This is a genomic window from Porcincola sp. LCP21S3_C12 (assembly GCF_052118625.1).
Lineage (GTDB): Bacteria > Bacillota > Clostridia > Lachnospirales > Lachnospiraceae > Porcincola.
In genome coordinates this window covers 1-57671 of sequence record NZ_JBQKGW010000006.1, presented here as the reverse complement: position 1 = coordinate 57671, position 57671 = coordinate 1, and the positions used below count along the sequence as shown (strand labels likewise).

The 57671-nt window shown below is 53.5% G+C and carries 48 protein-coding genes and 2 tRNA genes (1 of these 50 running past the window's edge); 41 read left to right on the top strand and 9 right to left on the bottom strand.

Annotated elements, in window-relative coordinates; all coding sequences use genetic code 11:
• The 5 genes from ACTQ1N_RS04790 to ACTQ1N_RS04770 form a co-directional block, all read left to right on the top strand.
• Nucleotides 1-2694, top strand: partial view of an MSCRAMM family protein gene (locus tag ACTQ1N_RS04790; RefSeq protein WP_441955147.1) — the 3' portion only. It extends 2523 nt beyond the left edge of the window; 2694 of the gene's 5217 nt are visible here — the last part of the coding sequence; the start codon falls outside the window, past its left edge; it ends in the stop codon at nt 2692-2694.
• Nucleotides 2694-3260 carry a signal peptidase I gene (lepB, locus tag ACTQ1N_RS04785; RefSeq protein WP_441955145.1) on the top strand — a complete coding sequence of 189 codons (567 nt, stop codon included), beginning with the start codon at nt 2694-2696 and terminating at the stop codon, nt 3258-3260. Before ACTQ1N_RS04790 ends, lepB begins: the two co-directional genes overlap by 1 nt.
• 66 nt (nt 3261-3326) lie before the next feature.
• On the top strand, nt 3327-4535 hold the full coding sequence (locus ACTQ1N_RS04780; RefSeq protein WP_441955143.1) for a DUF7601 domain-containing protein: 1209 nt from the start codon (nt 3327-3329) through the stop codon (nt 4533-4535).
• The gene (srtB, locus tag ACTQ1N_RS04775) at nt 4532-5311 is read left to right on the top strand and encodes a class B sortase (RefSeq protein WP_441955141.1); all 780 of its coding nucleotides are present in this window, start codon (nt 4532-4534) and stop codon (nt 5309-5311) included. The genes ACTQ1N_RS04780 and srtB overlap by 4 nt, the downstream gene beginning before the upstream one ends.
• Nucleotides 5312-5404: 93 nt before the next feature.
• Nucleotides 5405-6199, top strand: coding sequence for a hypothetical protein (locus ACTQ1N_RS04770; RefSeq protein ID WP_441955139.1), 795 nt, complete (start codon nt 5405-5407; stop codon nt 6197-6199).
• A gap of 77 nt (nt 6200-6276) precedes the next feature.
• Here ACTQ1N_RS04770 and ACTQ1N_RS04765 read toward each other — a convergent pair whose 3' ends face one another.
• Nucleotides 6277-7878 (bottom strand): response regulator transcription factor, encoded by a 1602-nt coding sequence (locus ACTQ1N_RS04765; RefSeq protein ID WP_441955137.1) that lies wholly within the window; start codon nt 7876-7878, stop codon nt 6277-6279.
• A complete protein-coding gene (locus tag ACTQ1N_RS04760; protein ID WP_441955135.1) occupies nt 7875-9689 on the bottom strand; it encodes a sensor histidine kinase in 1815 nt (604 codons plus the stop codon). Before ACTQ1N_RS04760 ends, ACTQ1N_RS04765 begins: the two co-directional genes overlap by 4 nt.
• Before the next feature lie 203 nt (nt 9690-9892).
• Between ACTQ1N_RS04760 and ACTQ1N_RS04755 the strand changes: the two genes are divergently transcribed.
• The 8 genes from ACTQ1N_RS04755 (at nt 9893) to ACTQ1N_RS04720 (ending at nt 18975) form a co-directional block, all read left to right on the top strand.
• A complete protein-coding gene (locus ACTQ1N_RS04755; RefSeq protein ID WP_441955133.1) occupies nt 9893-11146 on the top strand; it encodes an ABC transporter substrate-binding protein in 1254 nt (417 codons plus the stop codon).
• Nucleotides 11147-11214: 68 nt separating this feature from the next.
• The gene (locus tag ACTQ1N_RS04750; protein ID WP_154526974.1) at nt 11215-12102 is read left to right on the top strand and encodes a carbohydrate ABC transporter permease; all 888 of its coding nucleotides are present in this window, start codon (nt 11215-11217) and stop codon (nt 12100-12102) included.
• A gap of 11 nt (nt 12103-12113) precedes the next feature.
• The gene (locus ACTQ1N_RS04745; protein WP_320808766.1) at nt 12114-12977 is read left to right on the top strand and encodes a carbohydrate ABC transporter permease; all 864 of its coding nucleotides are present in this window, start codon (nt 12114-12116) and stop codon (nt 12975-12977) included.
• Nucleotides 12974-14074, top strand: a complete 1101-nt coding sequence (locus ACTQ1N_RS04740) for a glycoside hydrolase family 172 protein (RefSeq protein WP_320808765.1) — start codon at nt 12974-12976, stop codon at nt 14072-14074. Before ACTQ1N_RS04745 ends, ACTQ1N_RS04740 begins: the two co-directional genes overlap by 4 nt.
• Before the next feature lie 61 nt (nt 14075-14135).
• Entirely contained in the window at nt 14136-15407 is a 1272-nt protein-coding gene (locus ACTQ1N_RS04735; protein WP_441955130.1) for an ABC transporter substrate-binding protein, read from the top strand.
• A gap of 223 nt (nt 15408-15630) precedes the next feature.
• On the top strand, nt 15631-17808 hold the full coding sequence (locus ACTQ1N_RS04730) for a sodium-translocating pyrophosphatase (RefSeq protein ID WP_441955128.1): 2178 nt from the start codon (nt 15631-15633) through the stop codon (nt 17806-17808).
• Nucleotides 17809-17922: 114 nt separating this feature from the next.
• On the top strand, nt 17923-18393 hold the full coding sequence (locus tag ACTQ1N_RS04725) for a Fur family transcriptional regulator (RefSeq protein WP_441955126.1): 471 nt from the start codon (nt 17923-17925) through the stop codon (nt 18391-18393).
• A 39-nt stretch (nt 18394-18432) separates the two neighbouring features.
• Nucleotides 18433-18975 carry an NADH peroxidase gene (locus tag ACTQ1N_RS04720; RefSeq protein ID WP_441955124.1) on the top strand — a complete coding sequence of 181 codons (543 nt, stop codon included), beginning with the start codon at nt 18433-18435 and terminating at the stop codon, nt 18973-18975.
• A 93-nt stretch (nt 18976-19068) separates the two neighbouring features.
• Here the strand turns inward: ACTQ1N_RS04720 and fliB are convergent, their stop codons facing one another.
• The gene (fliB, locus tag ACTQ1N_RS04715; protein ID WP_441955122.1) at nt 19069-20196 is read right to left on the bottom strand and encodes a flagellin lysine-N-methylase; all 1128 of its coding nucleotides are present in this window, start codon (nt 20194-20196) and stop codon (nt 19069-19071) included.
• A 221-nt stretch (nt 20197-20417) separates the two neighbouring features.
• Here fliB and ACTQ1N_RS04710 point away from each other — a divergent pair, with 221 nt between their 5' ends.
• From ACTQ1N_RS04710 to ACTQ1N_RS04620, 19 genes are all read left to right on the top strand, one after another.
• Complete coding sequence (locus ACTQ1N_RS04710; protein WP_441955120.1) at nt 20418-21779, top strand: sodium-dependent transporter; 1362 nt, start codon at nt 20418-20420, stop codon at nt 21777-21779.
• Between the two features lie 14 nt (nt 21780-21793).
• On the top strand, nt 21794-22621 hold the full coding sequence (locus tag ACTQ1N_RS04705) for an alpha/beta hydrolase family protein (protein WP_441955118.1): 828 nt from the start codon (nt 21794-21796) through the stop codon (nt 22619-22621).
• A gap of 145 nt (nt 22622-22766) precedes the next feature.
• A complete protein-coding gene (locus ACTQ1N_RS04700) occupies nt 22767-23492 on the top strand; it encodes a hypothetical protein (protein WP_441955116.1) in 726 nt (241 codons plus the stop codon).
• Nucleotides 23493-23642: 150 nt separating this feature from the next.
• Complete coding sequence (locus ACTQ1N_RS04695; RefSeq protein WP_441955114.1) at nt 23643-24500, top strand: MurR/RpiR family transcriptional regulator; 858 nt, start codon at nt 23643-23645, stop codon at nt 24498-24500.
• 236 nt (nt 24501-24736) lie between these two features.
• The gene (locus tag ACTQ1N_RS04690) at nt 24737-25450 is read left to right on the top strand and encodes an N-acetylmannosamine-6-phosphate 2-epimerase (RefSeq protein ID WP_441955112.1); all 714 of its coding nucleotides are present in this window, start codon (nt 24737-24739) and stop codon (nt 25448-25450) included.
• Nucleotides 25451-25566: 116 nt separating this feature from the next.
• Entirely contained in the window at nt 25567-26829 is a 1263-nt protein-coding gene (locus tag ACTQ1N_RS04685; RefSeq protein WP_441955315.1) for an extracellular solute-binding protein, read from the top strand.
• Nucleotides 26830-27013: 184 nt separating this feature from the next.
• Nucleotides 27014-27925: a carbohydrate ABC transporter permease gene (locus ACTQ1N_RS04680; protein WP_441955110.1), complete on the top strand. Its 912-nt coding sequence runs from the start codon at nt 27014-27016 to the stop codon at nt 27923-27925.
• Nucleotides 27926-27934: 9 nt separating this feature from the next.
• Entirely contained in the window at nt 27935-28816 is an 882-nt protein-coding gene (locus ACTQ1N_RS04675; protein WP_441955108.1) for a carbohydrate ABC transporter permease, read from the top strand.
• Between the two features lie 92 nt (nt 28817-28908).
• Complete coding sequence (locus ACTQ1N_RS04670) at nt 28909-29826, top strand: dihydrodipicolinate synthase family protein (RefSeq protein ID WP_441955106.1); 918 nt, start codon at nt 28909-28911, stop codon at nt 29824-29826.
• A 106-nt stretch (nt 29827-29932) separates the two neighbouring features.
• Nucleotides 29933-30874, top strand: a complete 942-nt coding sequence (locus ACTQ1N_RS04665) for an ROK family protein (RefSeq protein ID WP_441955104.1) — start codon at nt 29933-29935, stop codon at nt 30872-30874.
• 147 nt (nt 30875-31021) lie between these two features.
• On the top strand, nt 31022-31759 hold the full coding sequence (gene nagB / locus ACTQ1N_RS04660; RefSeq protein ID WP_441955102.1) for a glucosamine-6-phosphate deaminase: 738 nt from the start codon (nt 31022-31024) through the stop codon (nt 31757-31759).
• On the top strand, nt 31756-32928 hold the full coding sequence (gene nagA, locus ACTQ1N_RS04655) for an N-acetylglucosamine-6-phosphate deacetylase (RefSeq protein WP_441955100.1): 1173 nt from the start codon (nt 31756-31758) through the stop codon (nt 32926-32928). Before nagB ends, nagA begins: the two co-directional genes overlap by 4 nt.
• A gap of 252 nt (nt 32929-33180) precedes the next feature.
• The gene (locus ACTQ1N_RS04650; RefSeq protein ID WP_441955098.1) at nt 33181-34179 is read left to right on the top strand and encodes a LacI family DNA-binding transcriptional regulator; all 999 of its coding nucleotides are present in this window, start codon (nt 33181-33183) and stop codon (nt 34177-34179) included.
• A 257-nt stretch (nt 34180-34436) separates the two neighbouring features.
• On the top strand, nt 34437-35492 hold the full coding sequence (locus ACTQ1N_RS04645) for a substrate-binding domain-containing protein (RefSeq protein WP_441955096.1): 1056 nt from the start codon (nt 34437-34439) through the stop codon (nt 35490-35492).
• A 111-nt stretch (nt 35493-35603) separates the two neighbouring features.
• Entirely contained in the window at nt 35604-37076 is a 1473-nt protein-coding gene (locus tag ACTQ1N_RS04640; RefSeq protein ID WP_441955094.1) for a sugar ABC transporter ATP-binding protein, read from the top strand.
• 21 nt (nt 37077-37097) lie between these two features.
• Nucleotides 37098-38105, top strand: a complete 1008-nt coding sequence (locus tag ACTQ1N_RS04635; protein ID WP_441955092.1) for an ABC transporter permease — start codon at nt 37098-37100, stop codon at nt 38103-38105.
• Nucleotides 38106-38118: 13 nt separating this feature from the next.
• Nucleotides 38119-39087 (top strand): ABC transporter permease, encoded by a 969-nt coding sequence (locus ACTQ1N_RS04630; RefSeq protein WP_441955090.1) that lies wholly within the window; start codon nt 38119-38121, stop codon nt 39085-39087.
• Between the two features lie 80 nt (nt 39088-39167).
• Nucleotides 39168-40163, top strand: a complete 996-nt coding sequence (locus ACTQ1N_RS04625) for a dihydroxyacetone kinase subunit DhaK (protein ID WP_441955088.1) — start codon at nt 39168-39170, stop codon at nt 40161-40163.
• A 137-nt stretch (nt 40164-40300) separates the two neighbouring features.
• On the top strand, nt 40301-40936 hold the full coding sequence (locus ACTQ1N_RS04620; RefSeq protein ID WP_441955086.1) for a dihydroxyacetone kinase subunit L: 636 nt from the start codon (nt 40301-40303) through the stop codon (nt 40934-40936).
• Nucleotides 40937-41261: 325 nt separating this feature from the next.
• Here ACTQ1N_RS04620 and ACTQ1N_RS04615 read toward each other — a convergent pair whose 3' ends face one another.
• On the bottom strand, nt 41262-43013 hold the full coding sequence (locus ACTQ1N_RS04615; RefSeq protein WP_441955084.1) for an ammonium transporter: 1752 nt from the start codon (nt 43011-43013) through the stop codon (nt 41262-41264).
• 421 nt (nt 43014-43434) lie between these two features.
• Here ACTQ1N_RS04615 and ACTQ1N_RS04610 point away from each other — a divergent pair, with 421 nt between their 5' ends.
• Nucleotides 43435-44814: a M18 family aminopeptidase gene (locus ACTQ1N_RS04610; RefSeq protein ID WP_441955313.1), complete on the top strand. Its 1380-nt coding sequence runs from the start codon at nt 43435-43437 to the stop codon at nt 44812-44814.
• 359 nt (nt 44815-45173) lie between these two features.
• Entirely contained in the window at nt 45174-46403 is a 1230-nt protein-coding gene (locus ACTQ1N_RS04605) for a phosphatidylserine decarboxylase (protein WP_441955082.1), read from the top strand.
• A 155-nt stretch (nt 46404-46558) separates the two neighbouring features.
• Here ACTQ1N_RS04605 and ACTQ1N_RS04600 read toward each other — a convergent pair whose 3' ends face one another.
• On the bottom strand, nt 46559-47512 hold the full coding sequence (locus ACTQ1N_RS04600; RefSeq protein WP_441955080.1) for a 3'-5' exoribonuclease YhaM family protein: 954 nt from the start codon (nt 47510-47512) through the stop codon (nt 46559-46561).
• A 172-nt stretch (nt 47513-47684) separates the two neighbouring features.
• Between ACTQ1N_RS04600 and ACTQ1N_RS04595 the strand changes: the two genes are divergently transcribed.
• From ACTQ1N_RS04595 to ACTQ1N_RS04585, 3 genes are all read left to right on the top strand, one after another.
• Complete coding sequence (locus tag ACTQ1N_RS04595) at nt 47685-50234, top strand: endonuclease MutS2 (protein WP_441955078.1); 2550 nt, start codon at nt 47685-47687, stop codon at nt 50232-50234.
• 233 nt (nt 50235-50467) lie between these two features.
• A complete protein-coding gene (locus ACTQ1N_RS04590; protein ID WP_441955076.1) occupies nt 50468-51505 on the top strand; it encodes a substrate-binding domain-containing protein in 1038 nt (345 codons plus the stop codon).
• A 76-nt stretch (nt 51506-51581) separates the two neighbouring features.
• Nucleotides 51582-51654 (top strand) — tRNA-Val (locus ACTQ1N_RS04585).
• 64 nt (nt 51655-51718) lie between these two features.
• On the opposite strand, the gene ACTQ1N_RS04580 is transcribed toward ACTQ1N_RS04585, so the two are convergent.
• Entirely contained in the window at nt 51719-52261 is a 543-nt protein-coding gene (locus ACTQ1N_RS04580; protein WP_441955074.1) for a glutathione peroxidase, read from the bottom strand.
• Nucleotides 52262-52511: 250 nt separating this feature from the next.
• On the opposite strand from ACTQ1N_RS04580, the gene ACTQ1N_RS04575 reads away from it, so the two are divergent.
• Nucleotides 52512-52582 (top strand) — tRNA-Trp (locus ACTQ1N_RS04575).
• A gap of 60 nt (nt 52583-52642) precedes the next feature.
• On the opposite strand, the gene trxB is transcribed toward ACTQ1N_RS04575, so the two are convergent.
• Both trxB and trxA read right to left on the bottom strand, forming a co-directional pair.
• Nucleotides 52643-53575, bottom strand: coding sequence for a thioredoxin-disulfide reductase (gene trxB, locus ACTQ1N_RS04570; protein WP_441955072.1), 933 nt, complete (start codon nt 53573-53575; stop codon nt 52643-52645).
• A gap of 15 nt (nt 53576-53590) precedes the next feature.
• A complete protein-coding gene (gene trxA, locus ACTQ1N_RS04565; protein WP_441955070.1) occupies nt 53591-53917 on the bottom strand; it encodes a thioredoxin in 327 nt (108 codons plus the stop codon).
• Between the two features lie 238 nt (nt 53918-54155).
• Between trxA and ACTQ1N_RS04560 the strand changes: the two genes are divergently transcribed.
• The 3 genes from ACTQ1N_RS04560 (at nt 54156) to ACTQ1N_RS04550 (ending at nt 57031) form a co-directional block, all read left to right on the top strand.
• A complete protein-coding gene (locus ACTQ1N_RS04560) occupies nt 54156-54623 on the top strand; it encodes an RNA polymerase sigma factor (RefSeq protein WP_441955068.1) in 468 nt (155 codons plus the stop codon).
• Between the two features lie 81 nt (nt 54624-54704).
• Nucleotides 54705-55721, top strand: a complete 1017-nt coding sequence (locus ACTQ1N_RS04555; protein WP_441955066.1) for a hypothetical protein — start codon at nt 54705-54707, stop codon at nt 55719-55721.
• A gap of 170 nt (nt 55722-55891) precedes the next feature.
• Nucleotides 55892-57031, top strand: a complete 1140-nt coding sequence (locus ACTQ1N_RS04550; RefSeq protein WP_441955064.1) for a phosphorylase family protein — start codon at nt 55892-55894, stop codon at nt 57029-57031.
• On the opposite strand, the gene ACTQ1N_RS04545 is transcribed toward ACTQ1N_RS04550, so the two are convergent.
• Nucleotides 57024-57314 (bottom strand): GIY-YIG nuclease family protein, encoded by a 291-nt coding sequence (locus ACTQ1N_RS04545; RefSeq protein ID WP_441955062.1) that lies wholly within the window; start codon nt 57312-57314, stop codon nt 57024-57026. The genes ACTQ1N_RS04550 and ACTQ1N_RS04545 overlap by 8 nt on opposite strands.
• Nucleotides 57315-57671 lie beyond the last annotated feature (357 nt).

Here is a 57671-nt window from a genome sequence, read left to right as displayed (position 1 = left end):
GGAAGCATCGTAGGAACCGGGGGAGTAACCTATTCCCTTCCTTCCATGAACGTGAAAACAAGCACGACGGTCTCCGGCTCGCTGGATTACTCTGTAAAGAAGGAAGGCTGGTACTACGATTCCAAGGATACGTCCAGCCTGTATAAGAATGGAAAGCTGTACTGGGTGTTCACTGTCAGCGGATCGAAGATTCCGGCAGGTGTCCAGCTTCGGGATAAGCCGTTGAGCCAGCCGCATCATACAACCGCTGACTCCATCGCCGGAATCTATCTGGGGGCGGCTGCCGGAAGCGGGACATCCCTCACAGACCAGTATGCTTACTTTTCACAGATTGAAGGGAATGACGACTTCTCAAAGCTGGAATCGGCAGCCTATAGCTGGTCATCGGATTCTACCAGCGGAGAGGGTGTCCTGACCTTCCAGGAAGATGTAGAGATACCGGAAGGAAAGCAGCTGTATGTCATTCTGACAACTGCGCCGAACAATTCATGGGGCGCTCGGGAAATTACAAGTTTTCAAAATACACTGTATGAGAGGAGCAGCTCCTCTCAGGACTGGATGCTTGCCAATACCGACACACTCTCCGTGCTGGGCGAAGGGACGAACTTCAAGGAACTAGGGTCATACGGAGCATATGACAACACCACAGGCACGTGGTCTTATGTTCCGAAGACCATGATAACCAGTGGAAATAGCCCAAAGGATAAAATACTGACAAGCTATCAGTCCGGAGGAAGTACCGCATCACTGTCGTCAGGTACCTACGCGGAATATCGCCTTGTTGTGAATTACGGAGGAGATGAACAGGGTTCCTTCCGGGTTGAGGATGTCGTTCCGGACGGGATGGAGCCGGTCTACATCCGCTGTTTCTGGATTCCGAACAACACGATGAGAACGGATCCGACACAAACGCCGACAATGCCGGAAATCACGGATCTTGGGGGAGACTGGACAGACATCGGTCAGAAAAACACAAAGATTGACGGAAGGATCGACTACAGATTTGATGCCTATGCTTACTACAGCGCGGAAAACCATAAGATCCTGTTTGATGTAGGAAATCTGCATAAAGGAACAAAGGATTCGGCGGATATCCAGGTTCAGGTTGTGATGAGAGTCACAGATCCGGAAGCTCTGATGGGGAAGAGCGAGACATTCGTGAATAAGATGAATGTCTACCGGCCGGATGGAAGCCTGGTTTCCACAAGCAGCGTGAGCACAGCGATCCAGATCCCTTCTATTGAGAAAAGCGCTGCCGCTGTATCGGAGGGCGCGGTGCCCTTCACCATCACGGTGAATCCGAGGGGAGAGGATCTGCTGCCAGGCTCCGACACGCTGACACTTGTCGATGAGATGACCGGGAGCTTTACCATCGATCCGGGGAGTGTCACCGTCAAGGATTCGAGTGGTGCGGTGCTTGACAGCAGTCAGTGGAACATCAGCCTTCAGAAAGGAAAAAACAGCAGCAATCAGCCTGTCACGACGATGACACTGGCGCTTCCGGACAGTCAGAAACTGACGGTGACGTACAAGGCGGAGATTGATGCCGCGCCTGATACGGACGTGACGTACTCGAACAAAGCCTACTGGCAGGGATATCAGGAACAATCTGCCACAACCGTTTCAAAGACTGTCAGATACAGCATTGATGGAAAACTCAGTCTGAAAAATTATCCGGAGATCAGGCTGGTCAAGATCGATCAGAGTAATGCGTCGAAGGAACTTTCAGGCGCAAAGTTCTCGCTCTATCTGGCTGCGTATGATCAGGGCACAGGCAAGTGGAGCAAAACAGGAAAGCCGGTCGACATCCAGACGACAGCTTCAAGCGGAACGCACAGTGGCATTCTGACGTTCGGCGAAAGCAAAAATCTTCTTTACAATACCGTCTACTGTATTGTGGAAGACAGGGCGCCAGATGGATATGTGAAGTCGACCGACCCGGTCTTTATTGTGATGGCCCGGAAAGACAGCAGCGGAGGATACCCGGACAAGTCGACAGCGTGGGGTAGTACAGACACGAGCGGCGCGACCGTACATACCGCTGACGAGCTGAAAACATGGGCGTCCCAAGGTGTGATTGTCAACTACCGTGGGAGTGTCTATACCTACACAGCAGCAAATCAGAAGGCGTCTCTGAAGATCGACAAGGCTTTTCTGAACAGTGATGGAACAAAAGCTGCAGTGCCTCCGGACGGAACCTTCTCCTTCGGTCTGTATAACAGTCTGGACAGAAAGATTGGAACACTTACGATCAGATATCAGAATGGGACACCGGCCTATACGCTGACGCAGAATGGCATCAGCCAGAGCGTGACCGAGCCGGTTTTCCAGTCTCTGAACGTCGGCGACTCGTACAAGGTTTATGAGCTGGACGGAGATGGCGATCCGATCACGGATGGACGACTCCTTTACAACAAAGAAGGGAACGGTTACATCGTCCGCTATCAGGGTGTCTCCGGGAGCAGCGACAGTGATACGGCCGCCGGTACCGGCGGGGATGTCAACACGGTGACAGCGCCGGATTCCACTGAGCCGGCAGTGTTCGGCGTTACGAATCAGGAATTCAAGATTCCTGCTAACGGCGTGGAGACAGATTCGACGAGACCCTACAGAGTCGCTGTATGGCTTCTTGCCTTCGCGGCAGCGGCCTTTGTGATTCTGGCCTGGCGTCGGTGTATTCGGAGGAAATGGTGATGCGCGGGCGCAGCAAAGCGGCCGGGGCGGTAGATGCAAAGGATCAGGTGAACTACATCAAACCGCCCCCGGATCCCCAGCCGCTTTGGAAAGGATATCTGAGCCTGGCGGTCAGGATGGCTATCTTCGTGGTCATTCTGATCCTCATCTTCACGAAGGTGCTGTTCCTGAAGCGGGTCGGCGGATCAGACATGTTCCCGTCCCTGAAGGACGGCGACCTGACGCTGGGCTACCGGCTGCAGACGCAGTACCGGTCAGGTGATGTTGTCCTGTACCGGGCAGGCGGGGAACTGCATTTTGGCCGGATTCTCACAATGGGAGGGAACACCGTCAATATCAGCGGGGACGGGGCTGTCGAGGTGAACGGTGCCACGGAGAGCGGCGAGATCCTCTTCCCGACAGATGACCCGGGAAAGCTGACATATCCCTATGAGGTGCCGGACGGCAGTGTCTTCATTCTGGGAGATTACCGCACCAGCGCGAAGGACAGCCGGAGCTACGGCGCCATCCCGCTGAAGGAAATAGAAGGAAAAGTACTCACGATTCTGAGAAGAAGAGGACTGTGACACCTTTTCTCTGCAGGCATAACAGCAGAAACCATGAATCTCTTGAGACAGAAAGGAAAAGACCCCATGAAAAACAGCAAGAGGAAAGGATTCGGCATCAACCTGATTGCAGGCGCGCTTACGCTGGCAGCAGTCGCCATCGGGAGCGCAGCAGGAGCGATGGCAGCGGAGGATACAACCACAACACAGCTGTCATTTGATAAGGTATTTGAAGCGCAGATTCCAGCTGGAGCGGCAGTTAATGACTATCCAAGCCCGGCTGAAGAGTTTGGGTTTCACAGTGGAGAAGCGACTGGGAGCACCAGTGAAACAGCGGACAACCTCGCGTCCCTGGCAGCAATCAAGGGAACACAGTGGAATGACAGCAACCAGATCGATCAGGTCAAGGAATTAGATGATACCACAAAAGCGACAGTCGGAGCAAAAGTTCCGGCAACGATCACACTTGCCAGTGCATCGTATAGCACTGGCGAAGCCGGGTCGACAACAAAAACAAAGGCGGTGAATGTAACCCTGACGCCAAGTAAGTTTACAAGCCCCGGCGTTTATTATTATGACTTTCACGAGGTGGTGGGAGAGACTGCCGGTGTTGTTTACGATAGTCAGACATACAGAATTGCAGTGACCGTCAAGAATGATGCTGCCACGAATACGCCGGGTGTAAGTGGTATCACCCTTGTCAATAAAACGTCAAAGGCCAAGGATAGCAAGATTGAGAATAAATATAATGCAGGCAAGCTTACATTTACAAAGAAGGTTGCCGGAAGCCTTGGAGCGAAGGATAAAGAGTTCAAGGTGAATGTGATGCTATGGACACCGCAGAGTCCGGAAAAGAGGGTAAGTTCAATCATTACGGTCGCGGGGGCATCCAGTGATAGCGAGAATAGCGCTATTCAGCCTACTGACTGGACGACACAGACCGATACAGAGAAACCAAACGTTACAAGAACCTTCACTGTAACAGATGGAACTTCAATCACTCTCACAAATATCCCCGCCGGTGTAAAGTGGCTGGTGAAGGAGGATAACTACAGCGCAGATGGCTATACCACAACCTATACGCTGGACGGAAAAGAATACTCGGCGGATACTGCAACACCGAATGCCGCAAGCACGATGATGGCTCAGGCATATAATGTTGTCATCACAAACACCAACGATACGACGATCGACACGGGTGTCTTTACCACCAACATGCCGTATTTCCTCATCCTGCTTGCCGCGATTGGCGGAGCGGTGGCCTTTATCGTCATTGCCAGAAAGCGCCGCGCATGATGAATGCGCCGGATGCACATCGCCGCGGCAGAGGGCTTCTGAGGGTTTTAAACTGGATCCTGGATGTTGTCGTAATTCTGACGATTCTGCTGGCGATGGCATACAGTATTTATTCGATCTGGGACAATAACAGCATCTACCAGGCGGCGATGGACTTGTCCGTGCGGATCCGCAAGGAGAAGCCGGAGGGCGAAAAGCCTTCCTTTGAAGATCTTCAGAAGATCAACAAGGATGTCTGCGCCTGGATCACGCTGGAGGGAACTCAGATCGACAACCCGGTTGTGCAGGGAAGCGACAATGAGGAGTACCTGAACAAGGACGTCTATGGAGATTACTCCCTGGCAGGAACGCTGTTTCTGGACACCAGGTGCAATCGGGATTTTACGGATTTCAATGAGCTGGTTTACGGGCACCATATGGACCGGCACCAGATGTTCGGCGATCTTGACCTGTACCTGGAGAAGCGCTTTTTCGACAAGCACACGGACGGAACGCTCCTGATCCCGGGCCAGAAGATACCGGTCACGGTTTTCTCCGTGATGGTAGTTTCTTCAAGGGACAGATGGATTTTCGATCCGGTCGCGGCTGATGAGGAGCCTGCTGCTTACCTGGACTATGTGAGCTCTGAGAGCAAACATGTCCGGACAGATCTGCTTGACAAGATCAAAGCGGAGCCGGAGCGCTATCATGTGCTGACATTGTCCACCTGCTCGACCTATCTGGACGAGAACCGGACCATCGTGCTGGCGGCTTATGAGCTTTCGGCGGAGTCGTAAGAAGCCTCAAAGACCTGTGCTTTCGGCAAGCCATCACAAACGGCAGGGCGGACAGTTTTTGTACATGAAAATATATGCAGTCATGGGGGGAATATGAGAACTGGAAGAGCACGAATCATACAATACGGGATCGGAATCCTGCTGACAGTCATTTTCTTCCTGTCTGGTTTTACACGTGGATTTGCGGAAGAGAATTCCCTCCAGATCAATGTTCCGGTCCATGTGGAGTTCAGCAGGCAGGGACTCAGCCCGGAGAAAACATACCATCTGACGCTGACGCCGGAGGATGCAGACGCACCGATGCCGGAGGGCGCTGCGAATGGCACATATTCTCTGCGGATTTCGAAGGCGGATGGAACGGACTACGCCATCGTCATCCAATACCCGAAAGTTGGCGAGTACTGGTATGATGTCAGGATTGCAGACAGCTCGGACAAGGCGCTTGGAACCTGGGAGCTCCATGTAATGTCGATTGTTGACGAGAATGGCAGGCGCCAGGTAACGACTACCCTTCGCAACGGTGATAAGACCGGGGAGAAAACGGACAGTATCCGGGTGAGCGATCCGGATCAGTCCGAAACAGTACCGCAGACTCCTGAGACAAAGCCACAGGAGAATCCGCCGCAGGCGCCAGAGACATCTGGGATCCCTGAGGGATCAGATGGAAAAGTCAAAGGAACATCGCAGGATACTGACCAGGGCAGTGAGGCTGTCAGTGGGACAGGAGGCGGTTCCCAGCCAGGGACCACAGGGCAGAGCAACGTTCTGACCGGAGACGCAACCAGAACAGAATTCTGGATGACCATGTTGGGCGCATCCGGTGTAACCCTGGCGCTTATCGCAGTCCTGCTTCTCAAAAAACGCCGGAAGCAGGGCCGGGGTGAATAACAACAGAAGAAGATGTAATTCGGCGGCGCCGCAAGATGCGGGGCTGGTTACAGGCAGGGAGGACAGCCTTCGGCCAATCAGGCCTGGGGCTGTCCTTTTCTGTACATGGAAGGGGACTGGCCGTATTTTTTCTTGAAGCTGTTGCTGAAGTAATATTGGTTGCTGTAACCGCACCGGAGGCTGATTTCCTTCAGCGGGAGTGCTGACTGCTGAAGAAGCTGGCACGCCTTTTCAAGCCGCAGATTCGTGATGGTGTCGAAAATATTCTTTCCGTACACTTTTTTATAAAGGGCGCTGAGGTAGGCGCTGCTGATGCCGACGTGTCGGGCGATGTCAGAGAGCGAGAGGGTGTTGTCACTGTAGTTTTCGCTGATAAACTGTGATGCCTGTGAACAGATATGCTCGTGGTAGGACTCTGTCGAGGTATCGAGACAGTCCCCGACCTTCAGGCAGAAATCACTCATCCACTCGAACAGTTCATTATAGTCGTGGATCCGGTCAAAACGACGGTACAGCTTTGTTATGTCTTCCTCCATGTCGGAGATATCAATGTTGACCTCATAGCAGAAGTGGATGATGTCGCCGATCAGGATGTGAATGCGCGAGAACAGGATGTTCTTGACTGTGCATTCCTTCGCCAGCGCATCGAAGTAATCACGCAGCCAGACACGAATCTGAGCCGTATTCTTGGACGCGATCAGCTGGAACAGCTCCGAGGTGTCGCGTCCGTTTTCAGGGAAGAAGGAGAAAGAGTGCTTCTCCGTGTCATATGCATCATAGATTGTGTCATGCGGAAAGCAAAAACGGTACTTCAGGGCGCCTTCCGCGTTCTCAGCTGATTCATGAAGCATGGAGATGCGGGGAACGATGGTTCCGATTCCGATATTCAACTCCGCAGTTGCGTCTGAATTTGTGATGATGATGTCAGCAAACTTGTGAATGACGGTCAGAAAGTGTTCGGTGCTGTTTGTATTCTGGCCGATGATACAGTACACCGCGTCATACGTGTGGTAGCAGTAGAACCAGTCAAAAACAGAGCCGGATTTGCGGGCGGATTCCTCGATAGAGATGACGTCCATCTGATACCGCTGCACGCCGAAGTCTTTTTCGATGGAATCAGCATTCTCTATCCGTATTTTGAGAACACAGTAGCTGGAATAGTTGAAGTCAAGACTCAGATACCGGGAATATCTGGACAGCCGTTCCTCCGCCTCGGCGCCGGAGAAACCGATCAGGTCGGAGATCAGCTTCTCCTGAATCAAGGGCTTGCTCTGCTCTACGATGGTACGCGTCCTGTCCTCCTGATCCATGGAACGAAAGACGGAGGCAAGCTTTTCACTAAGATATGGATAGGAGATCGGCTTCTCAATATAATCGACGACTCCGATGCGGATGGCTTTTTTTGCATAGTCAAATTTGTCAAATGCACTGATCAGAATCATCCTGATATCTGGCTTGATCTGGATCAGCCTGGAGCAAAGTTCAATTCCGCTGATACCGGGCATTTCGATATCGGAGATCACAAGGTCGATGTCGTGCGACTGGGCATATTCGATTGCGGAATACCCGTCGTTGAAGGTCCCTTTTATCTCAGCGTTAAGGCTTGGCCAGTTAATCTGGGACAGGATGCCCTCTATTGCAAACTGGTTGTCATCTATGATGATTACATTCCGGCTCATTCTGAATACTCCTCTATCTGGTCAATTGTGATTGTCACAATTGTTCCTTCGCCAGGGGCTGAATCAATCTTCAGTGTACCGTTTCCATAGGAGGGACTCGAGATTCTCCAACTGACGCTCCCAATACCAAAATTCTTTGAATAATCCACACTCCTGGATTCGATGACTGCACGAAGCTGCTGCAGTTTTTCCTTAGACATTCCGGATCCGGCATCCTGGATGGTGATCTGAACCTTGTCGTCCAGATAGACTGCAGAGAGCGTGATGGATACACATTTGTCTGCCTCAGAGTACCCGTAGTGGATACAGTTTTCAAGGAAGGGCTGGAGCGTAAATTTGCAGATATAGTAATTCTCGATCCCATCCTCTAAGTGAAATTGCCATGTCAGCTGGCCATTATGACAAGCTTTCTCAAGTTCCAGGTAGAGGCGGGCGATCTCAAGCTCGTCTCTGATCCGGATCATTTCTGTAGACCTTCGAAGAGCGAGCCGGTAAAACTGGGAAAGCTCCGCAATCATCTGGTCGGCGATGCCCGGCTTCCCGGTATGAATGCAGACCTGGATGGTGCCAAGAATGTTATACAGAAAATGCGGATTAATCTGTGCCAGAAGCAGCTTGTAACGGAGACGCTCTCCGGACAGGGACAGCTCCATGATGGATGCCAGGCTGGACTGTATCGAATCATCCATACGGAGAAAGGTGTGACTCAGCTCATCGATTTCGTCAAGCATGCCGGAAGGCTTCCGGAAGCCAAGTGCTGCCTGCGTTTTCTCAGAGAGTCCGACCGCCGGGTTATATTCCCGCATGGCCTTCGAGAGCAGGCTGACTCGGGAGGTCAGAGATTGAGACAGGAATGCAGAAACCAGAAGAATCGAGGCAACCGTCAGGAACAGAATCAGACTGATGGAGAACAATGTTGCTTTCAGGTTTTCATTAACGTAGGAACTCCGGATGGTTGTTACATGAAACCATCCGTTTGAAAGCGGGGAGATTCTGGTGATTGTTCCGCTATTCATCCGGACTCTGACAGAAGAGCCGGATGTCTCCTGCAGAGAGGCAATGATAGACGAATCTGCCATCTGGCCATCGGAAGCGGAAACCGAGGAGGCAGTGATCTGACCCGCAGGCGTCATTATAAAACTTTGGATGCGGTCATCAGAGAATGAACCGGACAGGATGGAGCTCAGTTCATCCGGATTCATGTAGACCAGAAAGGCATACTGGATATCCTTGCTGACTTGATCCCTCAGAATGTATCCGGCGCCGATTGAGTGATAGTCTTTCTTGTCAATGTTCAGGACATAGGGCAGCGGAATATGCTTTTGGTAGAACCAGAAGGTGGAGGAAGTCGGCGTACTGCTGCTGATTCCAAAACGGTCCAGTTCATCCAGGGGAAGGAAATAGATTCCCTCATTGGAGATCATATTCTCAGATGGGAGAAATGCGAAGATGTGAAGCAGGTTGAAGGTAGACTGGTACAGGCTCAGGGTATTCCGTACGCTGGACACTTCTGTTTTCTCCTGCATATCTGCGGGAGTCTGTGAGATGGCATACATACTGTACTGGACAGAATCGATGACAGACTGGATCTGGCCTATGCGGTTGTCAATCTCCATGGTCAGCTGAGTATCGGACTGGTATACGGCATCCAGAATCTGCTCTTTCCCGCTCCGGATCGTGTGGATCAGAAGAAATGATGTTCCGACGAGTGGGATAAGGCCGCAGAACAGAAGTGAAAGCAGGATTTTTGAATGATAGGAAGAAAAACTTTTGCAAACAGTCCTTCTGAAAGAGGCCATTTGATCTTTCATTGTGAAGCTCCCTTCATTGTTTATCTCAGAGTACGTTTCGATCCTGCATTCATCTTATCTGTATCCACGATGATTTCAAGATGTTCACACAAAGTCTAAAACGGATTATAAAAACACATAAACAAATTGCATTTCAGCCAGGCGGGAAATCCGGTATTGTACATGCATCGGAAAAAAGTTCTTTTTGAGAAGGAGGAAACGAGATGAAAAGAAGAACAGGGAGAATGCTCAGTCTGGCATTAAGTGCAGGAATGGCGCTTGGCTGTGGAGCGGTTCCGGCAATGGCAGAGTCGACAGAAGCGTCAGGAGACTATGATCTCACACTGTATTCCATCCAGACGACAGATCCGGAATTCAAGGACTGGCTAAGTGATGTGGAGAGCGGAACAGGGCTGAAGATTAATGTCATTGCGGCACCTACAGACTCTGACACGAGACAGCAGAAGGTTACGACCATGCTGTCGACCGGAGACTCATCGGTTGATATCATCGAGATCAACGATGAGATGAGTACGACATTCAAAAATTCCGGATGGCTGGAGGGACTGAATGACACAGTGATGACGGACGACGTCCGCGACAAGTTCGCTAAAGGCTATGTCGACCAGATGATTACGAACGTGGACGGCCAGGTCATCGGTGTCCCGTCTTATACCGGTTACCTGGCATTCTGGGTCAACCAGCAGATTATGGATGAAGTCGGCATCAAGTCGATCGACACAAAGGATGATTTCATGAAGTATATGGAAGCTGTTTCCGGAAACGGTCGGTTCGGATATGGCGGATCATGGGAAAAAACATATGTATTCAATGAGATTGCACAGTTTGTCAATATGTTTGGCGGAGATTACTACGACTGGACAAATCCGCACAACAAGGAGGCGATGGAATTCCTTCATGAGCTTGTCCAGAAGGGTTATACCTCTCTTGACCAGCTTCCTGACAAGTATGAGCAGATGAATCCGAAGGCAATCGATGGAAAATACGGCTGCTGGTTTATGTGGGGAACTGGAACCGACTATGCGAATGCGGATATGCTCGGAGATGACAAGATCCATATGGCGATGGTTCCGTCCTTCGCGGAGGACGGAAGCAGATCCATCTTTACAGACTCCTGGAGCTATGTCCTGAATGCCGCATCCGAACACAAGGACGCTGCGGTCAAATTCCTTCAGTACATGACCGGGAAAGACGGGATGGAGGCAAGCTACAAGTATTTTGACCGTTATCCGGCAAGGGCGGATCTGGCGGAGAAAATTGTTCCGGATTCCAATCCTGTCAAGAAGATGTACGCGGAATACGCAAAGGAGTGCAACGTACAGGGAAGGCCGATGCTGCCGCAGACAATGGAGTTCATCAGTGCGATGGGAACGATCTTCCAGTCCTATATGAGAGATGAGATCTCGATCGATGACTTCCTCTCCCAGGCACAGGGATACGTAGAGGAGTATCAGTAAAATCTTCATACAGCCGGTGGCAGAAAATCCTGCCCCCGGCTGTCGTCTGAGGAGGAAGGAAATATCACATGTACAGAAGCAAATCGAAGGCGATGGCTCTCCTTCCATGGCTGCTGGTGCTTCCGGTTGTCATCCTGAGGGCATTTACAACGATATATCCGGTCACAAAGACAATCAGGGACAGCTTTTTTGACATACGGCTCCTTGCCGGAAAGAATGTGTTCTGCGGGTTTGAGAATTATATCCGGATGTTTCATGATCCGAAGGTACTGATCTCGATCCAGTTTACGGTTATCTTTGTCTTTGTCTCGATGTTTTTTCATATTACACTGGGTGTGCTGCTTGCGATGGCGCTGAACATGAAGTTCAAAGGGCAGAGGTTCCTCCGGACGATTGTCCTGATTCCCTGGGCAATGCCCTCTGTCGTCGCAGGTATGGCCGCAAAGTGGGCGTTCAATAACGACTATGGCCTGATCAATGATCTGATCCGAAGGATTGTCCCGAGCTTTCAGTATAACTGGCTGATCTACAGGGGGTCTGCGAGAGCAGCTGTGATTGCGGTGGATCTCTGGAAGGATCTTCCGTTCTTTGCGATTCTGGTATTGTCGAACCTGCAGTTCATATCAGGGGATCTGTATGAGGCAGCAAAGGTTGACGGCGCTTCCGCCAGACAGTGCTTTACGAAAATCACTCTGCCGCTGATCGCAAAGGGGGTGGCGACACTCTGTATTCCATTCACACTGTGGAGGCTGACTTCATTTGACCTTGTCTATTCGATGACTTCCGGAGGACCAGGGGAAGATACGGCGCTGATAGCGTACCGAATCACGACAGAGGCATTCACGAATCTGAACATCGGGTATGCATCTGCCATGGCGGTTGTATTGTTCCTGATCATGATGGCCTTCTCACTCATCAATATGAGAATTACTGGAAGTAAAAAGTTTGAGACATAAAAGGAGCAGCCATGAAAACAAAAAGGATCAGTAACGGAACATCCGGAAAGATCGGAATCTGTATCATCCGCTGGGTTGTCTTTGCGCTGATTGCATTTGTCGTTCTGATGCCGGTCTACTGGATATTCATATCCTCGATTACTCCGCCCGGGGAATTGTTCAAATCCCCCATTGAATACCTTCCGAAGCACCCGTCACTTGAGAGCTACCAGTTCCTGGTGAGCCATGTCGGCCTGCTTGAAAAGATCCGGAACACAATCATTATCATCGGAGTTACGCTGATTGTGGGAACCTTCATCTGCATCCTCGGGGCCTACGGGTTTTATCGGTTCAGGGACAGGAAGGGCGTCAATCTGGCGTTTCTGTTCATTGTTGCAACGATGCTGATTCCGGAGGTGGTCACGGCAAGGCCACTGTATGAATTCATGAGAAAAGTCGGGCTGTTTGACACCTATCCGGGACTGATCATCCTGTATATCAGCAGCATTGTTCCGTTCACGATTCTGATTCTGAGAGGGTTTGTCGGGGAGATTCCGGTTGTACTGGAGGAGGCTGCAGCGATTGACGGAGCGGGATTCTGGCAGCGCATGCGGTATATTATACTGCCGCTGATGAAGCCGGCGATCGCAACCGTCTGCATTATCAACTTTATCTCATGCCTGAATAATTTCTTTACACCTTTGTACTACTCGAACCATATTCAGGTGCTGTCGGTCGCTATCGTCCAGCTTCCTCTTCGTGATAATATGTATGGCGTACCCTGGGATCTGACATCGGCGATGGGCTGGATCATTCTGATGCCGATCATATTGTTCGTCGCAATCTTCGAGAAGCAGATCATGGATGGGATTATGGCAGGAGGCGTGAAGGCATGAGCGGATATACATCACTCGGAAACTTGTTTCTGGATCAACATATGGAAAGCCGGTCGATCAATGCAGAAAACCCAACCGGAGAGAAGGGCAGGGGCGGCATGGCGGCTAGCGGGCTTGGACCGTCCCGGAAGGGGGCACCCTGCCTGCATGATATCCCTTCCGGCGCGAGGGTGAATCTCGCGGCAATTGAAGGTCCCGGCATCATTCGGCACATCTGGATCACCGTGCCTTACAAAACGACAGATGCAGACTGTTTTGTCTTGCGGGATCTGGTGCTCCGCTTTTACTGGGATGATGAGACACTTCCGTCTGTGGAGGTACCACTTGGGGATTTCTTCTGCTGCGGGTTCGGAAGAGCCTGCATGGTCAATTCTCTGCCGATCGCGGTGGTGCCGAACCGGGGGCTGAACTGTTATTTCCAGATGCCGTTCAGGAAGAGTGCCCGGATTGAGCTGGAAAACCAGCATAAAAATCCGATCCCGGCTTTCTTCTACCAGGTAGACTACAGTCTTGTGGAAGCCCTCCCGGAGGATGCGCTCTATTTTCATGCACAGTGGCGCAGGGAGAAAATCACCCAGAAGGGTGTTGATTACACCATTCTGGACGGAGTGAAGGGAAGAGGACAGTATGTCGGAACCTATCTGGCACTGACTACGCTGGAGCGATACTGGTACGGAGAAGGAGAGGTCAAGTTCTACCTGGATGGTGACCGGGAGTACCCGACGATCTGCGGGACCGGCACAGAGGACTATTTTGGCGGTTCCTGGAGTTTCGCCAGACAGGAGAATGGAAAAACAGTCGAGCAGCAGTACTGCACACCCTATCTGGGCTATCCGTATTACTCCAGCCATGACACAGAGCACAACCTGTATCACAACGACGATACTATGCCTCAGCGGGGGTTCTACAGGTGGCACATCGAGGACCCGATTGCATTCAGCAAGGATATTCGCGTGACGATCCAGCAGATTGGCGTCGGTTACAGGGGACTGTTTGAAAGACAGGACGATGTGGCCTCTGTTGCTTACTGGTACCAGCAGCTTCCTCACAGTCCCTTCCCGGAGCTTCCCCATACGGAGGACAGATGGCCAAGATAAGTTTGCCGGAGTCATGAACAGAGGCTTCGGGCATCCTGTCGGCCGAAGAGGTGAGAAGAATATGAGAGGAAAGACAGGGCTTGCTTTTGCAATTGCCATTGCGCTGGTTTCCTGTTTCGTGGTCTTTCGGGTTTTCCGACAGCATAGGCAGGGTGAATACCGGACAGAGGATGATTCTGGCATGACTGAGGCGGAGCAGATCCTGACCATTCTGACACCTGATGCATCAGTGGATGAATTTCAGGGATTCATAGAGGAAACCGGAAAAAGGCTGGGGATGAAGATCCGGCTGGAAGCGACCTCCCAGGACGCGGAAAGCCGGGAGGCGCAGGTGTCAAATCTGCTGACATCGGGGAATCAGGATGTGGATCTGATTGCAATCAACGACGAGATGGCGTCAGAATTTATTCCCAAAGGATATCTGGAGCCGCTTGGGGAAGATGTTCTGCCGGAGGATATCAGAAGCAGTTTTCCGGAGGAATACTTTCAAAAGGTCTGTATGTATGATGGGAAGGTATACTCCGCGCCGTACATGCTGGACATCATGATGTTCTGGATAAACCAGAAGTTCCTGGAAGAGGCCGGGGTTTCTGATCTGAATACGGAAGACCGGTTCGATCATTTTCTGGAAACGGATTATGGCGAGAACCGGTATGCTTATGGCTCAGCCTGGGAGCAGTCATACGCTTATAATGATCTCTTTCAGACGGTCAACATGTTTGGCGGTGATTATCTGGACTGGGATAATGGGAACAGCCGGGCAGCGGTTCAGTATCTCAAGAATCTTGTGGAAAACGGACAGACTCCTGAAGACCAGGTGCTGGATCAGTATGAGCAGATGGAACAGAAGTTCATCGATGGAAGATACGGATGCATCTACCTGTACAGCGGGGCGATGAATATTTTTTTAAATTCCGGAGCTTATTCAGATGAGGGAATTCATGTCAGCAGTATTCCGGAGTTTTACGAAAAGAAGACAACCATTGCGACCTGGCAGTTTGCAATCAACCGCTCCTCCTCACATAAGGACGCCGCAAAAGCATTTATCCGCTATATTACAGGCGATGATGGCGCCGAGTATTACAGTAATTGCGTCCAGCGCGCCCCCGCAAGACTTGATATTCTCAGGCATGGGGGGGTGGATATTCCGGATATTGAGGTGGTCCGCTCCTATGTCAATACCTGCGAGCTATTGCCGCGGTACTTTACGGATAGTCCAATGAGCGGAATTAAGAGTATGGGGACGCTGTTTCAAAAGTACATAGCTGGGGATATTACAATGGACAGTTTCTGTGCTGGTGCGCAGGATATCGTGGATGAGCGTAAATCCTGATTATCGTTCTGATTATAAGAAAGGGCCCGGCAGACTGCATGGTGATGCAGCCTGCCGGGCTCTTTTTGCGCTCCTCTTAATTTAGCAGAATGGATAATAAATCAGACTAAATTTTGTTCAGCTTTTCGAGGGCATCGTATATTTGCGGATGTTAGAATGAAAGAAATGGTTACCGGATCGAAGAATGAAAAGCAGTATATGAAAACTGAACGGAGGTGTGCTTATGCAGCTGCTGATGATTCTCGTCCTGTTTGCGTCAGTTCTGGCTTTGTGTTTTGCGGCGTTCAATTTCTTCGGGGTGAAGAAGCTGCCGGAGGGAGACGGGCAGATGCGCGAGATTGCGTCTGCCATCCGGACGGGAGCAGCTGCGTTCATATCCTATGAGTACAAGATCCTGTTTCTGGTGATTGCCATCGTGGCGACCGTGATCGGGATCGTTACGATGTGGCAGGCTGGCGCTGCCCTGGCGATTGGGGCGGCGATGTCCAGCCTGGCGGGTTTGATCGGCATGAAGATCGCCACCTATGCCAATGTCCGCGTGTCTGAGCGTGCCAGATCGACAAAGGACATTGGCGCGACCGTGAAGGCTGCATTTCGTGGCGGCTCCGTCATGGGGCTCTGCGTCGGCGGGTTTGCCCTTCTCGGGCTGTTTTTCGTCTATCTCATCTTCGGTCTCGGCATGGGGCAGCTTCATGTCACAGAGGCTTCCTATGTCAACTTTCTGGGACTTCGGTTCATTCCATTTACCATGACACTGTCCGGCTACGCGCTGGGCTGTTCAATCGTTGCGATGTTCAACCGTGTCGGTGGCGGCATCTACACCAAGGCGGCGGACATGGGCGCCGATCTTGTCGGGAAAACGGAGGCGCATATTGCGGAGGACGACCCGCGTAATCCGGCGACGATCGCGGACAATGTTGGCGATAATGTCGGGGATGTCGCAGGGCTTGGCTCCGACCTGCTCGAGAGCTATGTCGGGGCGATCTGCTCAGGCATTATCCTGGCCTACCACATGTTTCTGCAGTCTGAGGCGCTTGGTACCGGCATGACCAGGCAGCAGCTGGACAAATGCATCCTGTTTCCGCTGATCTTCGTGTCCGTGGGGCTCATTTCCTGCTGCATCGGGATCGCAAGCCTGCTTTTCAAGAAAAAGATGTCCGCGGACCCGCACCGGGACCTGAATGGGGCGACATATGTGGCGGCAGGCGCGACCATCGTGTTCGGACTTCTGGTCTCTTTCTTTCTTTTCCATAATGAGGATATGAGTGTTCTCAGCGCCGCGTTGGGATTTTCTGCCGGGGCACTGTCGCCGTGGGTTGCCTCGGCTGCGGGAATCGCAGCAGGCGTTGTGATCGGGATGCTGGCAGAATATTATACTTCTGCGGCGTACAGGCCGACGCAGAATCTGGCGAATGCCTCGAAGGAGGGGCCGGCGCTGACCATCACATCCGGAATGGCGCTCGGGATGCGTTCCTGTATGGCACCCTGCATCGTCCTCGCGGCGGCGATCGTGATCAGCTATGCGGTCTGCGGGATGTACGGCATCGCCATGTCGGCGATGGGCATGCTTTCATTCGTCACCGCGACGGTGTCGGTTGATACATATGGACCGATCTCCGACAACGCAGGCGGCATCGCGGAAATGAGCGGCCTGGATCCGGATGTCCGCCGGATTACGGACACGCTGGACGCTGTCGGCAACACGACGGCTGCGATCGGGAAAGGGTTCGCGATCGGGTCCGGCGCGCTGGCAGCCATGGCGCTGATGATTTCCTATCTGTACTCATTCAATGACGCCGGGACAGACCTGGTTCTAAACATGATGCAGCCGATGGTGCTGGCTGGCGCTGTGGTGGGCGCTGCACTGCCGTACCTGTTTTCTGGGATGTTGATTGATGCGGTCGCGAAGGCGGCTGGAAAGATGGTCGATGAAGTCCGCCGTCAGTTCAGACAGCATCCCGGCATCCTGAACGGAACCGAGAAGCCGGACTATCGGACCTGCATCAGCATCTCCTCCAAAGGGGCGATCGGGGAGATGAAGCTGCCTTCATTTCTCGCGATTCTTGTACCGGTTGCCTGCGGCTTCCTGTTCGGACCGCAGTTTGTCGGCGGGCTGATCATCGGAGCGACGCTGAGCGCCATCATGATTGCGATCTACTGCGGGAATGCGGGCGGCGCCTGGGACAACGGCAAGAAGTACATCGAAACCGGCGGCGTCAGGGGGGCGGCGAAGAACACCCCCACACATGATGCGGCGGTTGTCGGTGATACGGTCGGAGACCCACTGAAGGATACGGTCGGACCATGTCTGGATATCTTCATCAAGATCATATCGACTGTGTCACTTGTGATTGTGCCTGTCTTTGCACAGTATAACCTGTTCGGTCATATGATCAGATAGAGATTCTCAAAAATAGGTGTTGACAAACGCTTTAGAGAGGGCTATATTAGCTTCAGTAACGATAATGATTCCTGATTATAAGGACGATCGTTACGGAAGGAAAGGATGTGACATATGGCAGGGCTGAAGCATAGTCGTCAGAGAGACGCGATCGCCGAGAATCTTCGGCACCGGAAAGATCACCCGACGGCAGACATGATCTACAAGGATATCCGGAACGTTTATCCGAATATCAGCCTCGGGACGGTTTACCGGAATCTGTCGCTGCTGGTTGAGCTTGGGGAAGCCAAGAAGATCACGACAGGAACAGGGGCGGAACACTACGACGGTGACACGCACCCGCACAATCATTTCATCTGCAGAAGCTGCGGCAATGTATTGGATATGAATGACTTTATCGACTGCGGCAAGATCAAGCTGCTGGCAGCAGACCAGTTTGACGGGCAGATTGAGGATTGCAGCATCCTGTTCTACGGGGTCTGCAGTGAGTGCCTGAAGAAAGAAGAAAAGGAAGAACTCAGCTCACCGGCGGCATCCGGCAGGAAGACAGCAATTCAGGAAACAGAGGTTGACTTCCCGGCATGAACCGGGGCAAACAGTGAATGATAAGGAGGATTTCGAATTATGGCAAAGTGGGTATGCAATGTTTGTGGTTATGTTTATGAGGGTGAGACTGCACCGGAGAAGTGCCCGGTCTGCGGCGCTCCGGCTTCCAAGTTCAGAAAGCAGGAAGAGGAGATGACATGGGCAGCTGAGCATGTTGTCGGTGTTGCTTCTGATGTACCGGATGACATCAAGGAAGATCTTCGCGCGAACTTCAATGGCGAGTGCTCTGAGGTCGGCATGTACCTTGCAATGAGCCGTGTCGCGATGCGCGAGGGCTATCCGGAGATCGGCCTGTACTATCGTCAGGCAGCGTTTGAGGAAGCTGACCATGCATCCAGATTCGCTGAGCTGCTCGGTGAGGTTGTCACGGATTCCACGAAGAAGAACCTTCAGCTGAGAGTGGATGCTGAGAACGGCGCTACCGCAGGCAAGACGGATCTGGCGAAGAGAGCAAAGGCACTGAACCTTGACGCAATCCATGACACTGTCCATGAGATGGCACGCGATGAGGCAAGACATGGCCGTGCATTCGCTGGACTGCTGAAGAGATATTTTGGCTGAGACATTCAGAGTCATCGGCTGAACAGAACAGGATGAAACGGGAAGGAGTGGCATATTGCCACTCCTTTTTTCGACCGCTCATCATCGAGTGATTCAGCAGTTTTTCAGATATTCAACATTCTCGTCGCTGTGCTCGACTTCTCTTGAATAGAGGTGGGCGAGGTCGATCATGTCCTGGATTCCGAAGTGCTTTCCGCTTTTGAGGTATCTGGAGATGCACATCAGATACAGAAAGCAGACGGATTTTGCACAAAAATGGATGGCCGGGGCAGTTATTCCGGCGCCTGTGTGCCGGGCTGGCTGGAAGCAGGAGTCGGTGATGTAGCGGAAGCAGAAATAGCAGCCGAGCTTCTCAAACCAGACCGCCAGCTTTCCGCGGGCACATTGCGACAGCTCCTGCCACAGGAGAGGCTGCCTGACGAATTCCGCAATCGTGACATCCGGAAGCGAGCCATCCGGATATTCAGAGAACTGCAGTCTCATCTCGGTGAGCAGGTCTGTCCATCGGCTGTCCAGAACTTCCAGCCGGGACATCTGCTCAAACAGTGCCGGGAGACGCGTCAGCCGGATACCGTCCGCCTGATCTCCGGCGCAGTCTGTATGATTCGGGCTGGTCTGCATGCCCGGGCTTTCATTGTGACAGGATCCCGGACCGTACAGATGCAGAACTTCGAGAAAACGATCAGCCAGTGTGCGGCTTCTGTCTTCCAGGATGGCGATGCAGTCGTCCCGGATGTCGAGGACGTGTACCAGACGGCCATTCAGCGCCGTATCCGGTATGGGATTTGCGTCTGCATCCGCGTCGGGCATTTCTTCGCGGATATATTCGATGGGGTCGGGGTCTTCAAAGAAGATCCGCCCCAGCTCCATACAGGACAGGGACAGGTCGATCTGCTCATAATCGCCCTTCTCGAGAAAATATCTCGGATATTCCATGCAGACCTGTGCAAGGCTCTCCTCTCCAAGCTGCGTGATGATGTCGCAGAGGTTCTCCCGGTTCAGAAATGGGCATCGGCCGCCTTCACACAGGGGGAAATACCGATCGGCTCCGTCCTCCTTGATGTGGGCGCGAAGTCTGTCTCCGAAGGGACCTTTCAGGGACTTGTAGTAGTTGTAGGTCTCTTCGTCGATGTCTACTTCCCAGCCAATGCAGCAGCTGTCGGGGCAGCTTCCGCCGATGCAGTGAAACTGGCTGTAGTATGAAGGGTAATCGTAGGTCATGGTATTGTCTCCTCAGCCGTCTGATTTTATATTATCATACCCTCATGGGTACGGATTTCAACCGTTTCTGATCCGTGGATTTCGTACCGTTTCATACCATGTATTTCACGGTTCGGCTGATGGTTCCGGGACAAGAATGAAAAACTGTTGTATAATTGACCAATCTGACAATTACCGGGAATCATTTCTTGTATATTATGCTTGAGGAGCGTATTGACATCATGGAGAATCAAAGAGAACATCTTGGAAGCCGGCTGGGCTTCATTCTGCTGTCGGCGGGCTGCGCCATCGGGATCGGGAATGTATGGAAGTTTCCGTGGCTGGTCGGGCAGTACGGCGGAGGTGCATTCGTCCTGATTTATCTGGTATTCCTGCTTCTGATGGGGGTGCCGGTGATGACGATGGAGTTCGCGATGGGACGGGCGGCACAGAAGAGTCCGGTGAAGATGTACAGGGTTCTGGAGCCGAAGGGCAGCAAGTGGCACATCCACGGGTATGCTGCATTTGCGGGCAATTATATTCTGATGATGTTTTATACGGTCGTCTGCGGATGGATGCTGCAGTACTTCTTCGCGACGGCGGCGGGGACGTTCGAGGGGCTCGATACCGAGGGCGTGTCGGAACAGTTTGATCAGATGATGGCAAGCCCTCTGAGGCAGTGGGGATTTATGGCGGTCTCGGTCATCATCGGATTCTTCATCCTGAGCCTCGGACTCCAGAAAGGGGTGGAGAAGATTACGAAGGGAATGATGATCGCGCTTCTGCTCATCATGGTTGTGCTGGCAGTTCATTCCATCTTTATGCGGGGAGGACAGGAAGGACTGCTGTTTTACCTGACGCCGAACATGGCGGAAATCCACCGTGCCGGTATCTGGAATGTGATCCAGAATGCGATGAATCAGGCGTTCTTCACGCTGTCGATCGGCATGGGCGGAATGGCGATCTTCGGAAGCTATATCGGGAAGGACCATGCACTTCTGGGGGAGTCCGTCAATGTCGCGGCACTGGACACTTTTGTGGCATTTACCTCCGGTCTGATCATTTTTCCGGCCTGCTTTGCGTACGGTGTACGCCCGGACTCAGGACCGGCACTGATCTTCAAGACGCTGCCGAATATCTTCAACCATATGGCGATGGGACGCCTCTGGGGAGCATTGTTCTTTGTCTTCATGACATTTGCGGCGTTCTCGACCGTGATCGGGGTATTTGAGAACATCATTGCGATGTTCATGGATCTCACGGGCTTCAGCAGGAAGAAGGCCTGCCTTCTGAACGGGGCACTGATGCTTCTGCTGGCGACGCCATGTGCCTTCGGACCGAATCTGCTTGCGGGTGTGCACCCGATGGGCGGCAGCTCGACCTTCATGGACCTGGAGGATTTCATCGTCTCGAACCTGGTGCTGCCGCTTGGCTCGCTGACGTTCTGTATCTTCTGCACAAGGAAGGCCGGCTGGGGCTGGAAGTCGTTTATGGCGGAGGCGAATACCGGGAAGGGGCTGAAGGTCCGGGGCTGGATGTGCTTCTATCTGACCTGGATTCTGCCGGTGCTGTTCGGAATTGTATTTGTGATGGGACTGGTGTGAACGGGGGGATGATCATGGACGAAAAAGAATTCTACATTGACAAGGATGGGTTCCGGATCCACGCGAAGCTGGCGATTCCGGGTGATCGGACGGTCGAAAAGATGATGCAGCCAGGAGCTGAGCGGCTTCCGCTGGTGATTGTCGTTCACGGCCTGACGGGTCACATGGAGGAACGCCATATTGCTGCGGTGGCGCAGGCTGTTCTGCAGACAGATGCCGCGGCGCTCCGGGTGGAGCTGTACGGCCACGGGAAGACGGATGGAGATTTTTTGAACCATAACCTGCTGGAGTGGGTTGGAGAGCTTTTATACATCATCGACTATGCCCGGAGCCTTCCGTTTGCCGGCAGTCTGTATCTGACCGGCCATTCGCAGGGCGGGCTTGCGGTGATGCTTGCCGCGGCGCTCAAAGAAGATCAGCTGAAGGCGATCATACCGCTTTCGCCGGCGATCATGATCCGGGATGCCTGCCGGAAGGGGGAGGTCTTTGCGGAGAAGTTCGATCCGGCGCTCATTCCGGATCGGGTGAAGATCACAGAGGGAAAGTATGTGACAGGCAATTATGTTCGAACTGGAAGAGTACTTCCGATCGAGCAGGCAATCGATGGGTTCCGGAAACCGGTGCTGATCATCCACGGGACGGAGGACGAGACAGTTCCATACGGGTATGCCGAGGATGCGGCCAGACGTTACCATCATGCCAGACTGGTGCCAGTGCCGGGCGATGATCACTGCTATGACCGTCACCTGGAGGTTGTCACAGACGCTGTGAAGGCGTTCCTCCGGGAAATGGAGGCGGATGCACAGTCGTCTGGGGAATGTGCGGCTGGGCGGGATGACTGACAGACAGTATGTATGACTTGACGGCCGGCGGGCTGCGTGGCAGGATTGAGGCTGCTTAAGAAGCATCTGCATAATAGCCGGTAAGCAGGGAAAAGGACAGGAGGCAGGAAAGCGCGGGATGAAGACGGAAGGAAACAGGTGCGTGATGAAACAGAAAAGGACATCCGGGGGCAGGCTTTCCACGCTGCGGCCGGTTCTGTGCGCCGCTGTACTGATGGCTGTCTGTCTTCTTTTTTCAGGGATTGCTGAGGCAGATTCCAAGAAACCGGCGTACAGGAGGCCGTCGGTTGACAGAAAACGAAGGGATATTATCCTGTATGTCGGAGATTCCAGGACATGGTTTTATGATCTCCACCATGTGAAGGACAAGCGGGACGGACTGATTTATCGCGACGGAGCATCAATCGGTGAACTTCGATATAACAAGAATTATAGCCGATGCGGACAGCTTGGAAAGTACCTCCGCGATGCGCTGAAAACCTATCCGAATGCAAAGATCGTTCTGAACTTTGGCTGTAATGGCTGCTCGCGGGTTTCGAGCAACGCGAAGAGAGTCGTGAAGGAGTATCAGAAATGGATGCGCGCCTATCCGGACCGCCAGTTCTATGTGGCAAGCATATTTCCGGCTGCCGATCGGAAGCCCTATTCAAGAGGAAATATGCATTATATGAACCGTGCGCTGAAGAAGAACTTTCCGGACATATACATTGACGCGGGAGAGTATCTGGAGAGAAGAGGTCTTGATCAGCCGCGCAAGGATGGAAGAGGGTTTCAGAAAAAACGGGGCGGGTATGATCTCAAGCATTACAGCAGGTATGCGTCAAAGGCGGTAAAGAAGTATATCCGCAGTGTGGTGATGGCGGCAGGCTGACAGGAAACCGCTCTGGTGCGGGCCAGCGCAAAAAGGTGCTATACTGAGAATGAAGTTTTCATCCGGCAAGGGCGCCGGAAGCTGATCCGACAGATGACGGATGAGGCAGACTGGCCGGATGAAGGAAAAGCTGCCACGAGGAAGAACCATATGCAAGGATCCAGTCTGCTGACGGAGATCAGCCTTTCATACAACCAGTACACGAAGACGGAGCGAAAGATTGCCGACTACATTCTGAAAAAGCCGGGCGGTGTCCTGTTCATGTCGATTACAGAGCTCGCGGAGGAATGCGGTGTCGCGGAGGCGAGCATCCACCGGTTCTGCCGGAAGGTCGGAGCGAAGGGATATCAGGAATTCAAGATGAAGCTGTCTCTGAGCACGATGCCGGAAGAGCCGGAGTCCGATGAAGGCGCCGCTGACGGGAGCGGCAAGGTTGCGACGGGGCAGATGTTTGCGGACATTCTGCAGACTCACATCAATGCCATCCGGGAGACGAATGCGCTGCTGCGTCCGGAGACAGTCAATGCGGCGGTAGATCTGATGATCCGGTCCCGCAGTGTCCAGTTCTTCGGGATCGGTGACAGTCTGCTTGCGGCGGAGGAGGCGCGCAACAAGTTTCTTCGGATCACACCGAAGGTGCGCACCATCACGGATCCGCACATGCAGGCCATGGCGGCATCCATGGCAGATGCAGAAGACCTGCTGTTTTTCATATCCTACTCGGGAGCGACGAAGGATAATGTCTATGTTGCGAAGATCGCAAAGGCGGCCGGGGCGAGGATCATTGTGATTACCCGTTTTCTGAAGTCTCCGCTCACGGAGTACGCGGATGTTGTACTGATCTGCGGGTCCAATGAAGGACCGCTGGAGGGCGGTTCCATGGGGGCAAAGATGAGCCAGCTCCACATCATCGATATTCTGTTTCAGGCCTATTATCAGAAGACGCGAAAGGAATCGGCCGAAAACAACCGCAGAACATCAAAGGCGGTTGTCGAAAAACTGTTCTGAAGTTCAGACTGCCGCGGATCCGGCTGACGGATCCGCGGCAGTTTTTTTGGTCGCTCATTATCCGGCCTGTCATCCGGACCCGGAGCCGGGTACAGGGAAGAGGCAGCGGCAGCCAAGCAGATTGCACAAACAGGGGGAGGCAGAATTGTCGGAAATGGAGAATATAATTTTCAATAATGAAAATATGTTGAAAATTATTTTATATATGCTATAGTGCAGTCAAGGAGGGAAAGCGAATGAATGCGAAGGTTGAGGCACTGAAGGGAAGGCTGATTGTTTCCTGCCAGGCGCTTCCGAACGAACCACTTCATTCATCCTTTATCATGGGGCGGATGGCGCTGGCGGCAAAGATGGCAGGGGCGCGCGGAATCCGGGCGAACACAAAGGAAGATATTGCGGAAATCCAGAGAATGGTCGATCTTCCGATTATCGGAATCGTCAAGAGGGATTACGAGGACAGCGGTATCTACATCACGCCGACCATGAGAGAGATCGATGAGCTGATGGAGGTGAAGCCGGAGATTATCGCGCTGGATGCGACAAACCGGCTTCGTCCGGGCGGAAAGACACTGGATGAGTTTTATGCAGAGATCCGGGAGACATACCCCGGCCTGCTGCTGATGGCGGACTGCTCGACGGTGGCAGAAGCCATTCATGCCGATGAACTCGGATTTGACTTTGTCGGCTGTACGATGGTCGGATATACGCCGGAGAGCGCTGGCGACAAGATTGCCGCAGATGATTTCAAGATACTCAGGGACATTATTGCGGGTGTCCGGCATGCCAGAGTGGTTGCCGAGGGCAACATCAATACGCCGGAGAAGGCGAGGCGGGTGATTGAGCTTGGAGCGTTTACGGTGGTGGTCGGTTCCATCATTACAAGGCCCCAGCTGATTGCGAAGCCTTTCGCGGAGGCGCTCGAGACGCTGGCGAAAGAACAGCAGGAATAACCCGATACGGGAATCAATGAAAGGCGCGAAAGCGCAGCATTTCAAGGAGGATAGCATCTATGAAAAGAAGAGCAGCGGCACTTGCGGTGGCGGCGGTCATGGCGATGAGCATGGGCATGACGGCATTCGCAGGAGAGACGGAAGGAACGGCATCGGCAGATCTTGCGGCGGATATCACACTCTGGACCTACCCGGTCGGCGGATATGGCAGCAGTGAGAATGTGGATGGCCTGATCAAGGCGTTCAATGAGAAGTATCCGAATGTCAACGTCACAGTGGAGTACCTGGACTACACGAACGGCGATGACCAGGTTAACACCGCGATCGAAGGCGGACAGGCACCGGACCTGGTGCTGGAAGGACCTGAGAGACTGGTTGCAAACTGGGGTGCAAGAGGACTGATGGTGGATCTCTCCGATCTGTTCGCAGACGATGCTTCATCCGATCTGTACGAGAATGTTTCGGCGGCCTGCAAGGGCAGCGACGGCAAGTATTACGAGTATCCGCTCTGCATGGTCGCGCACTGCATGGCGGTCAATGAGACCATCTTCAAGAACGCAGATGCCCTTCAGTATCTTGATCTTGACAACCATACCTGGTCGACAGAAAACTTCTTCAAGGCCGTCCAGGCGGTCTATGACAGCGGCCAGGAGAATGTTGCGGCTGTCTACTGCGCAGGGCAGGGCGGCGACCAGGGAACAAGAGCACTGGTGAACAACCTGTACGGCGGAACATTCACGAATGCGGAGCACACCGAGTATACCGTCGACAGCCCGGAGAATGTCAAAGCCCTCCAGGCGCTGGTCGATCAGAAGGGCATCAACTTCGATGCGTCTCTGGTCGGCGGTGATGAGATCCAGCTCTTCAGGAACGGAACGCTCGCGGTTTCCTTCTGCTGGAACGCAGCGCAGCAGAACAATACCGACAACGGCGAGGCGGGAAAGACCAACAACGGCGACAACATCATCCCGATGCAGTTCCCGACCGAGGACGGCTCCGCGGCAAAGCTCTGCGGCGGTATCTGGGGCTTCGGAATCTTTGACAACGGCGACGCGGACAAGATCGCGGCTTCCAAGGAATTCATCCGTTTTATCTGCAACGATCCGGATCAGGCAAAGGAGAGTGTCAAGGTTTCTTCCTTCTTTCCGGTACACACAAAGATGACCGGTGTCTATGACGGAACCGATATCGCGGATACCATGACCATGTTCACCGAGAAGTTCATGCCGGCGATGGGAGACTATTATCAGGTCGTCCCGGGCTGGACAGAGGCTCGTACCGCATGGTGGAATATGCTTCAGAACATCGGAAACGGCGCAGACATCCAGAGTGAGCTGACCGCATTCCAGAAGACCGCCAATGAGGCCGCAAAGGCGTAAGGCGGAAGTGAAAAACGCCCGTCGGGCTGCAGGATACGTCCGGCGGGGTGAAGCCGCCGCCGGGCAAGGCCGCAAAGGCACGGGGCGGCAGGGCAGGTGAATCTGCCGTACAATCTGTCAGTATCTTTGGCGCCCGCTTCCTTCGGAATGTGGGCGCTTCCAATGAGAAAGAGAGGAATTCGCTGTGGCTGGTACAACCAAGGCTCAGTCAAGAAGCAAGGTACTGGCAAGGAGGGAGACAAGGGTGGCATATACATTTCTGGCCCCCAGTCTCGTCTTCTTCGTCGGTTTTGTCATCCTCCCGATGGTGCTCTGCGTCTACACGAGTTTCTTCGACTCGACGATGGGCAAGGATGTGAAGGATGTCTTTATCGGATTCGGAAACTATGTGGAGCTCTGGAAGGATCCCGTGTTCCTGAAGGCACTGGTCAATACGCTGATCATCGTCGTCGTTTCAGTCCCGATTGTGTGTGTGTTTTCACTGTGGATCGCCTCGGTGATCTACCAGATGAAGGGGTGGGCGCTCTCGGCCTTCCGCTGCATCTTCTATCTTCCGGTTGTTACCGGCTCTGTCGCTGTCACGGTTGTCTGGAAATGGATTTTCAATAATTACTATGGCGTTCTGAATTATGTCGGGACGAGGACAGGGGTCCTTTCAAAGAACATCAACTGGCTGGGTGATTCAAAGTACGCACTGGGCTGCATCATTCTGATTCTGCTGACGACGTCCGTCGGACAGCCGATCGTCCTGTATGTCTCCGCCCTTGGCAATGTTGACCAGTCCCTGATTGAGGCGGCGGAGGTGGATGGCGCGACGAATCACCAGGTATTCTGGAAGATCAAGTGGCCGCAGATCAGACCGACCACGCTCTATGTGCTGGTCATCACGACCATCAACAGCTTCCAGTGCTTCGCGCTGATCCAGCTGCTGACATCCGGCGGTCCGAACCACTCCACCGACACGATCATGTACTACATTTACTACATGTGCTTCAAGCGCTACCGCTACGGATATGCAAACGCGATGGGCGTTGTGCTGGCCATCTTCATTGCGGTGCTGTCGGCGCTGCAGTTCCGGTTTGCGAGAGAAAAGTGAGGGGTGACGATGGAAAATTCCGGTATTAAAAAAATAACGCCATACAAGGTCATCTCGCTGATCATCCTGATTGTGCTGGCTATCTTCTTTATCTTTCCGCTGTACTGGATTGTGACCGGCGCTTTCAAGACGAATGCGTCCATCAACGCAACGACTCCGGACTGGTTTCCGAAGCAGTGGGTTCTGACGAATTTTCAGAAGCTTTTCGCAAAGAGGAGTGTTGACCATCTGTTCGGTTTCTTCGGGCCAAAGGCACCGGCAGCGTTCCGGTGGCTGTTCAACACGGTCTTCATTGCCGTCATGGCGATGATTCTGACCTGCATCACAGCAACAATGGCTGGATATGCACTTGCAAAGAAACGCTTCACAGGAAAGAAATTATTGTTTACGCTGATCGTATGCGCGATGGCGCTGCCCAAACAGGTTATCCTGATCCCGCTGATCCGTGAGATGTCAGCGCTTCACCTGTACGATAACATCTGGGCGATCATCATCCCCACCGTCGGCTGGCCGTTCGGGGTCTTCCTCATGAAGCAGTTTTCCGAGGGCGTCCCCGGGGAGATGCTCGAGGCCGCGCGCGTGGACGGGGCAAGCGAGGCAAGGACGTTCACCCAGATTGTAGCGCCAATGGTAAAGCCCGGGATCGGCGCACTGGCGATTTTCACTTTCATCAACACATGGAATGACTACTTCATGCAGCTGATCATGGTGAACAGCAATCAGAATCTGACGATTTCGCTTGGAATCGCGAAGATTCAGGCTGAGAACGCGACGGACTTCGGCCTGATCATGGCCGGTGCAACCCTTGCGGCAGCACCGATTCTGACAGTCTTCATCATATTCCAGAAATACTTCACGCAGGGCATCGCGCTTGGCGCGGTGAAGGGCTGAAGAGCAGAGGAGCAGAACGTGCCGGGAGTTCTTTCCGGTGCGTTTGTGCTGCATTAGGGAATGGATCTAAAATATACGGAGGAGATAAGTACATGAGAAATCTTGACAAGTACAAGGGCGTGATCCCTGCATTTTATGCATGTTATGACCAGGAAGGCAATGTCAGTCCGGAGGCTGTCAGAAGGCTGACGCAGTACCACATTGACAAGGGCGTGAAGGGCGTCTATGTCAATGGTTCTTCGGGAGAGTGCATCTATCTGAGTGTGCAGGACCGCAAGACGATTCTCGAGAACGTGATGAGCGTTGCGAAGGGAAAACTGACCGTGATCTGCCATGTAGCCTGCAACAATACAAAGGACAGCCAGGAGCTGGCGGCGCATGCGGAGAGCCTTGGGGTCGACGCCATCGCAGCCATTCCGCCGATCTATTTCCATTTGCCGGAATATGCGATTGCGCAGTACTGGAATGACATCAGTGCCGCGGCGCCGAACACCGATTTTGTCATCTACAATATTCCGCAGCTGGCGGGCGTGGCGCTGACAACGCCTTTGTTTGCGGAGATGAGGAAGAACCCTCGCGTCATCGGGGTTAAAAACTCTTCTATGCCGGTGCAGGATATCCAGATGTTCAGGCAGCAGGCAGGGGATGACTATATCATCTTCAATGGACCGGACGAGCAGTTCATCAGCGGGCGTGTGATCGGAGCGGAAGGCGCCATCGGAGGGACCTACGGTGTCATGCCGGAGCTCTTCCTGAAGATGGACGCGCTGCTGAAGGAGGGGAAGATTGCGGAGGCAAGGGCTATCCAGTACGATGTCGACGCTGTGATTTACAAGATGTGTTCAGCGCACGGCAATATGTATGCTGTGATCAAGGAGATTCTGCGCCGCAACGAGAAGCTGGACATCGGCGATGTCAGGCGGCCGCTTTCTTCTCTTGTTCCGGAGGATGAACAGATTGTTGCGGAGGCAGCCGGGATGATCCGGGCCGCAAGGGCAAAATACCTGTAAGCGGCGGCGGCATCATGGAATTCGGCCTGAGGTGTGCACAGGGGCCGGGCGGGGCGCAAGGGCGAAGTACCTGTAAGCGGCTGCAGGGTGCAGCGTGAGGATGATTATGGACAGATTCATTACCATCGATATTGGAGGGACAGACATCAAGTACGGTCTGATGGAAGGGAAGACAGTCCGCTTTCTGGAGAAAGGAAAGCGGCCGACTGAAGCCTGGCTTGGCGGAACGGGGATCGTGGAGAAGGCCCTGGATATCATCTCATCTCTCACTTCGAACAAAGAAAAGGCGGACGGGGTCTGCATCTCCTCGGCAGGGATGGTGGACACCGGGAGAGGGCGGATTTTCTACTCGGGGCCCAACATTCCGGACTATGCCGGGACAGAATTCAAGACCATCATTGAGGAGAAGACGGGTCTGCCCTGTGAGATCGAGAATGATGTCAACTGCGCCGGCCTGGCGGAGGCCGTACTCGGCGCTGCGAAGGGCAGAGACAGCGTGCTCTGCCTGACAGTCGGAACCGGGATCGGAGGCTGCTTCGTCTGGAAGGGCGATGTGTATCATGGCCATTCAGGCAGCGGCTGCGAGATCGGATACATGAATCTGGAAGGCGGACAGTTTGAGCGCCTCGGTGCCATGAGTGTCCTCCTGAGACGAGTTGCAGAGCAGAAGCGGCAGGAGAGAACCGGCGGGGATACAGCCGCACTGGGGGATATGAGCCGGATTTGGACAGGACAGCGTATTTTTGAGGCGGCCAGGGAGGGTGATCCGATTTGTGTCAGTGAGATTGACCGTATGTGTGATGTCCTTGGAAAAGGCATCGCGAATATCTGCTATGTCCTCAACCCGGAGGTTGTCGTGCTCGGAGGCGGCGTGATGGCGCAGAAAGAGTATCTGTACCCGAGGATTCGGGGCGCGCTGGACAGGTACCTGATCCGTTCCATCGCACAGGAAACAGAGCTGACGATGGCGCGGCAGGGCAACGACGCAGGCATGATCGGGGCGTATCTGCATTTTCAGAAGATGCAGAGAAAACGGCAGGGACGCTGAGCGGCGGAGGCCTGTACATCGGAATGTACACCGGAATGCACACCGGAAGCCTGCGCGCAAAAGGCCGGGCACCGGGAAGGATGCAGACACAGATGCGCCGAATGACCCCAAATGGCAGAAGACGGTAAGAAGACAGGAGAGATAGAAATGAGAATCATTCGTGCAAAAGACTATCGTGAAATGAGCCGCCGGGCGGCTGAGATCATCGCTTCGGAGGTGATTCTGAAGCCGGACTGCGTGCTTGGCCTGGCAACAGGTTCGAGTCCGATCGGTACCTATGACGAGCTGGTGAAGATGTATGAGGATGGGGCGCTGGATTTCTCCGGAGTCCGGACGGTCAACCTGGATGAGTATTGCGGGCTGGACATCACGAGCGATCAGAGCTACGTCTGGTTCATGCACCATCATCTGTTTGACCGGGTCAATATCAGACCGGAGAATACATATTTTCCGGATGGAAAGCAGGCGGACGCGCAGAAGGCCTGCGCGGAATACGATGCAGTGATGGAGAAAACCGGACGGACGGATCTGCAGCTGCTCGGGCTGGGACCGGACGGACATATCGGGTTCAACGAGCCGGAGGACTTTTTCCCGTCCGGCACACACAAGGTTGCGCTGACCGACTCCACCATTCAGGCCAACAAGCGGTTCTTCTCCTCGGAGGAGGAAGTCCCGCGTTTTGCATACACCATGGGCGTTGCGGGTATCATGAAGGCACGCCGCGTGCTGATGGTCGTGAGCGGAAAGGGCAAAGCAGGCATCCTGAAGGAAGCTTTCTGCGGTCCGGTCGTGCCGCAGGTTCCGGCGTCGGTGCTCCAGCTCCATCCTGACTTCATTCTGGTGGCGGACGAGGAGGCACTTTCGGATATGGAGGGCGCACGATGAAACTTTACAGTGATCATATCCTGATCGGGTCGGCGTTCCAGAGCGGGATGCTGGAGTTTGACGAGCGGTTCAGCAACTTCACCCCCGGCATGAAGCCGTCATCCATCCAGAATACGGGCTTTGGCTGCACGGAAGAGAACGGAGAGGATATTCTGGACTACAGCGGTTTTTATATCATCCCCGGACTGGTGGACATCCACACGCACGCGGCGATGGGCGCGGACGCCAGTGACGGAGATGCCGCAGAGATGCAGACGATGAGCCGCTTCTACGCGCGAAATGGTGTGACGAGCTGGTGCCCGACGACGATGACGCTTAAGGAACCGGAGCTGAAAGAGGCGTGCCGGACGATCAGTCATTTCAGAAGACCGGAGGATGGCGCACGCTCCGTCGGCGTTCATCTGGAGGGACCGTTTGTCTGTATGGAGAAGCGCGGTGCGCAGAATCCGGAGAACATCCATGTTCCGGATGTGGAGATGCTCAAACGGCTCAACGAGGCAGCAGGCGGGACAGTCCGCCTGGTAACCATGGCGCCGGAGACCGAAGGCGGAATTGCATTTGTGAGGGAAGCGTCGAAGCTCTGTACGGTATCGCTTGGACATACAATGGCTGACTATGACACGGCGATGCGGGCCTTTTTTGCCGGGGCCAGCCATGTCACACACCTGTTCAATGCAATGCAGCCGATCCACCACAGAAAGCCGGGGCTGATTGCGGCGGCGTATGATGCCGGTGCGACGGCAGAGCTGATCTGTGACGGCATGCATGTGGAGCCTTCAGTCATGAGAATGGCGGAGAAGCTGTTCGGAAGGCAGCTGGTTCTGGTGTCCGATTCGCTCCGGTGTACCGGGATGCCGGAGGGAGATTATCCGTTCGGCGGCCAGATGATTACACTTCGAAACGGCAGGGCGACGCTGAAGGGAACGGACACCATCGCCGGGTCTGTCATATCCCTGATGGAGGGCGTCCGCCGTGTCGTGGACTTTGGTATGTCGCTGGAGGATGCGGTTATTGCAGCCAGCAGTACGCCGGCACGGGCGATCCGGATGGATCGCGAGATCGGCTCGATCCAGGCCGGAAAGCGCGCAGATATGGTGGCACTTGACAAATCCCTGAAGGTGCGGACGGTCTGGATCGACGGCAGAGAGGCTGTCTCGTCAGAAAGTTGAAGACCGGCGGCCGGCTGGCTGAAAAGCCTGCCAGGACGAAGACGTAAAAAACTGATGGTTGACCGCTGTCTGAATTCGAGTTAGCTTACTGGGTGAGAAGACGGGACGGGAAACTGAAGCGGCAGACGCAGAAAGGCGGCTGATCGTGGAAGTCTTACGAAGGGGCGCTGACAACACCAGAAGGCAGGACAATCAGAAACATGCCGGGGCGCCCGGAGCGAACGACGGAGCATGGACAGGCGGTGCACAGCGATGACAATCAGAGAGCTGGCAGGGGAGATCGGAGTCTCCCCCGCAACCATATCAATGGTTCTGAACGGCAAGGGAGATATCAGTGAGCAGACCAGAGCGAAGGTTCTGGAGGCGGTTGAGAAGTACGGGTATTCGCCGAAACGCAGAAAAGCCATTCTGCGGAATCGTATTCTGCTCATTCAGTACCGGGGAAGCGGTTATCTGGTTGAGGAAAACCAGGGATTTATATCGGCAATTATCGATGCCATTGAGAAGAATCTGAAGAATGAAGGCTATGGCCTCTCCATTGTCAACATATCAGGGGATCTGAAGGAAGAGCTGGAGGCAATGAGCTATGACAGCTATTCCGGCGCAATTTTGATTGCCTCGGAGATCCCGCCGTCGATGTACGGAGACATCGCTTCGATTCGGATTCCATTTATCGTGATCGACAATCCGGTTCCGAATTACAATTACCCCTGCCTCTGCATGAACAATGAGGAGAATGTATGGATTGCGCTGAACTTTCTGAAACAGCGGGGGTTTTCAAAAATTGGCCTGCTGACCAGCAGCATTCCCTTCGAAAATTTTGAACTCCGGAACCGGTTTTTTTTCAGGAGTCTGGAATCGCTTGACTTTTCCTTCCGGGGGCCGGAGCATCGGCTGCGTCCGGATATGAAGGGGGCGCGGGCAGACATGCTCCGGGAACTGGACGCCTGTGGCACAAAAGCGCTTCCGGAGTGTTTCTTTGCGGTGAACGACATCATTGCGCTTGGGGCCATTACAGCGCTTCGGGAGAAGGGGATCCGCGTACCGGAGGAGGTATCGGTCATTGGCTTTGACGATATCCCGTATGCGGCGGTGAGCTCTCCGACGCTCACGACGATCCATGTACAGCGGCGGTTTATCGGGTATGAAGCGGTCAGAGGGATTCTGAACCGGATTGAGAACCCGCAGCTGGATCCGGTGAAAACGCTGGTGACCGGAAAACTGGTCGAGCGCAGGAGTGTGCGGAGTTAAGATAGCATAATGTTTAGTAAACTTAACCGGAACGCTGTTCCGGTTTTTTTATGCCTGAAATGAAGCATATCTTAAGTGTATTCAAAACATGACTGTGATATTCACGAATAATTGAGGAGATAAGCGAGAATCCTAAACAAATATAAACAAAAAAATCATGTCTGAACATATTGACATTTTATTTGAGCAGATGTATTGTATGAACAACAAGCGAAACGTTGAGAACGTTTACTAAACAAACAAAGGAGGATTTGAAGATGAAGTTCAATAAGGTCGTCAGTGTTCTGGCATCAGCTGCCATGGCAGCATCGCTGCTTGCGGTGCCGGCAATCGCGGGAGAGACGGAAGCTTCCACGGAAGCCGGGACAGAGGCTGAGGGGGATCTGATCGGAGCGAAGGGAACAGAGTACAAGATCGCGGTCGTCCCGAAGATGACCAACATCGCGTGGTTCCAGAGAATGCAGGATGGCGTCGACGAATACAATAAGGAAACCGGAAGCAATGTTGTATACGGCGGATCTGCAGAAGGCGCGGATCAGGCTTCCTATGTCGAGGGACTTCTCGCAGAGGACTGGGATGCAATCTGTGTTGTTCCGTTTGATTCAGAAGCGCTGGCTCCTGTCCTTCAGAAGGCAAAGGATCAGGGCATCAAGGTTATCACACACGAGGCAGCTTCCATGGACGCAAGCGTCCGTGATGTCGATGTCGAGGCTTTCCAGAACGCGGACTACGGCGAGAATTTCATGAAGGAGCTCGGAGAGCTGACAGGCGGCAAGGGAAAGTACATCCAGTTTGTCGGTGCGCTCACCTCTGTATCCCACAATGAGTGGTGTGACGCAGCCAAGGCTCTTCAGGAGAAGGAATATCCGGATATGGAGTGCCTCGGCCGGTATGAGACAGGCGATGATACGACTTCCTCCTACAACCAGACCAAAGAGCTTCTGACCGCGAATCCGGACATCACCGCGATCGAGGGTTCTGCTTCCACCGACGTTGTCGGCGCAGCACAGGCAGTTGAGGAACTCGGACTGGCTGGAAAGGTCGCAATTGTCGGAACGTCCATGACATCGATCGCTCAGCAGTATGTAGAGGACGGAACAATCGCTTCCTTCTCCGTATGGGATCCGGCAGAGGCCGGCAAGGCGATGATCTGCATGGCTATCGCAGAACTTGACGGAACGGTGGACGACAACACGATGCATCTCGCAGCAAAGGGTTATGAGACCGTCGAGAACGTCAACAAAGACGGTGTCTACTATGGAAACGCTCGTGTCGACGTCACGAAGGACAACATGAATGACTATAACTTCTGACCAGCCGCAGGCGGTTTCAGGAGTCACGAATGCATGAATGAGTCTGAAACCCCATACGGTTCAGAAACCGTATGGGGTTTCTTCAGTAAAAAGGAAAGACCTGGTCAGAATATGGGAAATGAAGAGAACAAGGTATTTCTGAAACTTAAGGGGATCAAGAAGTCTTTCGGCGGTGTCCATGCGCTCAGAGGCGTTGACCTGGAGATCCGGGAAGGTGAGATCCACTGCCTGGCCGGTGAGAATGGCTGCGGGAAGTCCACGCTGATCAAGGCAATCTCGGGGGTTCATGAACCGGACGAGGGCGAGATCTGGATCAACGGCGAGAAGGTGGAGCACATGAAACCCATCGACGCCATCAACCGCGGGATTCAGGTCATTTACCAGGATTTTGCGGTATTCCCGAACCTGACAGTCGCGGAGAACATCGCGCTGAACGGGGAAGTCAAGAACCGGAAGAAATTTGTGAACTGGAAGGAGATCCATCAGATCGCAGAGCGTGGTATGGCGCAGGTCGGTGCGGAGCTGGACCCGGATATGCCGCTGGAGCAGCTGCCTGTCGCCGGCAAGCAGATGGTTGCCATCTGCAGGGCGATCGTCAACGACGCAAAGCTGCTGATCCTGGACGAGCCGACGACGGCGCTGACTGAGAAAGAGGTCGGAAAGCTCTGGGAGGTCCTCAGAGGGCTGAAGAAGAAGGGCATCGCGATCATGATCGTCAACCATAAGCTGGATGAGATCTACCAGATCGCGGACAGTCTTACGATTCTGAGAAACGGAAAGTACATATCAAGCGGAAAAATATCCGAATATAATGACGCTCGTTTCATGAAGGATATGACGGGCAGGGATCTGGTCGAGACCAAGTATGACCCGGCGCCGTCCGACGAGGAGGTTTTCCGTGTCGACCATCTGACGTTAAAGGGACGTTTTGAGGACGTCAGCTTCAGCATGAACAAGGGCGATATCCTGGGGCTGACCGGTCTGCTTGGCTCCGGACGAGGTGAGATCGGCGAAGCACTGTTTGGCATCACACCGCCGGAATCGGGCGACATCTACCTGAATGGAAAGAAGATTGAGATCCACTCTGTAGCGGATGCGATCAAGAACAAGATCGGGTATGTCCCGGAAGACAGACTGACGCAGGGGCTCTTCATGGAGCGTTCGATCGAGGACAACACGATCGCCAGCTCTATACGAGATTATTTCCACGGCATGAGTCTGAATGAGAAAGAGATGCGGGAAGCCTCCGAGAGATGGCTGAAGGATCTCTCCATCGCGGCACCTTCGATCGATCCGCCGGTCCGGACGCTTTCCGGCGGAAATGCTCAGAAGGTTGTCATCGCCAAGTGGCTGAATACACATCCGAAACTGTTCATCCTCAATGGGCCGACCGTCGGTGTCGATGTCGGCGCGAAGGCAGAGATCCACGACATTCTGAGAGGGCTTGCGAAGCAGGGCATCGGAATTATCATCATATCCGATGACCTTCCGGAGCTTCTCCAGAACTGCAACAAGATCGTGATCATGAACAAAGGTAAGGTACGGCTTGTCACCGACAATAAGATTGACAAGCTCAGCCTTTAAAGTGCCGGTCAGGAGGAGATTATGAACAGTAAAAAGAAACATGCTTGGCTGACCAGCAACCAGATGATCCTGGTTTATATCATTGCCGTGTTCAGCCTGATCGTCGGGATCCGCCAGCCTGCGTTCTGGGACTTTGCAACGGTTCTCAATACGATGAGGGCGGCCATCTTCACGATGTGCTTCGCGCTCTGTGAAATGATTGTCATTATATCGGGAGGAATCGATGTTTCATTTCCGGCAATCGGATGTGTTGCGATGTACGTCCCGATGTATATCATCAACCGGGTGGCACCGATTGACAACGCGTGGTTTGCGTTTGGTCTGGCAGTCCTGATCGGTCTGGCGTTCGGTCTTCTGAACGGCTTTCTGGTCGCGATCCTGAACCTTCCGCCGCTGATCGCGACGCTGGCGACCAGCTCCATTGCGTCGGGCGGTGTTGTCACGATCCTCGGAACCCGTGAGTTCACGGTGCTTCCGTCCAGTCTCCAGGCGATCTACAACACGAATTTGATTACCTACACCTCGCCGAAGACCGGTTTCCAGTATGTGCTGAATGTCCTGGTCCTTGTGCCGATCATCGTCTGTCTCTTGATCGCGTGGATGCTGAAGTATACGATGCTCGGGAGAGGACTCTATGTCATCGGCGGAAACAAGACAGCAGCCCGCGTCGCCGGGTTTAATGTGAAGAAGCTTCAGTTCGCGGCCTATGTCTGGTCGGGCGTGTTCGTCGGGGTGGCAGCGATGATTTATAACATCCTGATGCATTCGGCGACGACGTCCGCGCTGATGGGCGACGAGATGATCACGATCGCGGCCTGCGTCATCGGCGGTGTCCGCATCACAGGCGGCCATGGCGGAGTCGGCGGGGTTGTCCTGAGCGTGATTCTGATCACACTGGTCCAGAACAACCTGAATATGCTGGGCATCCCGACCAGCTGGCAGCGGTTCGTAGTCGGCATCGTGCTGCTTCTTGGCACGATCATCACTTCATGGCAGACAAAGCGCTCCATGAAAATGAGTCAGGCGTGAGGAGGGTCTGGAGATGAAGAAGAAAACAGCATCAAAAAAGCTGAATGACCATATTAAAGTCCTCATACTGATGATGGTATTTGTGCTGATTCTGATGGCGGTCCTGAAAGGGCCGGTGTACTATTCCGTCAATAATTTCCGGTCAATGATCTTCCAGTTTCCGGAATACGGCGTTTTGTCATTCGGTATGATGGTCTGCATGATCGCCGGCGGGATCGATCTGTCGCTGGTCGGGATCATGAACCTCGGAGGAGTGGTCTGTGCACTGCTCATCAAGAATGCAGGTGTCCCGATCCCGCTGGCATGTCTGGCTTCGGTAGCAGTCGGTGCAGGCTGCGGCGCGCTGAACGGACTGATCATCGGCTCGCTTGATATCCCGGCCATGCTCGTGACGCTGTGCGGCCTTGAGGTGTACTCCGGCCTGGCGCTCGCCATAACCGGAGGGCCGGCGATCAACGGGATGTCCGACAGTTTCAAGAACATTGCGAACGGTTCCATCGGATCAATCCCCTATGTTCTGTTCATTTTCATCGGTGTGCTGATTGTGGTCGCGTTCATCATGAAGCACACGGTCTTCGGGCATGAGGTGTATTTCCTCGGGTCGAACAAGCAGGCGGCCCGGTATTCCGGAATCAACACACTCCGGACAACGATCCTGGCACACACGATGTCCGGCATTCTCGGCGGGATATCCGGCATCATCATCACATCGCATCTGAACTCTGCGAAGTCGTCGAATGGCTCAACCTACACACTTCTGAGCCTTCTGATCGTTGTCCTGGGCGGGATCAATCCGGACGGCGGCGGCGGGACGGTCGCAGGTGTGACCTTCTCCATCGTGCTGCTGCAGCTGATCGCGAATGCATTTACGATCATGCATGCACCGGATACGCTGAAGACGCTTGTGAACGGATGTCTGCTGGTGGCAGCTCTGATTCTGGACAAGGTCATGCAGAAGAGAGATATGCAGAAGAACAGCTGAGTCTCCGGCTCTGACCGGAAGGCGGAAAAACAGGAAGGATGACAAGACGGGCTCTGAATACAGCCCGGAAGGAGAATGACATGAAAAAGATTATCAACAAACCGGAAAACTATACGGACGACATGCTGCATGGGATCTATCAGGCACATCCTGATATGGTCAAATACGTGGAGAACGACCTTCGCTGCTACTGCACCGCGAAGAAGAAGGAGGGCAAGGTTGCCATCATCACCGGCGGCGGTACGGGCCACCTTCCACTGTTCCTTGGATATGTCGGCGAGAACATGCTGGATGGATGCGGTGTCGGCTCGGTCTTTCAGTCTCCCTCTGCTGAGCAGATTTACAACATATCGAAGGAAGTCGAATCGGGAGCAGGCATCCTGTTTCTGTACGGCAACTATACCGGGGATATCATGAACTTCGATATGGCTTCCGAGATGCTGGAAATGGATGATATCCAGACTCGCAGCATCGTCGGCGCTGACGACGTGCTGTCCAACAAGAATCCGGATGCGCGCCGCGGTGTCGCAGGCATCTTCTTCATGTACAAGTGTGCAGGCGCGAAGGCAGCCCAGATGGGTACGCTTGACGAGGTGCTTGCCGCAGCCCAGAAGGCCAAGGAGAACACCCGCACAGTCGGCTTTGCGCTGACGCCCTGCATCATCCCGGAGCTTGGACACAGTAACTTTACCCTCGGAGAGAATGAAATGGCATTCGGCATGGGCATTCATGGCGAACCGGGTGTCTGGAACGGACCGGTCAAGACCTCGAGAGAGCTGGCAGAGGAATCGATGAAGGAAATTCTCGGCGATATGCCGGTTGCATCCGGCGAGGAGGTCTGTGTCCTGATCAACGGACTTGGAGCAACCTCCCAGGAAGAGCTCTATATCCTGACAGGCGATGTGGAGGATATTCTGAAAGAGAAAGGCATCAAGGTTTACCGCACATTTGTCGGCGAGTATGCGACCTCCATGGAGATGGCAGGCGCATCGATCTCGATCTGCAAGGTCGCAGACGAGGAGATGAAGCAGTGGATTGACATGCCGGTTCATACGCCGTTCTACACGCAGGTGTAACGATCAAACCGCAGGGGGATCCAGCCAGTGGGTGCTGGCTGGATATTCCTGCCGGATGAATATACCGGAAAAAATGCCCGGCGGCTGTCACAGGCAGACTGGCGGTGACGGGCGGAGGACAAAAGGAGCTTGGAAATATGGACACAGTACGAGTGAGCGATCTCCCGGCACTCTTTCAGGGAGTAGCAGATATTTTTGAGGAACAGAAGGATCATCTCTGTGAGATGGATGCGGCCATGGGTGACGGGGATCTCGGTCTGACCATGAGCAAGGGCTATGGTGCCCTTCCTGGCCTGATCAAGGATCAGATGCAGGAGACCAGCGTTGCGAAGACGCTGATGAAGGCAGCCATGAAGATGCAGGGACTTGTACCGTCGACGATGGGAACCCTGATGAGCACCGGTGTTATGTACGGCGGAAAAGCTGTCGGGGATAAGCCGGAGATGGACGCAAAGGATCTGGCTGCATTTCTGGAAGGCTTTGCCGCAGGTATCCAGAAAAGAGGAAAGTGCCAGCCTGGCGATCGGACAATCTATGATTCTGTCTCGAAAGCAGCTGAGGCAGGCAAAAAGGCGCTGGAGGAGGGCGGCGGCATGAAGGCTGTCATGGATGCCGCAGTCGAGGGCGCCAAAGAAGGCGTGGAGGCGACCAAGGAGATGACGCCGAAGTATGGCAAGGCAGCTGTCTTCGCAGCCCGCGCAAAAGGTGTGGAAGACCAGGGTGCCGTTGCCGGCATGTACCTGATGGAAGGACTTGCAAGATATTTCAGCTGACAGGCATACCTGTTTCTTCAATCTTCATTTCCCATAGAAGCCCCTGCAGCAGCACGCTGCAGGGGCTTTCCTGCCATTCGCGCTTTGCGCGCTGCTGACGCATCGCCCGCGCTCATAGCTTTTGCAGTATGCGGCTTTTGCAGTGGCAAGTGAATAAGTCCCACGCGTCACTTTCGCTGCTTCGCAGCTTCCGTGCCGCTGAAAGCCATTCGCGTTTTACGCGCTGCTGACGCATCGCCCGCGCTCATGGCTTTTGTCGTCGCAAATGAGAAGGCCCCTGTCAGCGTGCGAGCACGCTGCAGGGGCTTCTCATTGCGACTGGGACTTATTCTACATCTTTTAACGCGGAGAGGTCTTCTTCGCCGGTGCGGACCTTGACGACTTTCGCAACGTTGTATACGAAGATCTTGCCATCGCCGATACGGCCGGTGTAGAGAACTTTCTTGGCGGTTTCGATGACTTTGTCGACCGGGATTGATCCGACAACGACTTCCACCTTGACTTTCGGGATCAGGGTTGAGTCGACGACAGCGCCACGATAGCGGTCTGTCGAGCCGCGTTCAATGCCGCTGCCCATGACCTGGTACATAGTCATGCCGGTCACGCCAAGCTCGTTGAGTGCCTTCTTGAGGGCGTCAAACTTCGACAGGCGGCAGATGATGCTGACCTTGTGGATACCGGTGTCAAGGGACGGGACGAGCGGCGCCTCGCGGGTGACTTTGACAGCGGCGTTGATCTGCGCATCGCTTGCCTTTTCGTAGTCATCTTCGCCAAGCTCTGTGTTATCGTTCGGGTTGACGTCCATATCTGTGACATCCGTGATGGCGAATCCGGAATATGCACTTGTAAGACCATGCTCATGGACATCGAGGCCGTCAATCTCGACCTGTGCCGGAACACGGAGTCCGATGGTTTTGTCGATGATCTTGAATGCGATGTACATCACGATCAGAACGTAGACAGCGACTGAGACAAAGCCGAGGAGCTGTACACCGAGCTGATGGAAGCCCCCGCCGTAGAAGAGACCCTTGCCGACGCCGTCGTCGCCGGTGGAAAACAGGCCGACTGCGATGGTGCCCCAGATGCCGTTGACCATGTGTACGGATACAGCGCCGACCGGATCGTCGATCTTGACGATGTTATCGAAGAATTCGACGCTCAGGACGACCAGGATGCCTGAGATGAGGCCGATGAAGAAGGCTCCGAGCGGAGAGACGCAGTTACAGGGGGCTGTGATGGCGACAAGACCTGCAAGCGCTGCATTGAAAGTCATCGATACGTCAGGCTTGCCGTAACGGATCCAGGTGAAGATCATCGCGACAACAGTCGCGACAGCGGCAGCCAGGTTGGTGTTGACGAATACCAGCGAAGCGGTGACAGCAGCTGCATCAGAGTCCATTGCAACGGTCGAAGCGCCGTTGAAGCCGAACCAGCAGAACCAGAGGATGAAGACGCCGAGTGCAGCAGCCGTCATGTTGTGCCCGGGGATCGCTCTTGCCTTGCCATTCTTGTCATATTTGCCGATGCGGGGGCCCAGCATCCATGCGCCGAGGCAGGCGATGAGGCCGCCGACCATGTGGACGCAGGTGGAACCTGCAAAGTCATGGAAGCCGAGTGTCGAGAGCCAGCCGCCGCCCCAGATCCAGTGGCCGCTGATCGGATAGACAATCAGCGAGATGACGGCGGAGTATACACAGTATGCCTTGAAGTTCGTGCGTTCAGCCATCGAGCCGGAGACGATGGTGGCAGCGGTTGCGCAGAAGACGGTCTGGAAGATCACATATGCCCAGAGCGGCATTGTCTGCGGGACGACGCTGTTCTCGGCGGTGTAGTTTCCGAGGATCATCGGATCGAGGTGCCCGATGATGGCGCCGGTTCCGCCGAACATCAGACCAAAGCCGACGAGCCAGAAACAGGGTGTCCCGATACAGAAGTCCATCATGTTCTTCATCAGGATATTGCCGGTGTTCTTGGCTCTCGTGAGGCCTGCCTCGCAGAGGGCGAACCCTGCCTGCATGAAGTAGACCAGGGCTGCGCCGACGAGCACCCATATTACGGTAGTCATACTGTATTCCATATGTTCCCTCCTCTTTGTTCTCGTTTCTCCTGAAATGAAAAAGCGCCGCAGCCTGCTGGAGAGCAGACCGACAGCGCCTTTGCTGGAGAAAAACAACAGGCGCCCCGCACAAGCGGGACGCCTTCGTCTGATAGGGCTTATTTTATGGGGAAACAAAAAATGTGTCAACCAAAAATTTCGTATGTCGGGCTGAAAAACAGTAAATACCGCAAACAAATACAGCAGGCGGCAGATGGACAAAAAAGAAAAAACAGGGTATCTGGAAGGGGTGAAAAGCGGAGAGGAGGGCTGAGGGCCGGAAAGGGTGTATACTGGGGAGAGCGCGTGGGGCATGAGGCGGATACCCACTGAAAGATGACTCATGTGTCCTGAAGAAGGAGAAACAGCCGCGCAGAGACGCGGAAGAAAGGCAAGGGAAAAGATGACTTCAGATGAGAAAATAACCAGAGACCTGCTGGCGTTTATCGGTCAGTGTCCGACAGCATTCCATTCAGCCGACAGCATCCGGCAGATTCTGGAGAAGCACGGCTACAGGGAGTGCCTTGAGGAGGAAAGCTGGGGCCTTGAGGCTGGCGGAAAGTATTTTGTAACACGAAATGATTCGTCTCTGATCGCCTTCCGGATTCCTGAGCGGAAAGATGGAGGGGAAGTTTCGGATTTTACCGGGTACATGATTGCGGCTTCGCACAGCGACAGTCCGGCATTTCGCATCAAGGCAAATCCGGAAATGAAGACAGCCGGGGCTTACGTTCGTCTGAATGTGGAGCGGTACGGCGGTATGCTGATCGCGCCGTGGTTTGACCGTCCGCTGTCCGTTGCAGGGCGCATTATTATTAAGGAAGGAAATCATTTCCGGACGAAGCTTGTGAACATCGACCGTGATCTGGTCATGATCCCGAATGTCGCCATCCATATGAACCGCGAAGCCAACGACGGCATGCACTACAATGTCCAGACAGATGTGCTTCCGGTGCTGGGAGATGAGACAGCTGAAGGAACATTCGCGGACCTGATCGCGGAGGCGGCAGGGATCTCGAAGGAACAGATTGCGGGGGATGACCTGTTCCTCTATGCCCGGGTGCCGGGGACGATCTGGGGCGCAAACAGAGAGTTCGTCTCATCGGGGCATCTGGACGATCTGCAGTGCACCTATGGTGATCTGGTGGGATTTATCGAGTCGGGAGAGAAGGACGGCAGCGCCCCGGACGAAGCCGCTGCTGCATCGGCAGCTTTCGCGATCCCTGTGCTGGCCGTCTTTGACAACGAGGAGGTCGGCAGCGGGACGAAGCAGGGAGCGGACTCCACTTTTCTTCAGGACGTTCTGGCACGGATCGGGCAGGAATTCGGTCTGACAGAGGAGGACCAGAGAAGGAAGCTGGCATCCAGCTTCATGGTTTCTGCCGACAATGCGCATGCGGTGCACCCGAACGCGGAAGGCAAGGCGGATCCGGTCAACCGGCCGAAGATGAATCACGGCATCGTCATCAAGTACAGCGCCAACCAGAAGTACACAACAGACGCGTATTCTGCGGCACTGTTTCGTGCGATCGCGGAGAAGGCGGGAGAAACCTGTCAGGATTTCACGAACCGGTCAGACATGGTGGGCGGATCCACGCTCGGCAATATATCGAATGCTCATGTCTCGGTCAATACGGTCGACATCGGACTGCCGCAGCTGGCCATGCACTCACCGTATGAGACGGCCGGTGTACATGACACGGGTGCTCTGATCAGAGTGATGAAGGTGTTCTTCTCCAGTGCGCTGAAGGCGGAGGGAAGAGGTTGTTTCAGCCTGATCTGATCGGCCAGTTTCCGGGCCAGCCTTGTATTCGTGCGGACTGTGGAGGCCGGCCAGCGCTGTTCCTGGCAGCAGTTTCCAGATCCGCCATCTGACGGTTTGGGCTGCTTTTTCGGGCAAATATTTGAAAAATCCCGGGTTACAGAAGATTTTATGTCCGCGCTCTTTCGGGGGCTTGACAGATGTGGTATAGTAAATCGGTTCGCTGTCAAGGGGATCGGCGCTTTTTTATACTATGAGGAGTTCATGGGAAGGCGTTCATCCGGGAGGCGAATCAGAAAGTTGTATATAACAGCGGGCGGCTTTTTCGGTAGAAAGACCGCCTGCGAGTCTGGTCAGAAGAGAGGTCGATATCTGTAATTATGAAAAACCATGCTGAAGTGACATTGGAACTGATGGAACTGCTGGACAGAGACGCAAGGCTCAAGAGCCTTGTCGAAAAGTCGATAGCGCTGGCGGAAAAGGAAAACCCGGATCATGAGACGAATCCGGTCCGCAGCCTTGATGAATTCTATGACTATATCGACTTTACCCTGACGGCGATGCCGTGGACCTTCCTGCCGGAGGAGCGCTACGAACGGTTTGTGACGAAGGTTGACCAGAGCTGCCTGTACATCTATTTCCTGCTCGACAGACCGCTGAAGGAGCTGGAAGGAGAGCTGGAATTCAGGCCATCGGTTCAGTTCCTGGAACCCATCTATGTGTGGCTTCGCCACTATAACAATGCGCTCAAGCAGTTTCTGGATACCGAGGAATCCTGGAAGCCGGAGTATTATGAGATGCTCTACAAGGATCCCAGCTGGCATCTGGATCAGGGATGGTTTGAGGATCCGTCAAACTGGCACACCTTCAACCAGTTCTTCTCAAGGAGACTGAAGAATGCAGATGAGTCCAGGCCGCTTGCCGGCGCGAAGGATGATTCGGTTGTTGCGGCGCCAGGCGACTCGCTCCCGCAGGGAACCTGGGAGATCGACGAGAAGGGACGCTTCTTCTCGCCGGATGTGACGGACGAGCATGGGGTTGTCATCAAGACATCGACTTTCTACAGTGTGGAGACGCTGCTCGGTGAAGCAGGTGCGCCGTATGCGAAGCATTTCTATGGCGGAACGCTGACCCATACATTCTTCAATTTTGACGATTATCACAGGGCACACTGTCCGGTTACCGGGACGGTCATTGCTACCTACGTGATCAAGAATCCGAATGCGGTCGGCGGCATCACGACCTGGGAGCCGGACCGCCAGATGTATGTTCTGGAGTCCTGCTTTGCGGGCTGGCAGGCATACGAGACCAGGGGCTGCGTGCTGATCGAGACAGACAAGTACGGTCTTGTTGCAGTCTTCACCGTCGGTCAGGGACAGGTGTCGAGCGTTCATTTTGCAGAGGGAGTCGTTCCCGGCGCGAAGATCAGGAAGGGCGACGAGCTCGGATACTTCCTGTTCGGCGGATCGGACTGCGCGATGCTGTTCGAGAAGAAGGCAGGCTTCGAGCTGACCTGCCCGCCGGCACCGAGCGACGATACCTACGCCAATGGCTATGCGAAGGTACTCTGCCGCGCGCAGTATGGCGTGTTTCACGGAGAGCAGGTCTGAAGAAGCAGCCGATTGAACGGATGCAAGGCCGGCAATTGGCGTTAACAGATAGACCAATATGAAAAGAGAAAGGAGAGGGGCAGCGGTCCCTCTCCTTTCTCTTTGTTTTCAGATAGAAATCGTTTGTCAGCCACCGGCCGGATCAGCCCGGCTTGTTACCACTCGCCGGAAGCTCTGATATTTGAGTCGAACAGCCGGTTGAAACCGAGCCAGCTGCCGGGGGCGGTGGAGGATTCATCGGTCTTCATGAGCTCCTTCATGGTCTCAAGGCGTGCGTCCGCATTGTCTGCGAGGTTGAGTGCCAGCGCCTCGGGGAGCGCCGGCTTTTTCGGACTCCCGTATTCCAGCTCGCCATGGTGGGCGAGGATGCAGTGCTGAAGCTCACTCTGAAGGCGGTGCGGAAAGCCCTTGATTGTCCGGCAGCCGTAGCCGACCAGCTCACTGCCCATCACAATGTGCCCCAGAAGCTGGCCATCGTCGGTGTAATCGTTCTCCGGGAAGGAAGAGAGTTCCTTCAGCTTGCCGACATCGTGAAATGCAGCTGCCGTGATCAGCAGGTCATGGTTGAGGTACGGATACTGTGTGCAGAAAAATTCGCACATGGTGACAACCGACAAGGTGTGCTCCAGGAGTCCGCCGACGAAGCCATGGTGGACAGACTTGGCGGCAGAGTGCTTCATGAAGGCAGCCTTGAAGTTCTCATCCCCGAAGTATTTTGTGATGAGCTGCTTCAGCCAGGGGTTCTTCACGCCCTCGAGAGAAGCCATCAGCTTCTGGTACATCTGTTCCGGATCCTTCTCGCTGACGGGGAGATAATCCGAAGCCTTGTATTCATTCGTCGATGCGGGGCGTGCACGCTTGATGTTCAGCTGCAGGCTGTTGTTGAAGCTGGTCACTTCCCCGGTGATATAGACATAGTCGAGCGGTTTGAAATCCTCGATGCCGGCTGCACCCGGATCCCAGACCTTGCAGTCAATGGTTCCGGTCTTGTCCTGGAGTGTGACGTTCTCGTAGCTTTTTCCGTTCCGCGAAGTCGCGCACTGCCTGTGCTTGCAGAGATAGACATCGCCGATATGGTCGCCTTCCTGAAATGATTGAATGTATTTCATCCTGAAAACTTCTTTCTGTAATCCTTCCTTTTGTGTCACAATTCAAGTGATTATGCTGGGAATCTGCTGCAACGAAGGCAGCAGTCACATTATAGCATACCTTTGGCGCGCATTTCATAATGTGATAAAATCCATTTACATAAACAGTTAACAGAAGCCGCCGGAAGAGGACATGGGCAGGGGACAGGCTGTGCTGCCAGCCGGTGGCGGCGGAACGAGGATCAAGATGAACGAAAAAGCGTTGAGAATACTGGAATATCCGAAGATCAGAGAGATGCTGGTGGCCTGCGCGGGCTCTTTCCCGGGCAGACTGAAATGCCAGGCGCTCCTGCCTTCGCAGGATCTTCAAAAGGTGCAGCGAATGCAGACCGAAACGGCGGACGCCCTGCGCAGAATCTATGAAAAGGGAAGCGTGAGTTTTTCCGGCGTGAAGGACATGCGCGCAGATATTGCAAGGCTTCAGATTGGCGGGAGCCTGAGCATCACGGAGCTTCTGGACATTGCAAAGCTCCTGGAAACGGCGGCCAGGGTAAAGTCCTGGGAGGACAAGCCGTCAGAGAAGAAGCCGGAGCCGGCGGTCGTGGAAGAGGGAACAGCACACTGGACCAGGAACCGTCAGATGCCGGCAGGGGAAGCCGGAGCGGGTGCAGGCCGGAGGGAATCCGGGGAGGAGACAGACCAGCCGGAGAAGGATTCGCTGACAGAGCTGTTCTGCGGGCTGGAGCCGGTGCCGTCGCTTGTGCGGGAGATCCGCCGCTGCATCTTGTCGGAGGATGAAATCGCAGACGATGCGTCCGTGAACCTGCGCAGGATCCGCAGGCAGATCAGCCTGTCGGAGGAGCGGATCCATTCCCAGCTGCAGCAGATGGTGAACGGACCCGTACGCGCGTATCTTCAGGACGCGGTCATCACCCAGCGGGACGGCCGTTACTGCCTGCCGGTCCGGTCGGAGTACCGCTCCCAGGTCCCGGGTATGATTCACGACCAGAGCGCATCCGGCCAGACGATTTTCGTCGAGCCGATGGCCGTCGTGAAGCTGAACAACGATATTCGGACATTCGAGGCGGAGGAGAAGGAGGAGATCGAGAAGATCCTCCGGGAGCTCAGTGAAAAGGCAGCGGAGCAGAGCAACGTTCTCATTTCTGATATTCAGATTCTGTCAGAGCTGGACTTCATCTTCGCACGGGCGGCTCTTGCAAAAAAAATGAACGCCACGCAGCCGGATTTTAACGAGGAAGGGATCGTGGACATCCGCCGCGCACGCCATCCGCTGATTGACCGCAGGCGGGTCGTCCCGGTCGACATCCGGCTGGGGGAGGACTTTGACCAGCTTGTGATCTCGGGGCCGAATACAGGCGGCAAGACGGTCAGCCTGAAGACCATCGGGCTTCTGGAGATCATGGGGCTGTCCGGACTTCACATTCCTGCGAAGGAGCATTCCAGGCTCTCAATGTTCACGGAGATCTATGCGGACATCGGGGACGAGCAGTCGATCGAGCAGAGCCTGTCAACGTTCTCGAGCCATATGACAAATATTGTCTCGTTCTGGAAGGCGGCAGACGAAAAAAGTCTTGTGCTCTTCGATGAGCTCGGTGCCGGGACAGACCCGGAGGAGGGCGCGGCGCTGGCCATTTCCATTCTGGCGCACCTGCACAGCCGGGGCATCCGGACGGTCGCGACGACGCACTACAGCGAGGTCAAGATCTATGCACTGTCGACAGATGGTGTGGAGAATGCGTGCTGCGAGTTCGATGTGGCGACGCTGCGGCCGACCTACCGGCTGCTGATCGGCGTACCAGGGAAGAGCAATGCCTTCGCCATATCAAAGCGCCTGGGACTCCCGGATGAGATCATCGAGGATGCCAAGGGGCGGATCGCAAACGAGCAGGAGAGTTTTGAGAGCGTGATCTCTGATCTCGAGAGCTGCCGCGTGTCCATGGAGAAGGCGGAGAGCGCGATGACGAAGGATCAGGCAGAGATCCGCCGGCTGAGACGCTCACTGGAGGAGCAGGAGAAAAAGCTTGCGGAATCGAAGGACAAGATTCTGGAGAAGGCCAGACAGCAGGCTGCCGATCTGCTGAGGGACACGAAACAATATGCGGATGAGACCATCCGCGCATTCAATAAGATGAGCGGCAACGCCATTTCCGCACGGGACATGGAGCGCAGGCGTACAGCCCTTCGCGGGAAAATGGACGAGATGGAGGCTTCCCGCAAAAAGGAGAAGGAGAAGACGCCGCACAAGGCGGTCGATGCGAGAAAGCTGCAGGTGGGCGATTCGGTGAAGGTTCTGTCACTGAACCTGAAGGGGATCGTGCGTTCGCTGCCTGACAAATCGGGGAATATCGATGTTCAGATGGGGATCCTGCACTCCGTCGTGAATGTGAAGGATATCGAGCTGCTGGACGAGGTCTCGATCAAGGGACCGTCGTACGAGCATACATCCACAGGAAGGGTGCGGATCTCAAAGTCCGCCAGTGTTTCACCGGAGATCAACCTCCTCGGCATGACGGTGGATGAAGCGGTCTCTGTCCTGGACAAGTATCTTGACGATGCTGCGATCGCCCACCTGGATGAAGTGCGGGTCGTCCACGGCAAGGGTACAGGGGCGCTCCGCGCCGGTGTGCAGAACTTCCTGAGAAAGAACAAGCATGTGCAGTCGTACCGGCTTGGCGAGTACGGGGAAGGCGACGCAGGCGTGACGATTGTGAAGCTGAAGTGAGACCGGGCGGTATGGATACTTGAGATGTTCAAGTGACGCAAATGAATGTCCGACAGGATACAAATATTTCGAATAGGCAATTAATATAGAGGGGAGACTTGAACATAAACAAAATACACAAACAGTACATAATTATTCTTGACAGCGATCAGTCGATTTCATAGTATCACTATGTAGCAGTTTATAATTTTCCGGGAATATGGGGAAGTTTCAGGAGACAGAAAGAAGGCATCATGGGGAAGACAGTTCGTCTCTCGGATATTGCAAAGAGGATAGGAGTCAGCACAGTAACTGTATCGAAGGCTCTTTCAGGGCAGAAGGGTGTCAGTGAGCGGAAGCGTGATGAGATCAGAAAGCTCGCAGCGGACATGGGATACCAGAAGACAACGGTGACGCCCGGCCAGAAGAAGAGCTATACGATCGGCGTGGTTGTACCGGAGAATCTTTTCAGCGGAAGACAGTCCTATTACTGGGCATACTTCCAGGAACTCTCCAGAAAGGCAAGAGACAGAGGAAACCTCCCGGTTCTGGAGGTCGTCAGTGAGAAAGAACAGGATGGAAGCAGGGTCCCCGGACTGATTCAGGGCGGACAGGTAAGGGGCATCATATTTCTCGGATCGTTCCATGAGAAGTATGGAAAGGCCATGGTAGATGCAACGAAGGTTCCATATCTGTTTCTTGATGCGCCGGGAATCGGGGATGGCAAAGACAGCATTGTCACGGACAATCTCCGGATGGCGTATCAGCTGACTAACTACCTGTTTTCGATGGGGCACAGGAAGATTGGTTTTATCGGAACGCGGACATTGACGGATGCGGTTGACGACCGGTTTTTAGGCTACGTCAAGTCGCTGATGGCGCATGGCATGGAGGTAAATCCCGCCTATGTTCTCGACGACCGCGATCCGAAGACCGGAGATTTCAACCCGGAGCGATATTTCAATATCGACAGAGAGGACATGCCGACGGCATATCTCTGCAGCAGCGATACATCTGCCAGCTGCTTTGCCGCACGTCTTCAGCAGGATGGCCTGACCGTTCCGAGGGATGTCTCCCTGGCCGGGTTTGAAGACTTTTTACCGGACCATCTATCCGGTCTGCAGCTGACAAGCTGCAGGGTGAATCTGGAGGAGATCGCGGAGAAGGCTGTTACCACAATTGTCCGGAAAATCGAGGGCGCACTCTATACGCCCGGAACATTCGAGGTCAGCGGAACGCTTTCCTTCGGAAGCAGTGTCAAAAAAATCGGGAAAGCTGTATCTTTTGTGTAAAAAAAGCTTGCAATTATTCCTCGTCTGTGGCATAGTAAGAAGGTACTGATTTGCCGAAAGGGCGAGGAAAGTATCAGGAGACGTAGCTCAGCTGGGAGAGCAACTGCTTGACGTGTAGTAGGTCATAGGTTCGAGTCCTACCGTCTCCACTGAAAAAAACGAGAAACCGCTGGTGCGGTTTCTCGTTTTTCGATTCTATGGGAAAACTGAATTTTAGAGGAGTGATACAACGTACTTCTCGACGTCCTCCATACTCTGGGTTGGTTCAAAACGTGCTGTGACTTTCCCTGTCCGATCCACGATGAATTTAGTGAAGTTCCACTTGATATCCGGATTGTTCTTGTAATCCTTGTCGATCTTCTTCAGCATGGTGCTCATCATCAGTGCCTTCGGTCCCTTGCCAAAGCCCTGGAACGGCTGGCAGCTCTTGAGGTAGGTGTAGAGCGGAAGTGCATTCGGACCATTGACATCGGACTTGTGCATCTGGTCAAACTGTGTATGGTACTTCAGTGTGCAGAAAGAGTGCACTTCCTCATCTGTACCGGGTGTCTGGCCGGCAAACTGGTTGCAGGGAATATCCAGAATCTCCAGACCCTGATCATGGTACTTTTCGTACATCTCCTCCAGCGGTTTGTAGTGCGGCGTAAATCCGCAGCCGGTCGCTGTGTTGACAATGATGAGAACCTTTCCTTCGAACTGCTTCAGCGAAACCTCGTTGCCGCTGCGGTCTGTAACAGTGTAATCATAGATATTCATAACGGTTTCCTTTCTCTGCACTGCAGGCTGTTTTTCAATAAGCTTGTGAAATCGGTGATCTATGGTTGTTAATTGATATAAATTATATTGCGCAAAATCAATATAGCACAGATCTTTTAGATTGGGAAGAGGGAATTATGAAAAGAACAAAAGATGAACAAGGCAGGCAGAACTCGATACTTGACATCTGCGAGCTTACTATGGTATAAATAAAAAGTCGCCATTAAACCGGAAGGTGTATTGGCGTGATAGGGGATTGGTCAAATGGTATGATAGGGGTCTCCAAAACCTTTGGCGGGAGTTCGATTCTCTCATCCCCTGCTTCTAAAAGCAGAGATCCGGATAGCACTGTATAGTGCTTTCCGGATCTCTTTTTATTTCTCAATTGTTTTGATCTGCCAGGTATTCCTCCGCCATGTGGACAGCCACAGCGCCGTCCGCTACTGCCGTCACGATCTGACGGACAGACTTGGTCCGGACATCCCCAACGGCAAAGACGCCGGGAACGCTGGTCTGGGTGTTCTCCCCGGCGATGATATAGCCGCCCGGGTCAAGCGCAAGCTCTCCCTTCACAAAGGATGTCGAGGGCTTCCGGCCGATGCTGACAAAGACACCGTCACATGGAAGCGTGCTGAGCTCACCGGTCTGGACATTTTTCAGACGGAGACCGGTCAGTTTTTCATCATGCAGAAGCTCTGTGACAGTGCTGTTCCAGACAAAGTTCACATTTTCCGCCTTCATCAGTGGTTCATGATAGATCTTTGTGGCGCGGAGCGTATCTCTGCGGTGAATCAGCGTAACCGTCCTGGCAATACGGCTCAGGAGAAGAGCGTCAGCAGCGGCCGTATTGCCTCCGCCGACAACCGCAACATCCTTGCCTTTATAGAACATCCCGTCGCAGGATGCGCAGTAGGCAAGTCCTTTTCCGACGAGCATTTTCTCCCCTGGAAGCCCGAGCTCTCTGGGATCCGCGCCGGTCGCGATGACAACCGTCCGGGCATAATACTCGCCGTCTTCCGTCCGGATCACGCGCACATCCTTCGTCAGATCCATGTCGGTTACATCTGCGAATTCGCTTTTGCTTCCGAATCGCTCCGCCTGTCTTTGCATCTTTTCTGCAAGTTCAAAACCGTCAACGCCTTCGTCAAAGCCGGGATAATTGTCAATCTGGGTTGTCAGTGCCATCTGGCCGCCGGCAGAGAGCTTCTCAAGCACGACGACGTCCAGGCCGGCTCTGGCTGCGTACAGGGCGGTAGTGTAACCGGCGGGACCCCCGCCGATGACCACCATATCGTATATGTGCTTCTCACTCATATTTCTGACCTCCTGTTATTTGGAAAGCGCTTCCTTGAGGAACCGGTCGATTGCAGCCTTTGAATCTGGAGCCACGATAGAATCAACTACCTTGCCGGCCTTGTAGAGGATGAGAGTCGGGATGACCTCGACCTTCTCTGCAGCTGCAAGATCCGGCTCGTCGTCGACATTTATTTTTGCAGCGACAAGTGTGTCAGCATACTCGTCAGCAATTTTGTCGAACGCCGGGGCGATTCTGCGGCAGTATCCGCACCAGGGCGCCCAGAAGTCCAGAAGAACTGGCTTTTCATTGTTCAATACTTCCTGCTGATAGGTATTCTGAGTGATATTGATAACAGACATCTGTGAATCCTCCTTTATATTGATGAAACCCGCCTGCGGGAGCCGCGGCTAGCGGCGTCTGCATGCGGAGCCTGATCGTCCGACCGTTTCGGGGGAGGGGCGGCTGGCTTGCTTTCTGCTTTGTGAGGTCATTATAGCATCCGGCTAGGAGGAGTTCTGTGATGTTGTTACATAAGTGAAAGATATTAGGGACGTCACGCGTATTATAAATATAAAGGCCTTTATGAGGGAGGACAACGTGGACAATTCACAATTTGCCGTGGCGGCAGAAAGATACATGGATACCATCTACCGGATTGCCTACAGCTGGCTTAGAAATGCAGATGACGCCAACGATATTACCCAGGATGTCCTGATGAAGTTATATCGGACAGACAATTCGTTTCAGTCTGAAGAACATCTGAGAAACTGGCTGATCCGGGTGACAGTCAATGCGTGCAAGTCATTTTTCAGAACGCCCTGGCACAGAGAAGATGATATCGAAAAATATGCTGAAAGTCTTCATTTTGAGCAGCCGGATTACCGAGAACTATTTGAGGCGGTCATGAGGCTGGACAGGAAATATCGTGTTCCGCTGATGCTGTTTTACTTCGATGGCTATTCAACAAGGGAGATTGCCGGGCTGCTTGGGATCACTGAAAACACTGTCAGCACAAGACTTTCGCGAGCAAGGGCGAAACTAAAGATTTATCTGGAGGAGGTGTGAGGAATGACGACAAGGGAAAAGTTCAGAAATACATTTTCGTATCTGCATGCCTCTTCAGAAATTCATGAGGAGGTCAGGAAGATGAGGAACAATGAACAGAATTTAACGTCTCGGAAATACAGGAAAAGGGGAAGCAGGGTTGCTGCCGCAGTGCTTGTGGCAACATTGATGATCGGAATGGGCGTTTTTGCTGCCGGACATTATTTCGGAATTCTGGACTTTGTCGGAAGGGTCGGCAGGTCAATTCCTGAGAGCGCGGCAGAGCAGATTGTTATAAACCCTGATATGGATCAGAATCAGAACAATACAATTGTAGATCTTCAGGTTCGGGAAGCGCTGTGTGACAGTGAGAGTATTGCACTTGTGTGCGAACTGAGTGCACGGGAGAAGGGAAAGTATCTGCTTGTTCCTGAAGACGCACTACCAGAAGACAATATGAGCAACTGGAGTGTTCTGTCTGATCAGAATGCGGGGGAGTATGCAGAGGAACATAAACTGACTATGATCAATACGGGATGTATTATTTCCAACATGGAAAAGCTTGGGATTTTTGAACAGTCAATGGATTTCAGGTCTGTTTCGGATGATGTGATGGATATTTTCATATCCTGTGGCGTACAGTCTGATGTAAAGAATAAAAAGGTTGAAATCACTGCGACGGCGCGTCCAGCTGGAACGGAAGATGCGATGAGGCTGTCAGCATCCATGGCACTGCAGGATATGGGGACGACAAAGACCATTCACTATGAGGCGGAGGATGGACTCCAGAAAGCAAATTCTGGAGAGGAGTTGTTTTTCAAAATCCAGCGGGCCGATGTCATTCAGACAGATCTGGGGACATATGTGGATATCTACTTCACAGATGAAAATATGACACCGGGAGGCGACAGTGATAATCTGGAATTCAGGATTGTCGACAGTGCCGGGAAAACGGTTGACAGTTATGGAGGATCCGGGATAAACGCTGATGGGGATGGATATAAGACCAGAATCATGCTTAATAAGATGAATCCAGGAGAAGAGCTCAATATTGAGGCCTTCGACATTGACAGTGGAAGCAGGTATGGGATGTTCAAGTTTAAAAAGACAGATAACTGAAAAATGTGTAAAAAAACAGCCTGTTTCCGAACTGATCAGAAATATAGTTCGAATACAAGAAAATAAATTTGGCATTGACTCCGATTCTTCAAAACATTATGATGTGAACCATGAAATTTGTATCCCGATGACAGGTTCATAATGACAACAAGGAATGGGAGGAGAGCTGAATGAAAAAGAGACTTCTGGCTGCTATGATGGTGCTGGGGATGACGTTTGGTCTGACGCAGATGCCGGTGATGGCCGAGAGCACAGAGCTGACGACGGAGGCAGCGGCTGTACAGACAGAGACAGCAGGGACAGAGGTAGCAGGGACAGAGGCAGCTGCTGAGGAAACGGAGAACCCGCTGACGGCTCAGGCTGTTGCAGGGCAGGAGAAAATCAAGGTTCTTCTGCTCCCGAAGTTTGAGATCGGAACCCTGGATGACGGGAAGGTAGGAGAGGGCGAACTTCTTTACAAGGAATACTGCGAAGGCGGAGAGGCTTATGACATTGCCGGAAGTCTCAGTGGATCCAAGCTCTATGTCAAGGATGGCGTGGCACTTTATGTCACCGGGATGGGCAAGGTGAATGCCGCGACCAGCCTGACATCCATTCTGAATGACGCACGCTTTGATTTTACAGATACATATATCATCAGCGTCGGCTGCGCCGGATCAGCCATTGAATATGGGACGATGGGGGATGTATTTATCATCACTTCTGCGGTCGATTATGATCTGGGACATAAGGCAGATATTCGTGAGATGACGAATTCTGACAGCGAGACGACCTGGTATCATGATGCAAGCTATGATGGTTCCGCATTCAAGCATTTGAACACGGCTCTCACGGATCAGGTTTATGAAGTGACCAAGGACGTCAAGCTGGAGACAACTGACCAGACCCGGAAGTTCATGAAGGATGAATTTGATGATGCAGACTGGGCGGTCAGAGATCCGAAGGTTCTGAAGGGCACGACCGTCACCGGGGACAATTACTGGAAGGGAAAGTACGATCATGCCAATGCGGTCCTGATTGCGAAGACCTATGACTGCCCGGATCCATATGCAACAACCGAGATGGAAGATGTGGCGCTGGCAGATGTTGCGGACCGCTATGGACTGCTTGATCGTTTCCTGATTATCCGTGATTCCGTCAACACGGATGTCTTCATGAGCGGAAATACACCTGGAACCCTTTGGGGGGATGAAAAGGCGCCTACCGGAGATTCTGCGGAGACGTTCGATATCTTCCCGACCTCCATGGAGAACGGATACAAGGTCACAAAGGCTGCGGTCGATGCGATTCTCGGCGGAGAAGTCAAATAATAGAATGGTTGATCCTTTCGATCTGCTGAAGGATGCCGGCGGGAAGGGCGGCGATCAGTGCCTCCTTCTCCTGTCGGGTCAGCTGCTTGATCTGGTATTCACGGCGCATGGCATCTTCCTTTGAAGGCATGCACTCGAAGTAGGCAAGGGAAACCGGACGGTGGCTTTTGGTATACCGGGCTCCTTTTCCGGACCTGTGCGCCGCAAGCCGCTTCCCGAGATCATTTGTCCAGCCGGTGTACAGGGAACCGTCGCAGCACCGGAGCATATAGGTATAAGCCATGATGGCATCACCTTTCATTTCATGAAAATTGAAGCATACGTTCAGACACACATGCAATTCCGGATCAAATAGTAGCATAAGGTTCGGAAATGAGCTACGAAAAAGCGGTCCTTATCACCATTTTTTGCTGTACAAACATGTGTGAAGGCTGTCTGTGCAGCTGTCAGCGAGTGAAAGATCGTGGATTTCAGACAAAAAGCCGCCCCTGCTTCCCTTTTGGGAATGATATGCTACCCCCAAGTAGGTCAATGAAATATAAAACCTACTTGGGGGTATTTCTATGTCTAGGAAAAGCAAAATTGATCCGATAGAAAAAGTAAAGATCATTGAACGGCTACTGGCAGAAGAGATCGGTGT

Bases quoted from the DNA above. Each gene is read 5' to 3' on its own strand.
- ACTQ1N_RS04550 (WP_441955064.1), top strand. From the start codon at position 55,892: ATGAAAAAGAGACTTCTGGCTGCTATGATGGTGCTGGGGATGACGTTT.
- trxA (WP_441955070.1), bottom strand. From the start codon at position 53,917: ATGTCTGTTATCAATATCACTCAGAATACCTATCAGCAGGAAGTATTG.
- ACTQ1N_RS04665 (WP_441955104.1), top strand. From the start codon at position 29,933: ATGGACAGATTCATTACCATCGATATTGGAGGGACAGACATCAAGTAC.
- ACTQ1N_RS04675 (WP_441955108.1), top strand. From the start codon at position 27,935: ATGGAAAATTCCGGTATTAAAAAAATAACGCCATACAAGGTCATCTCG.
- srtB (WP_441955141.1), top strand. From the start codon at position 4,532: ATGATGAATGCGCCGGATGCACATCGCCGCGGCAGAGGGCTTCTGAGG.
- ACTQ1N_RS04725 (WP_441955126.1), top strand. From the start codon at position 17,923: ATGGCAGGGCTGAAGCATAGTCGTCAGAGAGACGCGATCGCCGAGAAT.
- nagA (WP_441955100.1), top strand. From the start codon at position 31,756: ATGAAACTTTACAGTGATCATATCCTGATCGGGTCGGCGTTCCAGAGC.
- ACTQ1N_RS04700 (WP_441955116.1), top strand. From the start codon at position 22,767: ATGAAACAGAAAAGGACATCCGGGGGCAGGCTTTCCACGCTGCGGCCG.
- ACTQ1N_RS04650 (WP_441955098.1), top strand. From the start codon at position 33,181: ATGACAATCAGAGAGCTGGCAGGGGAGATCGGAGTCTCCCCCGCAACC.
- ACTQ1N_RS04630 (WP_441955090.1), top strand. From the start codon at position 38,119: ATGAAGAAGAAAACAGCATCAAAAAAGCTGAATGACCATATTAAAGTC.
- ACTQ1N_RS04770 (WP_441955139.1), top strand. From the start codon at position 5,405: ATGAGAACTGGAAGAGCACGAATCATACAATACGGGATCGGAATCCTG.
- ACTQ1N_RS04610 (WP_441955313.1), top strand. From the start codon at position 43,435: ATGACTTCAGATGAGAAAATAACCAGAGACCTGCTGGCGTTTATCGGT.
- trxB (WP_441955072.1), bottom strand. From the start codon at position 53,575: ATGAGTGAGAAGCACATATACGATATGGTGGTCATCGGCGGGGGTCCC.
- ACTQ1N_RS04705 (WP_441955118.1), top strand. From the start codon at position 21,794: ATGGACGAAAAAGAATTCTACATTGACAAGGATGGGTTCCGGATCCAC.
- ACTQ1N_RS04760 (WP_441955135.1), bottom strand. From the start codon at position 9,689: ATGAAAGATCAAATGGCCTCTTTCAGAAGGACTGTTTGCAAAAGTTTT.
- ACTQ1N_RS04745 (WP_320808766.1), top strand. From the start codon at position 12,114: ATGAAAACAAAAAGGATCAGTAACGGAACATCCGGAAAGATCGGAATC.
- ACTQ1N_RS04690 (WP_441955112.1), top strand. From the start codon at position 24,737: ATGAATGCGAAGGTTGAGGCACTGAAGGGAAGGCTGATTGTTTCCTGC.
- ACTQ1N_RS04625 (WP_441955088.1), top strand. From the start codon at position 39,168: ATGAAAAAGATTATCAACAAACCGGAAAACTATACGGACGACATGCTG.
- ACTQ1N_RS04740 (WP_320808765.1), top strand. From the start codon at position 12,974: ATGAGCGGATATACATCACTCGGAAACTTGTTTCTGGATCAACATATG.
- ACTQ1N_RS04645 (WP_441955096.1), top strand. From the start codon at position 34,437: ATGAAGTTCAATAAGGTCGTCAGTGTTCTGGCATCAGCTGCCATGGCA.
- lepB (WP_441955145.1), top strand. From the start codon at position 2,694: ATGCGCGGGCGCAGCAAAGCGGCCGGGGCGGTAGATGCAAAGGATCAG.
- nagB (WP_441955102.1), top strand. From the start codon at position 31,022: ATGAGAATCATTCGTGCAAAAGACTATCGTGAAATGAGCCGCCGGGCG.
- ACTQ1N_RS04545 (WP_441955062.1), bottom strand. From the start codon at position 57,314: ATGGCTTATACCTATATGCTCCGGTGCTGCGACGGTTCCCTGTACACC.
- ACTQ1N_RS04605 (WP_441955082.1), top strand. From the start codon at position 45,174: ATGAAAAACCATGCTGAAGTGACATTGGAACTGATGGAACTGCTGGAC.
- ACTQ1N_RS04735 (WP_441955130.1), top strand. From the start codon at position 14,136: ATGAGAGGAAAGACAGGGCTTGCTTTTGCAATTGCCATTGCGCTGGTT.
- ACTQ1N_RS04710 (WP_441955120.1), top strand. From the start codon at position 20,418: ATGGAGAATCAAAGAGAACATCTTGGAAGCCGGCTGGGCTTCATTCTG.
- ACTQ1N_RS04635 (WP_441955092.1), top strand. From the start codon at position 37,098: ATGAACAGTAAAAAGAAACATGCTTGGCTGACCAGCAACCAGATGATC.
- ACTQ1N_RS04555 (WP_441955066.1), top strand. From the start codon at position 54,705: ATGAGGAACAATGAACAGAATTTAACGTCTCGGAAATACAGGAAAAGG.
- ACTQ1N_RS04590 (WP_441955076.1), top strand. From the start codon at position 50,468: ATGGGGAAGACAGTTCGTCTCTCGGATATTGCAAAGAGGATAGGAGTC.
- ACTQ1N_RS04580 (WP_441955074.1), bottom strand. From the start codon at position 52,261: ATGAATATCTATGATTACACTGTTACAGACCGCAGCGGCAACGAGGTT.
- fliB (WP_441955122.1), bottom strand. From the start codon at position 20,196: ATGACCTACGATTACCCTTCATACTACAGCCAGTTTCACTGCATCGGC.
- ACTQ1N_RS04695 (WP_441955114.1), top strand. From the start codon at position 23,643: ATGCAAGGATCCAGTCTGCTGACGGAGATCAGCCTTTCATACAACCAG.
- ACTQ1N_RS04670 (WP_441955106.1), top strand. From the start codon at position 28,909: ATGAGAAATCTTGACAAGTACAAGGGCGTGATCCCTGCATTTTATGCA.
- ACTQ1N_RS04615 (WP_441955084.1), bottom strand. From the start codon at position 43,013: ATGGAATACAGTATGACTACCGTAATATGGGTGCTCGTCGGCGCAGCC.
- ACTQ1N_RS04780 (WP_441955143.1), top strand. From the start codon at position 3,327: ATGAAAAACAGCAAGAGGAAAGGATTCGGCATCAACCTGATTGCAGGC.
- ACTQ1N_RS04620 (WP_441955086.1), top strand. From the start codon at position 40,301: ATGGACACAGTACGAGTGAGCGATCTCCCGGCACTCTTTCAGGGAGTA.
- ACTQ1N_RS04720 (WP_441955124.1), top strand. From the start codon at position 18,433: ATGGCAAAGTGGGTATGCAATGTTTGTGGTTATGTTTATGAGGGTGAG.
- ACTQ1N_RS04595 (WP_441955078.1), top strand. From the start codon at position 47,685: ATGGGCAGGGGACAGGCTGTGCTGCCAGCCGGTGGCGGCGGAACGAGG.
- ACTQ1N_RS04685 (WP_441955315.1), top strand. From the start codon at position 25,567: ATGACGGCATTCGCAGGAGAGACGGAAGGAACGGCATCGGCAGATCTT.
- ACTQ1N_RS04750 (WP_154526974.1), top strand. From the start codon at position 11,215: ATGTACAGAAGCAAATCGAAGGCGATGGCTCTCCTTCCATGGCTGCTG.
- ACTQ1N_RS04755 (WP_441955133.1), top strand. From the start codon at position 9,893: ATGAAAAGAAGAACAGGGAGAATGCTCAGTCTGGCATTAAGTGCAGGA.
- ACTQ1N_RS04640 (WP_441955094.1), top strand. From the start codon at position 35,604: ATGGGAAATGAAGAGAACAAGGTATTTCTGAAACTTAAGGGGATCAAG.
- ACTQ1N_RS04600 (WP_441955080.1), bottom strand. From the start codon at position 47,512: ATGAAATACATTCAATCATTTCAGGAAGGCGACCATATCGGCGATGTC.
- ACTQ1N_RS04730 (WP_441955128.1), top strand. From the start codon at position 15,631: ATGCAGCTGCTGATGATTCTCGTCCTGTTTGCGTCAGTTCTGGCTTTG.
- ACTQ1N_RS04765 (WP_441955137.1), bottom strand. From the start codon at position 7,878: ATGAGCCGGAATGTAATCATCATAGATGACAACCAGTTTGCAATAGAG.